General features: G+C 72.4%; 36 protein-coding genes and 3 pseudogenes (1 of these 39 running past the window's edge). 20 read left to right on the top strand and 19 right to left on the bottom strand.

Features of this window, described 5'->3' with window-relative positions:
• Nucleotides 1–1,476, top strand: the 3' portion of a protein-coding gene (locus F1615_RS33800; RefSeq protein WP_149552861.1) for a type IV secretory system conjugative DNA transfer family protein. It extends 258 nt beyond the left edge of the window; the window shows 1,476 of its 1,734 coding nt (coding positions 259–1,734); the start codon falls outside the window, past its left edge; it ends in the stop codon at nucleotides 1,474–1,476.
• Nucleotides 1,469–1,987 carry a hypothetical protein gene (locus F1615_RS33795; protein WP_244328945.1) on the top strand — a complete coding sequence of 173 codons (519 nt, stop codon included), beginning with the start codon at nucleotides 1,469–1,471 and terminating at the stop codon, nucleotides 1,985–1,987. The genes F1615_RS33800 and F1615_RS33795 overlap by 8 nt, the downstream gene beginning before the upstream one ends.
• 533 nt (nucleotides 1,988–2,520) lie before the next feature.
• On the opposite strand, the gene F1615_RS37265 is transcribed toward F1615_RS33795, so the two are convergent.
• From F1615_RS37265 to F1615_RS33775, 3 genes are all read right to left on the bottom strand, one after another.
• Nucleotides 2,521–2,958 (bottom strand): DUF4259 domain-containing protein, encoded by a 438-nt coding sequence (locus F1615_RS37265; RefSeq protein WP_149552860.1) that lies wholly within the window; start codon nucleotides 2,956–2,958, stop codon nucleotides 2,521–2,523.
• Between the two features lie 20 nt (nucleotides 2,959–2,978).
• On the bottom strand, nucleotides 2,979–9,911 hold the full coding sequence (locus tag F1615_RS33780; protein WP_149552859.1) for a polymorphic toxin-type HINT domain-containing protein: 6,933 nt from the start codon (nucleotides 9,909–9,911) through the stop codon (nucleotides 2,979–2,981).
• Nucleotides 9,912–10,044: 133 nt separating this feature from the next.
• A complete protein-coding gene (locus F1615_RS33775; RefSeq protein WP_149552858.1) occupies nucleotides 10,045–13,713 on the bottom strand; it encodes a LamG domain-containing protein in 3,669 nt (1,222 codons plus the stop codon).
• 497 nt (nucleotides 13,714–14,210) lie between these two features.
• Between F1615_RS33775 and F1615_RS33770 the strand changes: the two genes are divergently transcribed.
• Both F1615_RS33770 and F1615_RS33765 read left to right on the top strand, forming a co-directional pair.
• Nucleotides 14,211–15,179, top strand: coding sequence for a methyltransferase domain-containing protein (locus F1615_RS33770; RefSeq protein WP_208818470.1), 969 nt, complete (start codon nucleotides 14,211–14,213; stop codon nucleotides 15,177–15,179).
• A gap of 491 nt (nucleotides 15,180–15,670) precedes the next feature.
• Nucleotides 15,671–16,486: a serine peptidase gene (locus F1615_RS33765; RefSeq protein ID WP_149552856.1), complete on the top strand. Its 816-nt coding sequence runs from the start codon at nucleotides 15,671–15,673 to the stop codon at nucleotides 16,484–16,486.
• A gap of 86 nt (nucleotides 16,487–16,572) precedes the next feature.
• On the opposite strand, the gene F1615_RS33760 is transcribed toward F1615_RS33765, so the two are convergent.
• The 7 genes from F1615_RS33760 to F1615_RS33725 all read right to left on the bottom strand — a co-directional run bounded on the left by F1615_RS33760 (nucleotide 16,573) and on the right by F1615_RS33725 (nucleotide 29,904).
• Nucleotides 16,573–21,534: an AAA family ATPase gene (locus F1615_RS33760; protein WP_149552855.1), complete on the bottom strand. Its 4,962-nt coding sequence runs from the start codon at nucleotides 21,532–21,534 to the stop codon at nucleotides 16,573–16,575.
• Nucleotides 21,535–21,578: 44 nt separating this feature from the next.
• The gene (locus F1615_RS33755; protein WP_149552854.1) at nucleotides 21,579–24,602 is read right to left on the bottom strand and encodes an SAV_2336 N-terminal domain-related protein; all 3,024 of its coding nucleotides are present in this window, start codon (nucleotides 24,600–24,602) and stop codon (nucleotides 21,579–21,581) included.
• The gene (locus F1615_RS33750) at nucleotides 24,602–25,657 is read right to left on the bottom strand and encodes an AAA family ATPase (RefSeq protein WP_167533937.1); all 1,056 of its coding nucleotides are present in this window, start codon (nucleotides 25,655–25,657) and stop codon (nucleotides 24,602–24,604) included. Before F1615_RS33750 ends, F1615_RS33755 begins: the two co-directional genes overlap by 1 nt.
• A gap of 76 nt (nucleotides 25,658–25,733) precedes the next feature.
• Entirely contained in the window at nucleotides 25,734–27,221 is a 1,488-nt protein-coding gene (locus tag F1615_RS33745) for an effector-associated domain 2-containing protein (protein ID WP_149552852.1), read from the bottom strand.
• 239 nt (nucleotides 27,222–27,460) lie between these two features.
• A complete protein-coding gene (locus F1615_RS36915) occupies nucleotides 27,461–27,589 on the bottom strand; it encodes a hypothetical protein (RefSeq protein WP_280118919.1) in 129 nt (42 codons plus the stop codon).
• Nucleotides 27,590–28,227: 638 nt separating this feature from the next.
• Nucleotides 28,228–29,232 (bottom strand): alpha/beta hydrolase, encoded by a 1,005-nt coding sequence (locus tag F1615_RS33730; RefSeq protein ID WP_167533936.1) that lies wholly within the window; start codon nucleotides 29,230–29,232, stop codon nucleotides 28,228–28,230.
• 255 nt (nucleotides 29,233–29,487) lie between these two features.
• Nucleotides 29,488–29,904, bottom strand: coding sequence for a hemerythrin domain-containing protein (locus F1615_RS33725; protein ID WP_208818471.1), 417 nt, complete (start codon nucleotides 29,902–29,904; stop codon nucleotides 29,488–29,490).
• 513 nt (nucleotides 29,905–30,417) lie between these two features.
• Here F1615_RS33725 and F1615_RS33720 point away from each other — a divergent pair.
• A complete protein-coding gene (locus F1615_RS33720) occupies nucleotides 30,418–31,158 on the top strand; it encodes a class I SAM-dependent methyltransferase (RefSeq protein ID WP_149552849.1) in 741 nt (246 codons plus the stop codon).
• A gap of 241 nt (nucleotides 31,159–31,399) precedes the next feature.
• Here F1615_RS33720 and F1615_RS37260 read toward each other — a convergent pair.
• The 3 genes and pseudogenes from F1615_RS37260 to F1615_RS33705 form a co-directional block, all read right to left on the bottom strand.
• Nucleotides 31,400–31,771 (bottom strand): annotated as a pseudogene (locus F1615_RS37260) (DUF4158 domain-containing protein); the annotation flags it as partial.
• A gap of 881 nt (nucleotides 31,772–32,652) precedes the next feature.
• The gene (locus tag F1615_RS33710) at nucleotides 32,653–33,750 is read right to left on the bottom strand and encodes a MerR family transcriptional regulator (RefSeq protein WP_167533938.1); all 1,098 of its coding nucleotides are present in this window, start codon (nucleotides 33,748–33,750) and stop codon (nucleotides 32,653–32,655) included.
• Nucleotides 33,751–34,117: 367 nt separating this feature from the next.
• Nucleotides 34,118–34,468, bottom strand: a complete 351-nt coding sequence (locus tag F1615_RS33705) for a MerR family transcriptional regulator (protein WP_149552847.1) — start codon at nucleotides 34,466–34,468, stop codon at nucleotides 34,118–34,120.
• 55 nt (nucleotides 34,469–34,523) lie between these two features.
• Between F1615_RS33705 and F1615_RS33700 the strand changes: the two genes are divergently transcribed.
• Together F1615_RS33700 and F1615_RS33690 are read left to right on the top strand one after the other, a co-directional pair.
• Nucleotides 34,524–35,150 carry an RBBP9/YdeN family alpha/beta hydrolase gene (locus tag F1615_RS33700; protein ID WP_149552846.1) on the top strand — a complete coding sequence of 209 codons (627 nt, stop codon included), beginning with the start codon at nucleotides 34,524–34,526 and terminating at the stop codon, nucleotides 35,148–35,150.
• Between the two features lie 121 nt (nucleotides 35,151–35,271).
• Nucleotides 35,272–35,577, top strand: a pseudogene (locus tag F1615_RS33690) (type IV secretory system conjugative DNA transfer family protein); the annotation flags it as partial.
• Here the strand turns inward: F1615_RS33690 and F1615_RS33685 are convergent.
• The 4 genes and pseudogenes from F1615_RS33685 to F1615_RS33670 form a co-directional block, all read right to left on the bottom strand.
• Nucleotides 35,577–36,460, bottom strand: a pseudogene (locus F1615_RS33685) (alkaline phosphatase D family protein); the annotation flags it as partial. The pseudogenes F1615_RS33690 and F1615_RS33685 sit on opposite strands and share 1 nt — an antisense overlap.
• Nucleotides 36,461–36,715: 255 nt before the next feature.
• Nucleotides 36,716–37,477 (bottom strand): metallophosphoesterase family protein, encoded by a 762-nt coding sequence (locus F1615_RS33680; RefSeq protein ID WP_149552845.1) that lies wholly within the window; start codon nucleotides 37,475–37,477, stop codon nucleotides 36,716–36,718.
• Entirely contained in the window at nucleotides 37,474–37,761 is a 288-nt protein-coding gene (locus F1615_RS33675; RefSeq protein WP_149552844.1) for a hypothetical protein, read from the bottom strand. Before F1615_RS33675 ends, F1615_RS33680 begins: the two co-directional genes overlap by 4 nt.
• Before the next feature lie 21 nt (nucleotides 37,762–37,782).
• Nucleotides 37,783–38,478, bottom strand: coding sequence for a nucleotidyltransferase family protein (locus F1615_RS33670; RefSeq protein WP_149552843.1), 696 nt, complete (start codon nucleotides 38,476–38,478; stop codon nucleotides 37,783–37,785).
• Between the two features lie 277 nt (nucleotides 38,479–38,755).
• On the opposite strand from F1615_RS33670, the gene F1615_RS33665 reads away from it, so the two are divergent.
• A complete protein-coding gene (locus F1615_RS33665) occupies nucleotides 38,756–39,319 on the top strand; it encodes a hypothetical protein (protein WP_149552842.1) in 564 nt (187 codons plus the stop codon).
• Nucleotides 39,320–39,340: 21 nt separating this feature from the next.
• Nucleotides 39,341–43,672: a cation-translocating P-type ATPase gene (locus tag F1615_RS33660; RefSeq protein ID WP_149552841.1), complete on the top strand. Its 4,332-nt coding sequence runs from the start codon at nucleotides 39,341–39,343 to the stop codon at nucleotides 43,670–43,672.
• Between the two features lie 12 nt (nucleotides 43,673–43,684).
• On the opposite strand, the gene F1615_RS33655 is transcribed toward F1615_RS33660, so the two are convergent.
• Entirely contained in the window at nucleotides 43,685–44,881 is a 1,197-nt protein-coding gene (locus F1615_RS33655; RefSeq protein WP_149552840.1) for a hypothetical protein, read from the bottom strand.
• A 94-nt stretch (nucleotides 44,882–44,975) separates the two neighbouring features.
• On the opposite strand from F1615_RS33655, the gene F1615_RS33650 reads away from it, so the two are divergent.
• The 11 genes from F1615_RS33650 (at nucleotide 44,976) to F1615_RS33605 (ending at nucleotide 57,557) form a co-directional block, all read left to right on the top strand.
• Nucleotides 44,976–45,935: an ABC transporter substrate-binding protein gene (locus F1615_RS33650; protein ID WP_208818469.1), complete on the top strand. Its 960-nt coding sequence runs from the start codon at nucleotides 44,976–44,978 to the stop codon at nucleotides 45,933–45,935.
• A 77-nt stretch (nucleotides 45,936–46,012) separates the two neighbouring features.
• Entirely contained in the window at nucleotides 46,013–47,209 is a 1,197-nt protein-coding gene (locus tag F1615_RS33645) for a FecCD family ABC transporter permease (protein ID WP_244328950.1), read from the top strand.
• Nucleotides 47,206–48,213: a FecCD family ABC transporter permease gene (locus F1615_RS33640; RefSeq protein WP_149552839.1), complete on the top strand. Its 1,008-nt coding sequence runs from the start codon at nucleotides 47,206–47,208 to the stop codon at nucleotides 48,211–48,213. The genes F1615_RS33645 and F1615_RS33640 overlap by 4 nt, the downstream gene beginning before the upstream one ends.
• 20 nt (nucleotides 48,214–48,233) lie before the next feature.
• Nucleotides 48,234–49,055 (top strand): ABC transporter ATP-binding protein, encoded by an 822-nt coding sequence (locus F1615_RS33635; protein WP_149552838.1) that lies wholly within the window; start codon nucleotides 48,234–48,236, stop codon nucleotides 49,053–49,055.
• Between the two features lie 59 nt (nucleotides 49,056–49,114).
• On the top strand, nucleotides 49,115–49,228 hold the full coding sequence (amiA, locus tag F1615_RS36665) for a streptamidine family RiPP (protein WP_240661371.1): 114 nt from the start codon (nucleotides 49,115–49,117) through the stop codon (nucleotides 49,226–49,228).
• Between the two features lie 92 nt (nucleotides 49,229–49,320).
• Entirely contained in the window at nucleotides 49,321–50,142 is an 822-nt protein-coding gene (locus F1615_RS33630) for a hypothetical protein (protein ID WP_149552837.1), read from the top strand.
• Complete coding sequence (locus tag F1615_RS33625; RefSeq protein WP_149552836.1) at nucleotides 50,139–51,623, top strand: CocE/NonD family hydrolase; 1,485 nt, start codon at nucleotides 50,139–50,141, stop codon at nucleotides 51,621–51,623. Before F1615_RS33630 ends, F1615_RS33625 begins: the two co-directional genes overlap by 4 nt.
• The gene (locus F1615_RS33620) at nucleotides 51,620–52,996 is read left to right on the top strand and encodes a YcaO-like family protein (RefSeq protein ID WP_149552835.1); all 1,377 of its coding nucleotides are present in this window, start codon (nucleotides 51,620–51,622) and stop codon (nucleotides 52,994–52,996) included. Before F1615_RS33625 ends, F1615_RS33620 begins: the two co-directional genes overlap by 4 nt.
• Nucleotides 52,997–53,008: 12 nt before the next feature.
• Nucleotides 53,009–54,073: a SagB/ThcOx family dehydrogenase gene (locus F1615_RS33615; RefSeq protein ID WP_149552834.1), complete on the top strand. Its 1,065-nt coding sequence runs from the start codon at nucleotides 53,009–53,011 to the stop codon at nucleotides 54,071–54,073.
• Entirely contained in the window at nucleotides 54,070–55,809 is a 1,740-nt protein-coding gene (locus F1615_RS33610; RefSeq protein WP_149552833.1) for an ABC transporter ATP-binding protein/permease, read from the top strand. The genes F1615_RS33615 and F1615_RS33610 overlap by 4 nt, the downstream gene beginning before the upstream one ends.
• Complete coding sequence (locus F1615_RS33605) at nucleotides 55,806–57,557, top strand: ABC transporter ATP-binding protein (protein WP_149552832.1); 1,752 nt, start codon at nucleotides 55,806–55,808, stop codon at nucleotides 57,555–57,557. The genes F1615_RS33610 and F1615_RS33605 overlap by 4 nt, the downstream gene beginning before the upstream one ends.
• On the opposite strand, the gene F1615_RS33600 is transcribed toward F1615_RS33605, so the two are convergent.
• Nucleotides 57,554–57,671, bottom strand: a 118-nt coding sequence (locus tag F1615_RS33600) for an integrase core domain-containing protein (protein WP_149551262.1), incomplete at its 5' end; no start/stop codon positions are given. The two genes, F1615_RS33605 and F1615_RS33600, sit on opposite strands and share 4 nt — an antisense overlap.

Raw genomic sequence — 57,671 nt, 5'->3', positions numbered from 1 at the left:
CTGACGTTCTTCCTGCTCCTGCTCAAGGCCGTCACCAAGCTGAACCTCGGCGGCGGGTCCACCGGCGGCGCGCAGTGGGGCGGCGCGAAGGTCGAACGCAGGCTCAAGGCCCCGCAGGACCCCGCCCGGCGGGCCAACCGCATCACCGCCGGCCGCGGCGCGCACACGGGCGCGATCGTGGCCGCGCAGCCCAACATCTCGGCGACCGTGTTCGGCGTGCCCGGCAGCAGCAAGACCACCGGCCTGGTCCTGCCCAACGCCGCGGAATGGCAGGGGCCTCTGGTGGTGACCACCACCAAGGCCGCCGACCTCGACATCATCAACGCCCGCCGCCGCGCCCTCGGCCCCATCTGGGTGATCGCCCCCGCTGGCATCCCGGGCCGGGAGACGAACAAGTGGTCGCCGGTGGAGTACTGCACCGACGCCAAGGCCGCCGACCGCATGGCCGCCTGGATGGCCGAGTCGTCGGCGTCCGGGGACAGCAAGCGGGCCGCGCCCTGGATCGACCAGGCCAAGAACATCCTCAAAGGCGTACTCCTCGCCGCGAACCTCTCCGGCGGCGGCATCAACGCCATGCGCCGCTGGCTCTCCCTGGGCAAGGACGCCGTCGACCACGTCCGCTCCGTACTCCAGCAGCACGGCTACACCGAGGTCGCCGACGACTACGCCTCCCCCTGGCTGCGCCTGCACGAGGACGGCATCGGCTCCATCCAGTTCAGCCTCAACGTCCTCGCCCGCGTCTACGCCGACGAGGAGGTCCGCGAGACCTGCGCCGGCACCGACTTCACCGTCGAGGACCTGCTGACCAGGAACGGCACCGTGTGCCTGATCGCCTCCGAGGCCGACGCCGAACGCTTCGCCCCGCTGCTGACCTCGATCATCGCCTCGATCATCCACGGCGCCGAGGTCGCCTACAACACCACCGGCAAGCCCCTCGACCCCGGACTCGGCGTGCTGGTCGACGAGGCGGGCAACATGCTGCGCTACCCCCGCCTGCCCAACATCCTCACCACCGGCCGCGGCATGGGCATCGTCGTGCTGACGGTGTGGCACGACCTGTCCCAGCTGCGCGACCGGCTCGGCGTGCAGAAGGCCAACACCGTGCTGTCCGCGAGCGGCCTGCGCATGCTGCTGCCCGGCTGCGGCGACCTGGAGACCCTGCGGTACTTCTCCGGCCTGTACGGCCGCACCGAGACCCTGCGCACCTCGCACGGCCGCTCCCGCGGCGACTTCACCACCAACACCTCACCCACCGAAACCGACCTCGCGCCGGTCCACTCCCTGCAGCAGCTGAAGGAGTTCACCGCGATCGCGCAGTACTCCAACCAGCCCCCGATCAAGGTGAAGATGCGACTGACCTTCCGCGACCGCGACCTCAAGCGGCTACTGTCGGCACCCCGGCCGGCCACCGGAACCGAGCCGGTGACCTCGGACAAGGCAGCGGCACCCGTAGCGGGGGAGGCGGACCGTGACTGACTTCCCGGACAACCCGGCGTCCCTGTGGCCCGCCGTCCCGCCCGCGCAGACCGAAGCGCCCCCGCCGCGGCGCTGGGTGTGGTCGGCCATGGAACCCCCCGAACGCCGTGCCCGGCTGCGCGAACTGCGCACCTGGGTGGAGTGGCTGCGCCACACCGCCGAGCTGCACAACGACATCCCTCCCTGCTGGTACCGACACCGCTGGGTACGGGAGATGCTCACCGCCCTCTACGTGGGCTGGCTGCGCACCTACGAGGGCGAGAAGACACCGGGACGCGAGCTTGCCGAAGCCGAGTGGATCAACACACTGCACGCCTTCAGACCGCACATGAAGCTCCCCGCCTGCGTCAGCGGCCACCAGGAACCTCCGCTGCCCCCGCCGCCGAACCCGAAGGCCGACGAGGAGTGGGAGCTGTACCTGGCCACCTCCACCGACACCACGGATCCGGCACGGCATCCGGCTGAGGCTGAGGTGCGGCGGATGACTGCCGAGCTGGATCCGCCGCTGTAGCTGTGGGAGGGCTCGGTGCACGCGGCTTGTCCGGACGAGAGGGCCACCACCCGCACGGTCTTCCTCAGATGAAGCGCAGCCTTCTTCGCTACCTGCGGCATCGGCCGTTCGGATGTGTCTTGACGGACAACGACTGACCGATCATTCAGAATGAGTTGAGCTGCGGATCTTGTGCTCGACGATCTTGGTCGGAAGGGTGCCCGGGGACGCTCCTGACGACCTGTGGGAGCGAGTGGCTCCGCCGCTGCTACCTCGCTCATGAGCGGCGCTGCCGCTATCCCGGGCGGCTGCGCGTTTCCTGGCCGAGCGGCACTCGCCGGAGTCTTGTACGTGCTGCGAGTGCCGCGTGGCGTGATGTTCCCGCGGGGGCGGTGGGCTGCTCCGGTGTGACGGCCTGGCGTCGACTGCGGGACTGGACCGAGGCCGACGTGCGGTCGCGCCTGCATTAAGCGATCAGTGAAGCGCTCCACCGAGATACGATTTCGGTGGAGCGCTTCAGTCGCATGCAGGCCTGCCTCGATATCAAAGATCAGTTATCGAGATTCACTTTCACCGACGCGCCGCAATACAGACTGCAGGCGGCCAATCGCAGCCTGGGCCTCAGACCGTTCCTGAGGATCAACCCAGCTTCGCCAGAACCAGCCGTCTGCAGGCAAGACCACTTCCAGCGCCCGGACGGCAGATGATGCCAAGGCTTGCGTGATTGGTTTCGCTAGCCATTCTGTGATGCCCGGATATTCCTCGTTCCAAGTCAGAGAGTGTCCGGCAGGGATATTTGCCGCAACCACGGCTGCAGCAGCCATTACTTCCTCTGGAAGTACCGAGGAAGAGGAGCTCCCGCCACCCTCAACAGCAGAACGGAACGTGCTCTGCACGACCGCTAGCCGTTGCGGAGCCGACTGTTCTTCCAGCCCATCGAGGAAGTCCTCGGCCGTGTCGCTGTCGAACGGACCTGAACCCCATGTTCCCATCACTAACTCCAGTTAGAGGCTTACGGTAGGTATCCGCCAATTGGAACTTCGATTTCTGGGTCTCTTCGGTTAAGGAGAGTTCCACCTCTCGCTTTAACGCCCTCCATCATGGTCTGCTCCATGCGGCGGATCGCCGTCTTGCTTGTCCCGGTAGGCAGAGTGAAGTAGGTGACATTCACCACGTCATTCGATTTATATCCGGCCTTGCGGACTGCATGTTTGGATCTCATTGACTTATTCACTCGTTCTCTAATGCTTGACGTTGAACTTCCTACGTATTTCGTTCCATCTTTGAGGTGAATGGTGTAGATGCCCGGCTCGGTCGGCACATTAAATTTCGTGCCGGGGCCACAATTTGAGTTGTGAACCAGGATCGGCGTGGCGCCCGCCAGCACATAGTACGTGTGGAGGTCGTCGACAGTGAGGTTGTAGGTGCGGGCGTGCTTGGTGTACTTGCGGTTTGCTGTGACGATGACGGTGTCGCCGTCGTCGGTGAGCAGGGTCATCCCGGGCGTGAGGGCGCCGGCTTCGACCCAGTCGCTCTCAGAGGGGGACCAGAAGGGGTGTTCGTGAGTTGCTGTGAGCTTTTCGATACCCCTGTCAGTAGCTATGGAGAGTTCATTGAAGTGCTTGTCGTCTTCCGTGCGGATGAGGCGGGTGACTTCTCGCGGCCCTGACTCGCCGGTTGCTGGGTCGGTCGCGATTACTTCGTCGCCGAGGTCGACGTCTTCGATTTCCTTCGTCGATCCATCGGCCATGAGGACATCGGTTTCGGCGAGGAAGCAGTTACAGCCACTCGGGGATCGGCCTCTGGTTCCGCGCCCCCCTGTAAATTCCTCAGCGGCTACAAGAAATGCCGCTGCTATTTCTCTGCCGATACTGTAGCCATCGGGGCAGGATCCTCCGTACACCTCGCGGCACGCGAAGTTCTTGGCCTTGTAGAGGTACGAACTTGTCAGTGGGATGCTCGTGTCATAGCAGGACGGCCCTGAGCAACCTGCTGCGAGGTGTTGGTTGAAGACATCCGCCAGAACGGGCAGTTCTTTCCATGTCGCCGGGACCGACAGACCCGCGTGGAGTCCTACTTTGCCGTCCCTGTTCCAGTCGTATCCGTACGACTCGCTCGGCGCTTCGCTGGGGTTCGCGTAGTAGTAGTTCTCGAACGCCTTTCTGAGGCTCTTCCTCTCTTTCTTGCTCCCCCAGTCTGCATCTGAGCAGACAATGGGGTCACAGCCGCCACTGCGCGGCATTGCGTTCATGAGCCCAGTGGGATCACTGATGGTGAGCGGGTTGTTGTTTCCGTAGCTGTAACCGTTGAGGGACAGGGGGTCTGCAGTGTTGAGGATGGGGTCGACGCTGATGAACTGACCCAAAGAGGGGTCGTATTCGCGGGCATCGATGTGGGTCAGGCCAGTGGTTTCGTCCCGGGTCTTGCCAAGGAAACCCTTGTCGTCGGGCCAGGGGCCGTACTGGGGCTTGCCGCGGTCGGCGCCGAAGGGGGTGGTGTAGCGCTTGGTGAAGGTGAGGGTGCTGTCGCGGTTGATGGCCAGGTGGGAGGTGCCGTGGTGGTCGCTGACGAGGTAGGTGACCTTGGTGGTGCCGGTCTGGTTGGAGCGCATTGCGGCGGTGATGCCGTCTGCTGCGTAATAGCGCTGGGCCCAGGTGGTGCCGTCGGCGCGGAGGTGGAGTTCGGTTGCGCCGGCGTAGAGAACGCGTTCGCCGTTCTCGGTGGTGCGGATGAGGAGGGTTCCGTCGGCGCCGTACAGGTAGCCGGTGGACTGGTCGCCCTCGGTGAGGCGGGTGAGCTTGCCCTCTTCCGACCAGGTGAGGTTCTGGGTGGTGTTGTCCGCGACACCGGGGCGCTGGGTGGTGTTGCCGGTCGTATCGTAGGTGTAGGTGCGTTCGGGGCTGGTGCAGTCCGTTCCGGTGGTGGTGCCGGTGAGGGTGTGGGGCTGCTCGTTGTTGGTGTAGCAGTAGGTGGTTTTGGTGGGGGTGCTGGTGTGCTTCGTTTCGGTGGTGCGCTGGCCTGCGTTGTTGTAGGTGTAGCTGGTCCAGTAGGGGGCGGGGCCCGAGAGCGCGGTGGCGCTGGGGGTGTCGGAGCAGTTCTGGGAGGCGGGTGTCCAGGCTTCGGTCAGGCGCTGGTGGGCGTCGTAGGTGAAGCACTGGGTGTCGGCGCTGCTGGTGCCTCCGAGGGTGGTGCTGTCGCGGACCTGGGTGACGTTGCCGGTCTGGTCGTAGGTGTAGGTGAGGTCTTGCGGCCGGTAGGAGTGGACTTGGTCCTGGACGTAGCGGTGGGTCAGGCGGCCTGTGCCGGTTTCGAAAGTGTTGGCGATGAAGAGGCTGCTGTCGCCGGTGCCCAGGGTCAGTGTCTGCGGTTGGGCCAGGGCGGAGTAGTCGAGGTCGGTGAGGTAGCTGCCGATCGAGGTCAGGTTGCCGAGGCTGTCGTAGTTGTACGAGGTGTCCTCGTCGGGCAGGCCCCCGAGCGCGGGTGCCCTGGTGCGCTGCACCGCGCCCGGGATGTTGTAGTCCGTCTCGGACTTGATCGTGGCGGGCTGGCCGGCCGCGACGAACGGGTCGGTGGCCGGTAGCCGCAGTTCGGTGCGGGTGGCGCGGCCCATGGTGTCGTAGGCGGTGACGGCCTGGGTGTACGCGGCGCCGTTCTTGCCGCCGATGTAGCGGGTGATGTCGGTGGGCTGGCCCTTGAGGAGGGTGTCGTAGGTGTAGCCGGTCAGCTGGTTGGCGTCGGTCTTGGTGCCCGCCCAGGTGCCGGTGGGGCGGCCCAGTTCGTCGTAGGCGCTGAGGATCGACTTGCCGCGGGAGTCGGTGGTCTTGATGACCTGGTCGAGGTCGTTGTACTGGGTGGTGGCGTTGCCCTTGTCGGGGTCGTCAGCGCTGGTTTGGCGGCCGAACAGGTCGTAGTCGTAGGACCAGGTGGCGCCGTCGGGGCCTGTGACGGTCTTCTGCTGGCCGTCGAGGGCGTAGGTGAACTTGGTGGAGGTGAAGGTGGCTCCGGGGCCGGTGCCGAAGTCGGCGTCAGCGGGGTTCACCGCGGCGTAGGAGCGGGTTTCGGTGGTGCGGCCGCGGATGTCGGTGATGGTGCGCTGTGCGGAGCCGCCGTCGAGGGCGGTGGTGGCGGTGGAGTTGCCGGTGTAGCTGGTGTTGGTGACCCACTTCTTGACGCCGTTGACGTACAGGGTGCTGGTGGTGGGCCGGCCGGCGCCGTCGAAGACGGTCTCTGTCTGCTGGGGTGCTCGGCCGTACTCGGATCGGGTGTAGGTGCCGTTGGGTGTGCTGGCGCTGTCGAAGATGTCTGCGTAGGTCTCGTAGGCCAGGCCGCGGGTGTCGTAACGGATATCGGTCAGCAGCCGCCCGCCCTCTGGGGTCGGCAACTGAGTCTGCAGCTGCCGCAGTAGCGAGTCGTAGAGCGTGTAGCTCGTGGTGTAGGTCTCGCCGTCGTTGGTCAGCGTTGAGGCCGATACCCACGACGGCTTGGTGTTCTCCAGGTGGTAGGCGAACTTCGCGTTGGGGGTCTGGTTCGCGGGGTCCCGGTTGGGCAGCCACACGGTGGTGAGGCGGCCCAGCGCGTCGTAGGCCTGCTCGGTTTTCTTGGAGTTGATGTCGTAGCTGCGGTATTCGAGGCCGCGTCGGGGGTCGAGGAAGCTGACCGAGCGGTAGCCCTTGGGGTCGGTGGTGAGTGTTCTGGTCAGCGGACCGGAGTCGGCGGGGGTATAGGCGGTGGAGGTGGTGCGGCCTGCGGTGTCGGTGACGCTGACGGGCCGGCCGAGAACGTCGAAGGCGGATGTCGCGACGGTCTGCCACCCCGTGGGGATGCGCTCGCCGGTTGTGTCGGCGGTCGCCGCGTACCCGGTGGCTCGGCCGGTCCAGGTCGCCTCGCCCTTGGTGGGCTTCTGGGTGGCCGACCATGCCGTGGCGCCGGCATTGTCGTAGACGATTGCGGAGTCCGAGAGGACATCACCGCGGGAAGCGGACGTCGCGGGCAGGTTCAGGCTGGGGTCCGTGATGGAGCATTCCCGTGCGACGGTGCGCGTGCGGGAGACCAGGCTGTTGATGCCGGCCGCGTCGTTGCGGGCGTACCAGGTGCGGGTGCAGGTCTCGTCCCCGCCCAGGCCCTTCTGGCCGTAGTCGTCGAGGGAGGTCACCATGCCGAGGGCGTCGTACCGCTTCGTGGCGACGTGGGTGCGCCAGCTGTTCGTGGCGGTGAGGTGGGTGCTGGTGTAGGTGACGGTGTCGCGGACCCACTGAGAGGTGTGGGCGGCGGCGTCAGGGACGGTCTGCGTGCCGGTGCGACGGTAGGTGTAGTTATGGAAGGTGGTGCTGACGGGCTGGGTTCCGTTGTAGGTGACCTGCTGGCGCAGGTGTCCCTGGTACTGGTTGCTGTCCGCGACGGCCGTGAAGTCGACATCGGTGTCCAGCAGCGGCTCGACGGAGACGCTTTTGGTGGTGCCGTCGGCCTTCTTGTCGCCGTCCATTCCCTGCAGGTAGAGCGAGACGGTCTTGGTGCGGGTGCCGCCGGCGGCGCCGGTGTAGGCGGTGACCTTCTGATAGCCGCGCCAGTCCGACCAGGTCCGTTCGTCCTTCGGGGTGAAGGGGTCGTCGCTGTGGTGCCAGGCGGCACCGCTGTAGGAGTAGGCGTGTTCCACGGCCGGGTTGCCGGCGGCCGGGTCGTGTACGCCGATGGCGGTGACGCGGTACTTGTGGAACCAGTCGATCGCCGCGTTCTCGGCGCCGTTGATGTGCCAGTACTGGGGGTAGCAGGAGCGGGTGTTGGCGTCCGGTGCCGCCTCCAGGACCTCGCTGCGCTTGCACTCCGGGGAGGTCAGGGTTACTTCGGTGATCGCGCCGGTCTCGGAGGTGACGGTCAGGATGCGGGGACGGGTCAGGGGCAGGATGTCGTCGGTGGCATCGACTCGGTTGGGCCGCATCTGGTAGGTGAAGGTGATCGGGTCGACCGTGATGCTGGTGTCGCCGGCCTTCGCGGTCCGCTTGAGGGACTGCAGGGTCAGGACTTGGTCGGAGCTGTCGCCGATGTCACCGCCGTCCAGGTACTGACCGGTCAGAGCCCAGGAGTCCACCGGGTCGTAGGCGCTGCTGGTGGCGTTGTAGGAGAAGGTGCTGATGCCGGTCAGCCGCTTGCGGGTGAAGAAGGAGGCGCCGGCGGCGTTGCATTCGGCGTCGTCCTTGGAGCAGATCGCGTCGAACGGAACGTCCGGCCAGTTCTCGGCGGTGTCCTTGGTCAGGCTGGAGCAGTCGGAGGCGGTGCAGCGCTCGGCGTAGGTGAACGTGACCTTGGCGTCGGCCTTGTCGGTGAACAGGGCGTCCCTGCGTAGGCCGTACTCGATGCGGTTGAGGTAGCCGCCGCGAACATAGGGGGTGCCGGCGGTGGTGGCCTTGTTCTTCTTGTAGTAGTTCGATTCCTTGGTGTACCAGTGCGTGGACGCATTGCCGCGGGTGTCTTCGACGTAGTCGAGGTTCCAGCGCCAGGCCTGGTTCAGGGCGCGGTCGGCGAAGGTGTCACCTGAGGTGTAGCCGGGTTCGCCGGAGTCGTCGCCGAAGACGGGGACGGTCCAGGTGGAATTGGTGCGCTGGGTGTCGGCGCCTTCGAGCTTGCTCAGGCCGAAGACGTACTTGGTGCCGTCGCCGGTGATGACGGTCCAGTACTCGCCGTTGTCGTCGCCGTTGTCCGCGCCGGTGGAGCGGGACACGGTGGAGGCGTCGTCGTCCTCGAGGTGCCACGTGCCGGTGGTGTTGTCCTTGATCAGGCGGGTCGACCTGCCGTTGAGGACAAGGCTCGCGTTGTCGTACTTCCAGCACTGGTCGAAGACGTCGTCGTGGCCGTCGTCGTCACAGGAGCCGTATGCGCGGCTGATGTAGGACTCGGTGAGGGAGAAGCCTTCGCCGACCGTGGTGGTCTGGTTGTTCGTGGTGGCGGTGCGGCCGTCGACGCTGCCCGAGTCGTAGGACAGGGACAGGGACGGCACGGGGCCGGCCGCGGCGGGCGGCATGGTGAAGTCGTGGGACCAGGAGAAGGAGCCGGAGCTGCCGCCGGCCTGCCAGGACGAGGACTCCGACAGCTTCGTCGCCGAATAGTCGCCCGCGCCCTTGGGGGACTGCCCCGCACCGGCGGAAGCAGCGGTGACTGCCAGGACCGTCGCGCTGGACCCGACGCTTTCCGAGCCGCCCCGCAGTTGGGTGGACGGGCCGTCCTGCACCGGCTGTGTGAGAGCGACCTGTGCTGAGACGGTCTGGTTCTTGAGGTCGTTGTGTGACGGCAGTGGCGTCTGCGTACGGCATTCAGCCCGGTCCGGGCTGGTCAGTGCGCAGGCCGGCATTTGCACGATCCGCAGGCGCTGGGACCAGCCGCCGCCGATGGCGGAGGCGAACGCGGAGTAGTCGACGCTCAGGCTGGCCGAGCCGGGGCTTTGCGCCGCCGCCGTCAGCAGGATGCCGGTAACGCCTGCCTTGCGGGCTGCTTTCTGGTCCAGGACGGTGACCTGCGCGTCACCGGAAGCCGCGCCGGAGACAGCGGTGGGACGCTGCTTGCGAGAAGCTGGTTTCAGGGTGACGGGGACACCGGCCGGTGCCGCGGTGCGCTGTGTGCCGGGCTTGAGAGCGAGGGTTGCGGCGCCGTCCTGTGGCCAGTCGGCTTTCCGCTCCTTGGCTGCCTGTTCCGCTTGCGCGGTGTTGGCCTTGCGCGCCTTGGCGACCTTGGCACGGGCCTTCTTCGCGCCGGGCCCGTCGAATGCTTTGACCTTGGTCGCCGGTGTCCCGGCCACGTCGGGTCGTCCCAGGCCGTCTGTCTCCACAGCCTGGGCTACCTGCGCCAGGCCGGTGGGCACGACGAGTGCCAGAACAAGCGACTGCGCCAGCAGCCGGCCGGCTCTGCGCCGTGCCCCCTCCCCGCGTCGCCTTGAGGTGCCTATGCCAAAGACCATGATTCTCGCCCCACCCAGTTCCTGAATCTCGGGAAGTTCCGCACATCGCCCGCAGCCCCCCTGCCGGGTCTGCCGCGTTCTCCGTCCGGCGACGACCAGCCGCTGACGCGGTCGGTCCTCACCGAACGCCTCGTCAGTCGCCCACGGCTTCGCCGATCTGCTCCTCGGTGGCCATTGCGCCGGTCCAAAGGCGTGCCTCGGTCACGCTGACAGGCAGGAAGTGCTGCCAGGCGTCCTTGGAGAGGCCCTTACCGAGGGTGAACTCCCCTGTTCCGGCCTTCGCCGTGAACACCTGCGGATCCCCGTTGGCGGTGCGACTCAGATAGAGGCTGATCTTGTCCGCTTGCGCGTCGAAGACACCAGTCAGCCGGACCATGCCGTCCATCACTGCTTCCTCCGTGGAGGAAACCGCGCTGAACGTGCCGTCGGCGTTCAGCCGACCGAAGCGCCAGTAGCCCGTCGGGACGGTCTTCTCCTCCAGCGCCTCCTCGTCCCACACGGTCTTGTCCGCCCCCCGCTCGAACCAGATGCCCCAGGCCGAGCCGTCTGCGGCGCGCTGGCCCAGGACCTGGCCGGTGTAGCCGACCGGCTTCGCAGCCAGTTTGGCCAAGTCGAGGGCCGACAGGGTGGTGACGGTGAAGGAGCCCGTGTCGTCGATGACCGGCCCTGCGGTTGATGCCGAGTCGTCCGTGCCGTCGAACACCATCGCCTCGCCGTTCAGGACTGCCCCGCCGGCCAGGGCCAGCGACCGGCCGTAGCCGGACGTGGTGTCCGGGACGGTGGTGCCGCTGCCGCGGTCGGCCGACCAGTCGGCGACCAGTTCCACCGCCGCACGGTCCGGCGAGTTCATCAGCCGGGCCTCGTCGGCGATCAGGTCGCCGGTCAGGGCCTGCTGCCAGACGGTGACCTCGTCGATGGAGCCGGCGAAGTAGTCGGTGTAGGCGTCCCGCCACAGAACGCGGCCGATCTGCAGTGGACCCTCGGCCGCCCAGGCCGCGGACACCGTGTCACTGCCCTGCAGGCGGCCGTTCACATACAGGCTGATCTGCTTCGCGGAGGCGTCGTAGACGGCCGCAAGGTGGGTCCACACGCCGCGTGCTGCCGGCTGTGTGGCCGTCACCCTCTGCTCAGTGATGTTGCCGCCCGCATCGTCAGCGGGGGAGGTGCTCAGCGTCCACGTCTTCTCCGCCTCCCGGTAGGTGAGGTAGAAGCCGCTGTAGAAGCCGCCGTCCTGGCCCAGTACGGTCTGGTTCTGCGCCACGCCCGGCTTGAGCATCGCCCAGGCGGAGACCGTGTAGGAGGCGCGGGTGTCCACCACCGAGGTGCTGGTGGCGGCGTAGCCGGTGGTGCCGTTCAGGGCCAGGCCCTTGTCCGTGACCGGGGCCTGGAGCGGGGTGTCGTCGGCGTCGTGGGTGATCACACCGCGGCGGCCGCGGTTGTCCCGGGCTGCTTGTCCGTTCAGGGTCGCGTCGTCGCGGCCGTCCACGGTGGCGGAGTCGACCGCCACCCCGGAGGCTTCATCGAAGTGGTACCGGCCGATTGGGGCCTCACCGGAGTCCACGAGGAAGTCGGTCACGGACTGCTCGCCCCAGCCGAGGCTGTCCTTGGCCCGCACATACACGCGGTACAGGCCACCACGGGTCGGTGTGACCTTCGCCGTGGCGGTGGCGCCCGCCAACTCGGGCGACCACGCCGCAGTTGAGGACAGCTTGTACTGGTAGGCGGTGTTCACATCGCCGGTGGCGGGCTTGAACGTGAACGATGCCGCTACACCCGGGCCGCCGCCTGCCACGCAAGCGGCGCTGGTGCACTCGGTGTAGGGGCTGGCGATGGTGACCTGCGGGGCCTTGGGCGGCATGGAATCGACCCGGAAGTAGCAGTAGCCGTCGGAGGCGGCGCTGCTGAGGTGGTCGGCCCCGTAGTAGGACCAGGTCCACGCGTGGTAGCGGTAGAGCTTGCCGTCGGTCAGTTCCGACCACGTCAGCGACAGGGCCCGCTCGTCGCCGACATAACCGGTCGAAGGGCTCAGGGAGCCGCTCTCCGGGGTGACGACGTCCGTCCACGTCTTGTCGGCGTTCTGTACATCGACGTCGAAGTAGACCCGCAGTTGGGCCTCGCTCTCCCCGCCCGACTTGGTCTGCGCAGTGGCCTTCAGCAGGGGCGTGGGATCGGACACGATCGCCGGGTCGCTCTCACTGCGCTCGCACACCGGAGTCGTGCTGGTCCCGCCGGCCTGCAGGCCGACACTGGTGGGCTTGTCCGGCAGGCCCACGAACTTCACCGCCAGGACCGCGTCGTTCTTGAAGCGCTTCCAGGCGGCCGTGTCCGACTCGTCGTTCGCGCGGAGCTCCAGCGTGAGGCGGGAGAACTTGCCCGCCGCAAAGTCTCTGACCGTGGGGGTGAGGTTCTCGTTCGGCTCCTCGGGATTGTCGTTGAACTCGATCGGCGCGTCCGGGGAGTCGGGGTCGCAGAGCGATCCGCGACCCGCCGACACATGCCGGTCCACCATCCAGTCCAGTTCCTTCGGACGGGAGGACCAGGTGGTGGAGGATGAGATGTTGTTCGTCCGGACCAGGTCCACCCATCGGGGATCGCACTGGAAGGCCCACGGTTCAGTGATCCGGAACGTGGCGTCCAGAACCCTCTTGCCCTTGAGCTCGGCCGGCGAGAACTCGAAGTACAGCCGCTGCACGTAGCCGGGCCCGCAGTAGTAGCCGTTCCACGTGCCGCACTTGCCGGCGCCCTTGCCCTGGCCGTCGTCGCCGTTGCCCCAGCCGTAGGACTCGTAGCCGTCGCTGCGCAGCAGGGTGCGCTCCGACTCGCCCCAGGTCACCGTCGGGTCGATGAACAAGGGGAAGTCGGAGGTGGGCGTGCCGGACAGCATGTCCGCGTCCGGGATCACGGACAGTGAGTCCTTGTCGACCTCGACGTCCATCCGGACCACCGTGTCACCCTGGCCCGGCTCCAGGCCCGACCCCGACGGAGCAGTCTCCGACGGGTCGGCGGGCTCGTCCGACTGCGTGCCTTCCGCTGTGCTGGAGTCGTTCACGGTGCCGGGTTCGTCGGCGGTCAGCAGCTGTGGCTGCGTGCCGCCCTCTGTGTTCTGACCGGCGGAGTCCCACATCAGCGCCGGAGGCGCCTTGAACACGGTGGTGCCGTTGCCGTCGACCGCGGCCAGGTTGCCGGCCGCACCCTCACGGACCGTCAGGTTGCTGGTGCTCAGCCCGAAGGTGAGCTTCTGCAGCTCCTCGCCGGCTGCCGCCTCGGGAGTCTTCACCACCAGCACGTGCTGGAAGCTTTCCGAGGTTGCCGTGACCTGCAGATCGACGTCCGGCAGCACCTCCGGATAGACGGCACTGGCTCCCTCCAGGCGCGGGGCGGGCAGGGCACCGGGCCAGTCCAGGGCCAGGGACCGGCCCGCGTCCTCGATCCGCGCCAGCGGGCCGGCGTCACCACCGCCGGAGAACGTCATCTGCACCGCAGCCCCCTTCGGGCCCACGGTGCCGTCCGAGCGCTTCTCCAGCGTCGAGTCCGGCGCCGCCCAGCCGCCGCCGGTTACCGGAACACGCACCGGTACCACCGACTGCTCGAGCGTGAACGTTGCACCGTCCGGGTTCGCGAACACCGTGGTCCGCTCCGTACGCTCCCCCGCCACCTCCACCGGCTGACCGGAGGCCAGCGCCTCCTCAAGAGCCTGCTGCCCCTCAGACAACGCCGAAGCGGCAGGCTCGTCACCAGCCGCATTCGCCACCGGGCCAGGGACAGCAGACACGATCACTGCCGCGCACACCGCTGCTGTCATACCCGCTCTGATGCGGGGCCCGCGTCTTCCGCCAGGTTCTCCCGCACCGCCCTGCCACCCGGGCAACACCCCACGCCCGCCCCGAAATCGGGTCCACATCCCCGCCACACCCCACCCACAAGATCCACAAAGTAGCCAGGAGTAACTAACTCCCCGACGGAGCGTCAGGTCAACGGGTAGTAAACGGACATCAGCACGCCAAGCTCCGGAAGGCCACGTGAGGAAGGCGACGTTTAGGCAGGGTTGTACGCCACAAGATCACATTCCGGCATCAAATCGGCGCGCCAAGATCAACTGCGGCGTCCGCCTGACGGCGGGCGCGTGATGCCGTCATGCCGCGGAGTGAGCCCAGCTGGAACCTCACCTGCCGTCAACGCAGGTGCGTAACAGGCGGGGCGGCATTGGCCCCAGCGGGCCCTGTCGAACGGTCGGCCACCGAAGTACGAGCGGCTGGCGGTCAGGACAATGCCTCCGGCGGGGGATCGGCCGGCACCGGGATGGCGGGGGCACCACAGCTCGGCGCCCAACCTGACGACAACGTCCTCGAGATCGGTGCCGGCACCGGCTACAACGCCGCCCTCCTGGCCGAGCTCGTCGGCCGCGGGAGGGTCACGACCGTCGACATCGACCCCGACGTCGCCCTGCACGCCCGGACCACCCTCAACGCCACCGGCTACGACCGCGTCAAGGTGATCGAACGCAACGGCCTGCTCAGCGCGCCCGAGAACGCACCGTACGACAAGATCATCGCCACCGTCGGCGTCTGGGACATCCCCCTCACCTGGTGGAACCAGCTGGTGGACGGCGGACGCCTCGTACTGCCGCTGCGCTGGCGCGGACAGACCCGTTCGGTCGCCCTGACCCGCCGAGGGGACGAGCTGACCTCCGACAGCGTGGAACTGTGCGGCTTCGTCCCCATCATCGGGCAGAACGGCGAGAAGACGTCCCCCCTCAACGCCGACGACACCATGCGCGTGCACTACGACCAGGACCAGCTCGTCGACACCGAGGCTCTCACCCACACCCTGCTGACGAACAAGCCGGCCCGCGACGTCCCGTCCGCCCAGCGGGTCGGCGGCCAGGAGTCGTTCGACGGGGTATGGCTGCGCGCCACGGCCAGTGACGACCGCGTGTGCCGACTGGAAGCCACCCCGCAGGCCCTGGAACAAGAACTGATCCGTAGGCCCGCCACACCCGGCCGCAGCCCTGTCCTGGTTGAAGGGGACTCCCTCGCCTACCTGACCGTGACCCGCGAAGGCGTCGACCCCGAGCGCCCGTTCCGACTCGGCGCGGCCGCCTACGGCTCGCACGGCGAGGAACTCGCACAAGACCTCGTCACGCACATCGACGCCTGGGGATCCGCCCGCTCGGTCGTGCCACGCATGACCGTCACGCCTGCCGAGACCGGGGCCGCAGCGGGCCACGTGATCAGGAAGCCCGAGAGCCACATCGCCCTCACGTACTGAGCCAGTCTCGGCGGCGCCCTCACCTGCCATCGGTGGGGGCGCCGCCCGCATGACCGCTGTGGCGGATACTGCACGAGCACGTACGCGGCGGAGGAGATCCTCGGCGTCAGCCGGTATCCCGGAGTGCGGATCCTGGACGGAACAGTCCAGGAAGCCGCAAGGACCGAAGCCGCTCGGTGATGCCGCACGAGACGAGCTCCAGAGCGCGGACATCGACGATCAGCTCACGCCAGACCTCGAACGGGTACCAGCCGGTCACCGACGGACAAGGCATCAGGGGGCGGCCGGGGATCACATGGCAGCGGAGGCCGTAAAAGTGCAGGCGATGTGACGGGTACGAGGACACCGGGCAGAACCGCCCGTCCCCGGCCTCGCCCGTGCTCATGATGCAACAACCCTCGTGAGCGGGCGAACTTCACGCGTCTCCGTCCGCAACACCCCACGGGCCCCCTACTCTTGCGGCAGCGGGGAGTCGGCTGGGGGGACGTTTCATGATCGTCGGGGTGCACGGCATTCGCTGTCTCCGCTATCTGACGCGGGCGGGCAGCCCGGAGCTGGCCGCCCGGGCGCTGGCCGATGAGTGGGCGTCGGCGCTGGGCGCGTCGTATGCGTCGGGCGTTGTCGAGGCCGCCTACTACGCACACCTGCTGGACCTGGGGACCCTTCAGGGCGAGGACGATCCCGGGCTGCTGAGCCGTCCCGGCCAGGAGATGCTGATGGACTGGGTGTCGGCGCTCGGCGCGCCCGCGGAGGTGACGATGGGGCGGACCACGCTGCCGGTGCGCCAGGCGGCCGAGTGGCTCGCCCGGCGCCACGGCGACATGGCCCGCCGGTTCGTGGTGCTGTTCTGCCGGGAGGCGGACACCTACGTCGCCGACCCCGGCTCTGCCCGTCGGCAGCAGGCGCGTGCCGAGCTGAACCGCGTGCTGGATCTGCACCGCCCGCGCGTCCTCCTCGCCCACTCGCTGGGATCCGTGGTGGCTTACGAGGCGCTGTGGCACCAGCCGACCGAGCTGGACCTCCTCATCACGCTCGGCTCACCGCTCGGCCTGCCTGGGGCCGTCTACGACCGGCTGTCGCTGGGCGAGGGGAACGACGTACGTAGAGGAGAGCGTCCGCCGGGAGTCCGGCGCTGGGTCAACGTCGCCGACATCGGCGACATCGTTGCGATCCCCCGCGATCTGCCCACCCGCTTCCCCGGCATCGACGCCCACCACGAGGTCTCCCTCGGCCTGGTCGCCTCGCACAAGGCGACCCGCTACCTCGGGGTGCCAGAAGTGGCCGCCGAGATCGCCGCCTGCGTCTGACTGCCACGTCCCAGGAGAAGTCCGTGCCGCACGCGGCGGGGGCGCACCCCGACAGCGGGGCCCGCAGTCGCGGAAGGCGGGCCGGGTCAGCCGGAGCGCCGCAGGACGATCACCTCCCACTCGCAGCCCAGAGCCAGCCGGTCGCCGTGCAGGAGGAGCGAGGGCACCGTACCCGGCACGCCGATGTCGGTCCGCCGGGTTCCCGACGCGAAGTCCCACAGCCGTACACCGCAGTCGTCCGAGGCGGCGACGAGGAGCGCCCCGCCGGCGACCGTGCAGGCGACCGCGTTGACACCGCCCGCCACCGACAGCGGTTCTCCGTACGGTCGCACCCGGCCGAGCCCGCTGCCGGGCTCGGGGCGGGAGAGGTCCCACAGCCGGACTCTGCCGTCCTGACCGCCGGTCACGGCGAGTGGTCTGCCGTTTACGAGGAGGCCGGCGAGTGCCGTCGCCCAGCCGCTGTGCGCGTCCACGGGTGGGCAGACCGGCAGGCCGGTCGTGAGGTCCCACAGTCGCAGGGTGCCGTCGTCGCCGCAGGACAGAACTGTGGGGCCCGTGTCGAGTTCCACGCACGTCAGGGCGTTGACACCGCCCGTGTGTCCGGCGAGCGGAAGTCCGCGTCGGCGTCCGGTGGCCACGTCCCAGCAGTGCAGGCGTCCGTCCGCACCTCCGGCCACGACCAGCGGCCGGCCGGCCAGCACGGTCGTGCTCACCGCGTGGACGGGGGCGGTGGCGGGGGTGAAGGAGTCACCGTACGGGGTGCCCCGTTCCGCGTCCCAGCACCGCAGCAGCCCGTCCGGTCCGGCCGACACCACCAAGGGCCGCCCCTCGTGGAGAGCGACGGCCAGCGCGTGCACGCGTACCGGCCGGTCCTCGTCGGCCCGCGCGGCGCCGAGGAGGGGGCCTGTCCCCTCGGGCGGGGCGACGTCGCCGGCCGGAGCGCGGGCAAGGGGCGGCGGGTTCTCGTACGGTGTGCCCGATGCGAGGTCCCAGCGGTGCAGGAGTCCGTCCGCGCCCGCCGAGATCAGCATCTGGCGTCCCCCGACGACGGCCCGCGCGAGGGCGTTGACCCACGAGGTGTGCCCGACGGCGGGTGCGACGCGCTGCCGGCCCGTCGGCACGTGCCACACGCGCAATGCGGCGTCCAAGCCCGCGGATACGACGACCGGAGGGAGCGACGGTGGATGGGCGAGAGCCGTGACCGCCCCCATGTGGCCCACGAACCGGCTGTGCTCGGAGCCGTCGCGGGGCTCCCACAGCCGGATCGTGCCGTCGCTACCGGCGCTGAGCACCCGTGAATCGCCGCCCTCGTCCGCCATGCAGGCCAGCGCGTAGACCGGGCCGTCGTGGCGCGGGGCGGACTCCGTGCGCAGCGCCCGGCCCGCGAAGTCCCAGGCGCGCACCGCTCCGTCCTCGCCCCCGGTCACGACGTAGCGTGTGCCGTCGACCACCGCGCACGCGAGGGCGTTCACACGGCCCGGGTGGTGGAACGCTCCGTCCTCGCGTGAGTCCCCGAGCAGCGAGCAGAAGCGTACGGTGCCCTCCTCGTCGGCGACGACGACAGACGGGGCGTCGTCGTCCGGGACGCACACCAGGGCCGTGGTGCGGCCGAGGCCGGTGCGCAGTTCCTCTCGGGGCAGGTCGCCCGTGAGGTCCCAGAGCGCCAGGTGTCCGGAGGAGTCCGCGGTCAGGGCCATGGGCCGATGGGCCAGATCCACCACGGTCATGGCCCTGACTCCACCTGCTTCCCGGCCGTGCAGGCCGGGCGCGGTCACGGGGGCGAGCGTGGGAAGGGTGCGCACGGCGAGCGAGTCGTCCGATCCGGCGACCACGACCACGGGCGCGTCGTCGATGCGTGTGCTCGCCAGCGCCCTGATCTCCCCGAGACCCGGGTCCGCGGTGTGCAGGAGGCGCCCGTTGTTCGCGTCCCACACCCTCAGCCGGCCGCTTCGTCCGCCGGTCACCACGATCGGGACGTCGGCCAGCGCACCGGTCAGGGCCGTCGTCCGGTCCTCGGGCAGATGGAGTGTGAAGGCGTGCGCGGCGCTGATCCTGCTCCCGGTGGCCCACTGCGGACGCCACGGCATCGCCTCCCCGCAGCCCGGACCGGGTGCGGCGAGGCGGTCGGCGAGGGTGTGCGCCTGGTGCCGGACCGCGTCCACTGCCAGGATGTGCCGCCGCTGTTCGTCGGAGGTGCGCCGGTGTACGTGCGCACTGGTGCGGTAGACGGCGGAAGCGCCGCGGGCGGCCTCCGAGGTCGCCCGACCCAGCTCCGGGTCGAGCCAGTCCGGGTCGGCATGGACCAGGAACTGGGGTTCGGCGCACAGCTCGTCGAAGCGGCCCGCGTCGAAGGCGTGCTGTGCCAGATGGCGGCGCAGGTAGCCGTCGAGCCCGGCCCAGCGCGGCGGGCCGCCGGGCACCGGGCCCCTCAGTGAGTCGATGAGGGCGTCGTACACGGCGGTCGCCGCCCGACGGTCCTCAGCACCGGGCCGTTCGTCCTTTCCGGCGGCCGTCCCCGTGGCCGTTCCCGCGGCCGTCCCTGCGGTCAGTCCGCGCAACTCGTCCGCGACGCTCTGGTGCAGCAGCCGGTACAGCACGGTGCCGGTCCGGTCGGGTACGGTCCGCAAGAAGGCTCGCAGGTCGCCGAGCAGCCGGGCGACATCGGAGGTGTCCGCGGTGCCGGGCTGCGTCACGGGCGGCCCGGATCCGGCGGCGTCGGTCACCACCGCGTCTTCCGTCGCCGTTTGGTCATCTCCTGCCCCGCCGTCCTCGTGCGTGATGAAGCCACGGGCCACGATGGCCACCAGGGAAACCGGCATGCCGTCCCCCTGCGCGAAGGCCAGGGCGGTGAGCACCGGTCTCAGCAGCCGGTGCGCGTGCCCGCGCGCGAATCCCAGGTCGAGGAGGGCGGGGAGATCGCGGGGCACCTCGGCCCCGAGTTCCGCGGCGGAGATGGGGTCGCCCAGCAGGTGCCGGATGTCCTCCTGGGAGGCGTACGAGGCGTACAGGGCTGCCATCAGATATGGGCCCGTGGTAGTCGCGCGCTCCGGGTCGGTCAGTGCGTCGGCGGCCGCTTCGGCGAATGCGGCCACGCCACGCTCGACGTCGCACCGCTCGTCGGTGACAGTGCCGTGCTCCTGAGCCCCGCCTGCTTCGCCGCCCGCCGTGCCGTCTCGGTGGCCCGTGCTTCGCTCGTGCGCGTGTCCGGCATGCGGGGCTTCGACGGGTGCGCCCGAGTCCGCCCTGTCCTCGTCCGACGACCCGCCCGCGTCGTGCCCACCCTGACTGTGCCCCTGCGCCCATCCGCCCTCCTCGGCCCCACCCCGGCCTCCCGCCGACGTCCCCGCTTCTTCCATCGCCCGGTCGAGGAGTTTGGTCACGTACGCGGCGAGGTCGGCGGAGAGGGTCTGCCGGCTGGTTCTGTCCAGGTCGATGAGAGAGCCGTCGGCGCGGGCCGTGGCGATGACGTCCGAGCAGGGCTCCTCGTCGCGTGCCGCGAGCAGGAGGCGGCACAGGGGCCTGCCGTCCGGTCGGGTAAGGGTCGTCAGCGGGATCAGCAGGTCATGGACGAGTGCGGTGGCCTCGCGGGCCTCGTCGAGCGCATCGACCACCAGCACGGGCGGCGGGCCCGAGCTACGGCTGAGGACGTCCATGAGGCGGCGGGGGTCGCCCTCGGGACCGTCTGCCCGGTCCGCCCAGCCGCCGGTATGTGCGCCCGCCTGCCGGGTCAGCGAATCGACGATCTCGGCGAGGGTGCGCTGCCGCGCGTGGACGGTCAGGGGAGGTGGGATCGCCGCACGGCTGAGCGCGGCCATCTCCGGTACGGGCCCCGTCGTGCTCCCCATGCCGGGATGTGTTGCGCGCAGCACCACTCCGAGCAGGGCCGACTTGCCCGCGCCGGGACTTCCGGTGACGACCTGGAGTCGGGTTGCCTCAGGCCCTGCGCCCAACCATTCGGCGAGGCGCACGAGTTCCGCATGCCGGCCGGTGAACAGGCCGTCGTCCTGCTCACCGGCGGTGCCGGGTCGCGCTGCAAACCCGGCGCCGCCCCGGGCGTGCCGGAGAAAGTGGTCGGGGTCGGAGACGTCGTCGAAGTGAATGTCGGCAGCCGGGCCGGGCTCGGGGCGTGCCTGCGGCACGTCGGCCGGGCCGTGGGTGAAACACGGGTTCGGGAAGAACGGCAGATCGGGAGCGACGGTGTCGAGGACGTCGGCGGTGACCCGGTGGGCCATGCCGCCCCGCTCCTCGACCAGTTCGCGGAGCCGGTCGCGGACCCGGTCGACGAACCAGTGGAAGCCGAGGTGGCGACGGCTGTGGTCGTACTGGATGCGCCGTTCGGCGACGGCGTTCAGGACGTCGGCGACGGCACGGGTGAACCGGCCCTCCACGGCCAGTTCCGAAGGGCCGGAGGCCGCGATGACCCACGCCCGGTGGCTACCGTCGGTGAGACCGCTCAACTGGTGGTCGAACCGCGCCGCGGCGCCGGAGTGGCACAGGTCCAGCAAGAACAGCACCAGCGGGCGCCCGGGGAAGTCCTCCACTGTCGACAGCCAGTTCCTGACCGACGTCCACTCGGTGTGCACGCTGTCCGCGCCCAAGGCGTACAGGCCGGTGGGTCGGACAACACCGTGGCTGAGCACGTGGACGACACACACGTCCTCCGGTCCGGCGGACGTGAGGGCCTGGCGTACGGCGACGCCGAGGTGGGCGGCGGACGGTTGCCAGCCCGGGTGCGCGTCGGCCGGCCCGGTGTCCGGGGCATGCCCGTCAGGCGCCGGGGAATCCGCCCCGGGCACGCCGGGCGGGGGAGTCTCTCCGGGAGCGGTGTCCGGGCCCGTGAGCCGCGTGCACCGGTAGCCATATGGCTCCCGCTCCAGCGCCTCGGTCAAGGCGGCAACCCGGTCCGGCGCGAAGGTCAGCGGGTCAGGCCCTTCGTCGTCCAGACCGTGTTCGGGACTGGGCGCGAACCAGGACACACCGATGCTCAGGGCATGCCGTCCCACAGCCGCGGTGTCCACGGAGTGCGGGCCGCTCAGCGTTCCCGCCACGGGCGGAGTCTCATCGGCGGGGGGCTCCACGGACGCAGTGCTCGTCACGGCCCGTCCCGTCCCGTGTCGTCGAGGGGAGGTCCGGCAGGACCCGCTGCGCCGGGCTCCTCCTCCGCACCGGCCGCGGCTGCGAGTTCGACGCCGAGGGGGTCGTCCGGGCCCCAGTGGGTGAGCGCCCCCTTGGCCAGGTCCCGCGCGGCGGTGAGGTCACCGCACGCGATGAGGAAGCGCACCTGGTCGCCCACGGCGGCCCGTACGGAGGGGTCACGGTCGGTCAGAGCTCCGATGGGCGCGAAATGGCAGGTGAGAGCGGTCCTGTCGCGTCGTCGGCCGGCATCCGCCTGATCCGCGACGCCGAGGGCCGAGGAGGTGGCAAGGGCGGATACACAGCTGACCAGAGCGGCGCGCGCCAGCCTCCGTGCCGCGTCGGCGCGGTAGGTGTCCAAGTGCCGCTGCCGTGCGCGCCGTACGGCGGGGCGTACGGAGAGCAGGGCGTTGTCCGGTGGCGGTTGCACCAGAGCGGGCCGGGTGAGAGCCCTGATGGCTGCTTCGGCCGTCTCCGTGTCGCCGGGCAGGACGTGCCGAAGCAGCGCCAGCGGCACCGGGCCAGGACCGAGCACGGCGAGCAGGTCCAGCAGCGGCGCCGCCTCCGGGTGCCGCAGGTCGCTCCGCTCCAGGACCAGGTCGCACACTGCCGGCAGAGGGTCGGGCAGCGGCTCGGCGGGTGGTGCGCCGGGGGTGGGGTCGGCGCCGAGCGCGGCCAGCAGCGCGGCTCCGGCCTCGTCGGTGGTGTCGCCCTCGGAGAGGAGGTCGGCGGCCATGGTGAGCGCGAGCGGCAGGTGGGCGAGCCGCACTGCGACGCGCAGGGCCACGGGCGGGGACAGCTGCGGCACGAGGCCGCGCAACAGACCCATGGATGCGGCGGGCCTGAGCGGGGGCAGCCGGTGGACGGCGAAAGGCTCCGGCCACACATCGACGGTGGACGTGATCAGGAGGGTTCCCGGTAGGTTCGGGAGCGCGGGGGGCACGTCCTCCGGCCGGGCGCCGTCCACGACGAGCAGCCAGGTCGCGGGCCGCCCCGCCGCCTGTGCCCGCTTGACCGCCGCCTCCAGATCCTCCGGTGCGCAGAATGAGGACGTGCCGCCGGCGGCCGCCGTCCACCGGACGTGTCCGTAGGAGGCCCCGTGTTCGGCGACATAGCGGGCGGCGACCGCGGTGGTGCCGCTGCCCTCGCGGCCGACGAGCACGATGCGGGGCGTCTCGGGGCCTTCACCAGTGCTGCCGGGAACCGGTTGTGCGGCTCGGCTCAGCTCGGCGAGGACGGCGTCGCGGTCCAGAAGCGGCGCCGGTACGGGCATCGCGCCGGTGGCGTCGTGAGGTCCGGGCCCACCGCCCGGAAATGTGCCGCGGATGCCGGCCTCGGGCGCCGCCCGCCGGTCGAGGCGCTGGGCGAGTGCCTCGTACCGGTCGCTCAGATGGCGGAGTACCTGGGCCGTCACCGTGGCGAAGTGCTGCTCGGAGCGGGCGACGACGACGGCCTCGTCCTCCTGGGCGACCAGCGCCGTGAAGGTCACCGGCGACTGTCCCGAGGAAAGTTCAGCGAGGACGTGGTCGGCGACGAGGGTGAGGGTCCGTAAGACCTCCGTGCGGCGGATCTCGCTCAGCAGCAGCTCGCGGATGCCCGGCCGGAAGTCGAACAGCACGCCGCGGACGGAGTCACGATCCTGCTGCGGGTCACCGGAAGGGCCGGCCCACGGCACCCGGGTGACAAGTCCGGTGAACAGCACCTCGGTCAGCACGGAGGGCCGGCTGTCCTGGCACACCGCCTGCTGGACGAGCCGCATCACGGGCAGGCTCAGGGGGACCACCGCCAGATGGCGTGCCAGGCGCAGCGCCGCCGGGCTGAGGCGGGCCTTCGTGCGTTCGAGCCGCTCCTGCGCGGGGAGTTCCTCGTCTGCGGGGTCCTCCTGGCGCAGCCGGGCGGCGTCCGCGGACGGTGTGTCCGGCCGTTCGGGCACGATCGCCACCACCGTGTCCCAGACGGGCGATTCGCCGCTGACCAGCGAGGCCCACGGGCCGAGCCAGCGCGGGTCCATCTCCAGCACGGGGACGGCCATGCCGTGGGCAGGATCTCCCTGCCCGAGCAGCGGCGTGTGCGTCTGCCGGAGGTTGGGCGCTCCGGGCGCGGGGGCGTGCAGGCGTACGGCCTGCAGGTCGAGGGCGCTGCGTTCCCACATGCGTCGGGGCAGGGACTGGACGAGCGCGACCGGTCCGGTCCGGCCCCAGGCGCGCAGGAGCCGCAGCAGGGTGCCGTCCGACCACGCGGGGCTGATGCAGTCGGACACCACGAGCACGACGCGCCGGCCCGTGGGGTCGACGATCTCCATGGGGCTGTGGTCGCGGCGGGCTCCCGCGGGGGACCGCAGGACGACCCCGCGGCTGGCGACCTCCTCCGTGGGCAGGGTCCAGTGCTGCACGGAGCGGAACGCCCCCACGTTGACGAGCACGGAGAGGAACTCGTGCACGGTCTCTCGCCAGACGGCCATGGAGGTGCTGTCGTCCACGACGAGAGCCAGGTCGAGCCAGCGGCTCGGCGCCGGGTTCAGGACGGGCAGCCACAGGGCGGTGTCTGCGATGTGCTGCACCGTGGCCTCCTCGTCCAGTTCGGTCCGATCCGGGGACGGGGCCCGGCGGGTCAGTGGGCGCAGCGACCGTACGAGCCGGTGCGGGTACGGCAGTGCACGGGGGGCCGGCAGCCGTAGCGGCGACGCCGAACCCGTGCCGTCGGCGCGGTCACCGACACCGGGAAGGTACAGGTCGAGCCGTGGTTGCGAGGGCTCGTCGGGAGGATGGTCGGACAGTCGGAGCCCACCCGGGTCGGGGGTGAAGTCCTGGGGCCGGGGTGGTGATCGGTGCGCCGGATCACCGTCGTCGAGCACGCCGGAACGATCGCCGGACAACCTTGCCGGGGGCGGCAGACGCGCGGCGAGCCAGAGGGCGTCCGCGAGGTCCTCGGCCTCGATCGGGTGGCCGCCCAGTGCCCGCAGCAGGTGTTCCAGGGGCAGCATCAGTCACCGGGCCCCAGTGGCCTCAGCACTTGTTCCAGCAGCTCCGCCTGGGTTTCGCTGGTCCCATCGCCGAGCAACAGGTAGACGGCGTTGAGGAGTTGGTCGGTGGACAGGGTGCCGTTGGCGCGCCGTCTGACGAAGTCCTCAATCAGGTACGCACCAAGGCGGACGCCCTCGTTCCCGAGGTGGGCCTGGACGATTTCGGCCAGTCGCTGCGTGTCGGGACTCGGGAGGTCGAGGCGGATGCAGCGGCGCAGGAAGGCCGCGGGAAAGTCCCGTTCGCCGTTGCTGGTCAGAATCACGACAGGGAAGGTGGTGCAGCTCACCCGCCCGTCGGTGATCGCGGCCGTGCCGTCACTGGACCAGGTACGGCCGTCGTCGGTGTGGACCCGGGCGGTCGGGGTCGTCCGGGACACCCGGGCGAGCTCAGGGATCACGAATTCGCCGTTCTCGAACACGTGCAGGAGGTCGTTGGGCAGGTCGAGGTCGCTCTTGTCGATCTCGTCGATCAGCAGCACGCGGGGCCGCTCGACGGGGAGGAGAGCGGTGCCGAGCGGCCCGAGGCGGATGAAGGCTCCGATGTCCGGCTGCTCGGGACGGGGCCCGTCGCCGTACGCGGAGCCCGGCCCGTCGTATGTCACGGGTTCCCGCGACGAGCGGGAGGACTGTCCGCTCGCGGCGAGCCCCGCCTCCTGCAACCGCCCGATGGCATCGTAGGAGTAGAGACCGTCCTTCAGCGTGGTACGGCTCGTGATGGGCCACTGCAGCACCCGGCCGAGGCGCAATTCGTGCGCAATGTGGTACGCCAGGGACGATTTTCCAGAGCCGGGGGGCCCGGTCACCAGCAGTGGGCGGCGCAGCATCAGGGCGGCGTTCACCGACTGCACCGTCGCTTCGGTGGCCTGGTAGGTGTGCGCTCGCGCCCCGGCGGGACGGATGTGCTCACCTCCCTCGAACTCGCGCTGTCGCATGTCGCGCCAGGGGGGCGGCTCGGGCAGCCGCTCGATCCCGTCGTGCGGCTCGCCGTGCCCCCGGTAGATGTATCCCTCGTGCACTGTCCCTGCCCCGCCTTCCGTACCGCTGTCCATGTTCTCCCCCGCACCGGTCGGCGCGCTGCGGCCTCACGTTCCATCACCGTCCGGTCCGGCGGTCCGGAGGCTTCGGGGGACACCGCAGCGCGCCGCCTCCGACATCGGGGCGTCCGCCAGGGTCGTCCCAGACGAGTGCGAGCTGTTCGGCCGGGGACGGTACCCCGGAGTCGAGTGCCCTTCGTCGCAACGACGTTATGCGTTCGGGGAGCCGGGCGGGACTGCCTCCGGAGATCAGTTGTCTGGTCGCCGCGTGCAGCGCCCCGGACTCCACATGACCTTCGGCGTCGCCCTCGTCACGTCCCCACAGCACGACGGGAACGCCCGCGTTCAGCGCCGTCCCCACGGCGCGCGCCACCGCTCCGGCCGGGGCGCGGCTGTGCCGGGACGGAGGCTCCACGACGACGGCGAGAGCGAGGGCGAGTTGCCGCATGCTCCCCGGCGGATCCTGCTCGCGTCCGCACGGCAGCCAGACCGCCCGCTCGGCTGAGAGGTCGGGAGACCTTTGGTACTCCCGCCACCGGTGGGTCCACCGCTCGTGCGTGCGGGAGTCGGTGGGGCGATCCAGATCGCGTACGACGACAGGGCACAACACGCCCAGGGGGAGACGCGCACCAGTCGTACCGTCGCTGCGGCTTCTGACGGACCAGCGGTCGACGGGGAGGTCGAGCAGGGAACGCGGCAGCATGAACTCGACGCGCGAGGGCAGTCCGCCCGAGAGCTCCTGCGCCTTCTCGAGGAACGTGTTGAAGCGGGCGACGATCCGCCCGAGGGGCTGGGGTTCGTCCTCGACGACCAGGACGATCCAGCGTTCCGCGCCGTAACCCAGCCACATGGACAACAGCCATTCCGTGGAGCCGGGTTGATAGCGCTGGAGGCTCACGACCAGCCGTACGCCATCACCCTGGTCGCCGGACGGCCCGTCGGGGTGGGCTTCCGCAGTGACGGTGACACCAAGTCGCCGGGCGAGCCGGTGGATCCACTCCCGCAGGTCGTCCTGCTGGAGCGGGGAACATCCGGGACGTGCGGCGAGGGCGATGGCGAACCGCAGAATGGGCGGCGGCTGGTGGGGCGGGGCAGCCAGTTCCTCGAGGAAGGCGACGGCCTCCGCAGGCGACCGGGGAGGCTTCTCGGCGGCCGAGCCCGCGATCTCCAGGAACGACGGCAGCCAGGGCTGATGGCCGTCGGCGAGCAGGATCCGGACGAGTTCCGCTCCCTGCCCGCTCAGGGGTCCGACGGGCTCGGTCAGCCGCGCAACCAGGAGTCGTATCCGGGTGATTGCGGGCGTTTCACCGTGGAAAAGGGCAAGCAGTTCGGCGAGCTCCAGGAGGGCGCCGTCCCAGTGCAGCAGATGCCGGATCATCAGGTGGGCCGTCATCCGGGTGGAACCGGCCGGTCTGAATCCCGCCAGCAAGGACGGCCGCAGTTCGTCCAGAATCACGGCCCGCGTGTGCACGTCGGCGAATCCCGGCAGATCGCAGAGCAGATTCACCAGCTCCGAGACAGTGGCCGTCTCCGCCTCTGCCCTCAAGACGCACAGGCCTGGGTCGAACCGGATGTCTGCACAGAAGGCCTCCCCGTCATCGACACCCCCGCTCCCGTGCGCCCGGATGGCACCACATGGTACGGGTGCCGCCCACCGCTGTGCGCCGGACCTGTGAATCCGGCGCTCGCGGCATCCGCGTCATCCGCCGAACGACGGACCCTGGTACGACTACGGCGTCGCGGCTCGGCGCCCTGCCGAGCGGGTAGCTGCCTGAGCCGGAGTCATCAGGGAATACGCAGGGACCGAAGCCGCTCGGCGATGCCGTACGAATCGAGCTCCAGGGCGCGGACCTCGGTGATCAGCTCGCGCCAGACCTCGAACTTGGTGTCCACCCGCTCCCCGTGCACTTCCATCTAAGCGACTGCCAGGCCGCAGCCGAACAGCTCATTGCGGGCCGGGAGCGGGCGCAACACCACGCACTCCTCCAGGAAGACGGCCGCGCGCCAGACGTCGGGCTGGTGCTGGTCGTGGCGGGGCGGATCGTCCCTGCGGCGCGCGGTCCGGCTGGCACCCGTCCGAGGAGGGGTGTATCCCGGATGGCCGGTGGCCCTCGCGGTTCCTAGCCTCGCGTCATGATCTTTCGTCGTTTGCGGTTACCCGCTGTGGTGCTGGCGATGACCGTGTCGCTTCTCTCGTCCCCTGCGGCGTCGGCCGCGCCGCACTCCTCGGGCACGCGTCGGTCTGTGCAGCGTGACGCCGACGCGCTGCGCGATACCGGGGTCACCGGAGTGGCGGTCCGCCTGGAGACCCCGCCCGCGGCGGTCACAGCCCGCTCCGGAGGGGGGACCTGGTCCGGCTGATCTGATCTCGCGCCGCCAGGACCGCGGCTTCGTCATGTCGAAGCGCCTGCTGTGCGGTGCGAGGCGACGGCTCGCACCGCACGATCGGTGAGGGCTGACGCTCGGGGCGGTGCCGGTGCGGCTGGAGGAGCACGATGGGGAGACTCTCCACTGCCGCCGGCACCACCGCTCCGCACTCGGCCAAGCGAGCGTCACCGGCGTAGCGCCGCCGTCAGCATCGGCAGGGCGTGGCGCAGTTCCCTGTGGCCGTAGGTGCCGCTGTGCCCACCTGGGTAAATGTGGGTGGTTACGGGCGCGCCCAGAGACGTGAGACGGTCGCTGAGCATCCGTGTCTCCTCACCGCATACGGCTTCGGTGACGGACACGACTCCGTCGTCGGCGAGCGCGACCCATTTCTCGGTGCCGGGGATGTGGGGATCGGGCTCGTCGCCGTCGAGCGGACCGGGCGTTCCGTCACCGGAGGCGAGGTAGACGGGTGTGTGACGTAGTCCCCGGGCGTGATGGTACGGATCCCAGTCGAGCCAGGTCTTCCACTGCTTCCACGGGTCACCGAAGATCGCGTAGCCGTCCACGCCGACGAACTTCGCACCGGAGAGCCACATCTCCGGGTGCCGGATCGGGTGCACGGGTGCCCCGAAAGCGGCGACGGCGCCGAACAATCCCGTGACACGAGCGGCCAGTCCTAGAGCGCCGAATCCGCCCTGGGACTCGCCGGCCGCCGCCCTGCTGGGCCCGGCGCCGTAGTCCCGTTCCACCAGGGGAACGACTTCATGGAGGAAATAGGTACGTACCTGGGGGGAGCCTCCTTTGCCGTGGTTCCACCAGTCGGTCCAGAAGCCGAAGAGCGGCATGCCCGGCATCACCACCAGGACATCACGCAGCTCCGCCAGGTCCTGCACTTTGAACAGGTTTGTCCAGGTTCTGTGGTCTCCGTCTCCGCCCGCGAACAGATAGAGAGTGGGCCAGCGGTCGCCGGGGCGGCGCCGGTCCCAGCCGCGCGGTGTCAGCAGAGCCACCGCGCTCCGGCCGCCGAGAGCGGGGGAGTCCATGGTCAGCTCGACCAGCCGGTCGCTCAGGCGGTGTTCGGTAAGGACTCTGCTGGTGGCGCCGGTCGGGGCTGCGGCGCCAAGGAGAGCTCCGGCGCCCAGCAGGAGTCCGGTCGTGAGAGCGGTACGGCGTGTGCGTGCGTGCGACATATACCGGATATCGGCCCGCGGCGCCGCCACCTTAACTCGCCCCTTGTGGGCGGCCGCGTGGCGCAAGGGGATCAGAAACAGCCTCTCAGGTGCCGCAGAGGTGCACATCAAAGGACAGGTTCTGGCACAGATCTCGGGGAGCGGTCGCAGAACGTAACGGCAGCGTTCGATCGATGGTGAGACCGCCTGGGTGCGGCTCGACGGTGCCGGTGCTCAGCCGGCGCCCACGTCCGCCACCCACCGCCCGTCCCATGATCATATCGGGCCCAGCACATCACCGGGTACGGCTGCCAACTCAAGGATTTCGAGCACAGTGAGCAGCTGCCGCTCCTCGTAGCGGAAATGGTTCTCCATGATCGCGGCGATGCCTTCGAGGTGACGGTCAAGCTCCTCAGGCGGCGCGGCCCGCTCGACCGCGGCACGGAGACTGCCGAGCAGGTGGGCGATCATCGAGTGATCCTGCTCGAGCGAGCGCAGAACCGGTCGCAGCTCGGGGTGCGCAGCCGCGATGGCCGGGAACAGCGTACGGTCTTCGCCCTGGTGGTGGCCGTCGAGAGCCGTGCAGAAGCCGTGGCAATACAGCAGCAGTTCCCGGGTGGCCGCCTCCCCGGGGGTGCCGTCGGCAAGGGCGGTGCGGGTCACGGACAACGCTTCCCGTAGTCGGCGGTGCACCCGACGGAGTTCTTGGCTCCAGGCGACGAGCCTGGTCGTCTCGCGCTCAGTCACGCGAGAGCGAAGGGTGCGACGAGTGCATCGTCAACCTCCTTCGATCCGGCGCCTCCATGCCTGACACGGTCTGCCACCGGCACGCGACGCTTCCCGCACACTACCGCGCCTGTCGCCCGTCGACGCCGCTGCTGTCCCGCACGCTCAGCGTGCCCCGCGCAACATCTGACAAGCGCCATAGTGAGCTTGTGGGAGCCGCATTGTTCCTACTGCTCCGGTGCCAGCAACTCACCCTATTGTCAGCCGGGTTGAGAAACAGGCACGCAGTCCTCGATGGACTGTTGGCCGGCTGCCACCAGGCGCTGCCCGACTACGGCACTCGGTCACAACAACTCCTTGTACGGCTGCTCGTAGGCCGTGGGACGGGCATGCCGTGCCCCCTCCGCCCGGGACGCCCTCTTCGGAAAACGGCCCACATACCTGCGGTATCACGGCTCCGGTGTCTGCATACTGTGCGGTGTGGCGACTTACAACAGCATCGGTGCGACCTACGCTGACACCCGGCGACCGGACCCCCGAATCGCCGCCAGGATTCATCAAGCCCTCGGTGGTGCCACCACAGTGATCAACGTAGGAGCCGGCACGGGCTCCTACGAGCCGTCACACACCGTGCTGGCCGTTGAACCCAGCTCAGTGATGATCGCCCAGCGCCCAGCCGGATCCGCACCGGCCCTGGAAGCATCCGCAGAGTCGATCCCCGTAGCCGAGGACTCGGCCGATGCGGCGATGGCCATCCTGACCGTGCACCACTGGAACGACCTGGAAGCCGGCATCGGCGAACTCCTCCGCATCGCCCGGCAGCGGATCGTTGTCCTCACCTTCGACCCCGACATCAACCACAAGTTCTGGCTGCTGGAGGAGTACCTGCCCGAAGCAGCCGCTTTCGACAACACACGAGCCGTCCCGGTCGACCGTCTGGCCATGCTGCTGGGAGGCGCCCGCATCGAAACCGTCCCCATCCCGCACGACTGCACCGACGGATTCCTCGCCGCCTTCTGGCGCCGACCCGAGGCATACCTCGACCCGGAAGTGCGGGCCGGTATCTCGCTGTTCGCCCAGACCAGCGACGCAGTCATCCAGCCGGGGTTGGCCCGGCTGTCAGACGACCTGTCCTCCGGCCGGTGGCACCAACGCCATGCCGACCTGTTCGGCCGCGACGCCCTCGATGCCGGCTACCGGCTTCTCGTGGCCGACCTGTAGAAGCAGGCGAGCCGTCGACTGCGTACTCGAGCCTAGAGGCTGTCGCGCGTGGATGCGCCGCCCGGCGGGTGCCGCGTCCAGCGCCTCCGCCTCGCCCAGCAGGGACAGGAACGGGCGCACGGTGTTGTAGCGCAGGCCGAGTTTCTCCGCGCGGGCCAGCCGGTGGCGGGACTCCGGCAACGGTGAGCTGCCAGTTCATCAGCCGCCGGTAGGTGTCGTCCACGCGGAACTCCCGCCCCCACCGCCGGTCGGTGAAGTCGCGGTACCGGAACCGCTCCTGGATCCCCTCCGCGTGCTCGTACGGCGTCCTGCGCCGCTCGGGGTACCGCTTCACGCACGACGCGTCCTCGATGCCGAGCTGCCCGGCCAGATACTCCACGACCTCCCACGGCACTGCCAGCGGATCGTCACCCAGGAACCGGCCCTCGGTCAGGGACAGGCCCGCCAGCACGTCCGTGGCGCATCGCCTCCCACCGCAGCCCGTCCAGCAGCCTCGCGCGCGGGTCCGCCCACCGGTTCGAGGGGGCAGCTTCTCTCCGTCGGGCAGGTCGGCCCACCAGAACCGCTGATCGGCCAGGTCACGGAAGCGCGGGGCGAAGCGGAAGCCGAGCATCTTGTACAGGCCACGCCGCACTGTGGGCGGCGGTGGCCGGGGCGGTCGCGACGGTGGAGGCATTGGCGCCCGAGTTGCCGGCGCGAGCGCCGGATCGGCCCGGTGCGCGGCACGGGCCACCGCCTCGTACAGGCGCCGCTGCGGGTGGTTGGGTCGCCCATCACTAACCAGGTGCGGGCGAGGCGGTGCGCCGCCTGCCCGCGCTCTCGCGCCGCCGGGTCAAGGACCGGCCGCTGCTGCCCCGCGAGGTCGACGCCGACCTGGTGCCCGCGATGTGGCGCCGGGCGGTGTTCTCCAACGCCAAGCAAGAACCGCTCCAGCTCCGGGCGCGTGGGCACCTGGGAGAACCTCCCGTACGCCTCGGCGTGCTCATCAGTCAGAAACTCCACCGGCACGTGATCGACAAGACCATGCACCTGGTCGCCCTGGTCGCCCTGGTCGACCCGGCCGTGCGAGAGCCGCGAGCGGGTCAGCGCCTTGGTGTTCGGGTCGATGACCGAGGGTCAGCCCGATGTTGCAGCACGCGAAGACGTCGCGCCGGTTCAGCGCGCGGTGCAGCTTCTCCAGCACGCACACCACGTACGCGTCCCGGTCGACGGCGCCCTGGGGCATGCGAGAACGGGTGTGAGTAGTTGCGGTACAGAAAGTGCCGTTGAGATTGATCATGGTCGGCTAGCACACGGGATACGGCTGCCGCTGGGGTTCGCGGAAAGGCCGCCGGGCGGCTGTTGGGGCTGGCTACGGTCCGCCACCTGGGCCGCTACCTGTTCAACATCACCGCCGGCGGCCCCGGCCAGGGCCTGCGTCCCTTTCGCAACCCAGACGCGCCCGAGGACGGTGACGAGGAGGAGTAACCCGGGTCAGTCCGGACCGGTGCCCATTCAAGCTATGAGCAGGCGGAGGCCGAGGTCTGCCGTGTCGAGGTGGGCGAGGTCGCTGTTGCGCTCAGCCCACCGGCCGGAGTCGAGGTCGTCGCGGAGGCTTCGCACCGCTCGCTGCTCGGCGTCCGGCCCGACCCTCGTCCACACCGACATCGCACGGCGGATGTGCTCCTCCAGATACGCCCCCGGTCTGCGCCAGTACGCCTCGAACAGGCCGTCAGTGCAGTCCCACGGGATGGGCACCGGCTCAGCGCGGGCGCCGATCGCGTCGGCCATCCCCGCAAGTGAGGGAAATTCTGCGAGGACGGTGGCGAACTCGGGCAGGTAGTCGCGGGTAAGCCAGAACCGGTCCTGCCAGCCGGGCTCGTCGGTGTCGAACGTCAGCACCACCACGCGGCGGGCCACGCGCCGCATCTCGCGCAGCCCCGCTATCGGGTCTCCCCAGTGGTGAACAGTGGAGACGGCCATCGCGACGTCGAAGGAGTGGTCCTCGAACGGCAGGCTCTCCGCGGCGGCGGCCACGCACGGCGCCGAGCCGGCAGGACGCTGACGCCGCATGACCTCCGACGGCTCCACCGCGGTCACCTCGCGATCAGCCGGCTCGTAGGAGCCGGTGCCGGCCCCGACATTCAGCACCGTCCGCGCGTCCCCGAGCGCGTCCAAGATCTGCGCTGCGATCCGCGGTTCGGTACGCCGCGTCGCCGTGTAAGCGCCGCCGATCGCGTCGTACAGCCGTGCACCCAGCATCCCCAGTTGCTCCTCCGGTGTCACCTTCAGTCCCCTCGCCCGTGCCTCAAGTTCCCTGTCAATGGCCGCCACCATGGCGTCAGCACGATCACGCCGCTCCAGCAGCAGGCCACGCAGTCGGCGCAGGTGCGCGACCGCGTCGGTGGACGAGTCGCCGACCAGTTCCGCAACCTCCCGCAACCCGAAGCCCAGCCGCCGGTAGGCCAGCACTTCCCTCAGCCGCTCGACGTCACCCGCCGAGTAGGCCCGGTACCCACCCGCGGTCCGCGCCGACGGACGCACGAGCCCGATCTCGTCATAGTGATGCAGCGTGCGGACGCTCACGCCGGCCATCTCGGCCACGCGCCCCACGGTCCAGTGATCTTCCACGGAACCGACTATGCAGCCTGACGTCACGTGAGGGTCAAGAGCCCCACTCATGACAGCAAGAGCCGAAGCGGAGCCGTAGCCGCACGCCGCGTTACTGTCAGAAACAGTCCTATGTGCGAGCAAGATCAAACGCGGGGTCCGGCGGACGCGAAGCGCCGTTCCGGTTCGCAGAACTCGTTCTCACCGAGCACGGGCGCGGAGGCCACGGCCGACGCGCAACCGGTTGAGCGCGCTCCGGTCCCCGGCAGCGGCCTCGCCGCCCATCCCGTCCCTCCCCGGTGTGAGGGTCGTACCCCGGATCCGGTGGCGGGGCGGCAGGTCCTGTTTGCCACGACAGGATGTCCCGGCTCTAGCGAGCGGAGGCGAGTGCCGAAAGTCGCTGCCGCGTCTCCCTGATCGAGGCCTCCTTGGCGTCAAGGCGTTGCGCCAGGGCATCCAGCTCGGCGCGAAGGTCGGGGCACATCTCGAGGGACACACCGTGCTCGCCCGAACGAGCGCAATCGAGGTAACGGCGGATGGTTTCGGTCCCGAGGCCTGCGGCGATCATCGTCTTGATCTGGGCCACACGCGCGATGTCGGCATCGGTGTAGACCCGGTAGCCGTTGCGGTCGCGCTCGGGGACCAGGAGCAGGCAGTCTTCATAGTGGCGCAGCGCTCGCGCTGTCACACCGGTCAGCTCGGCGAGCCGGCTGATACGCACGGGTCCTCCTCTGATTTGACCTTCACGCTGGCGTGAAGCCTTACCGTTCAGCGCCATGACACTGAACACAACCCGGCAGCGGGCCACGATCATCCACGGCTACGCCGCAACACCTGAGGACCATTGGTTCGGATGGCTGGCCGCGCAGCTCGACGCCCGTGGCATTCCTACGACCGTTCCCGCCCTTCCGGACTCCGAGGCGCCTGACCCTGATCGCTGGCTGGCAGCCGTGGCAACCAGCGTCGGTACGCCGGATGAGGGCTCGACCCTCGTGGCGCACAGCCTCGGCTGCATCACGGCCCTCCGCCATCTCTGCTCCCTGGCGGGTCCGTGGCGTCTTGGTGCGCTCGTGCTCGTCTCAGGATTCGTCGACCCGCTGCCGACCCTTCCGACGCTGGACTCCCACATCGGCAAGCCGCTGGATCTGGCGGGGATCCGCAACCACGTCGACAAACTCACCCTGATCCGGTCGGACGCGGACCCTTACGTACCACCGAGCCACACCGACCGCCTTGCCGATCTCCTGGGGGCATCGACCCAGGTCATTCCCGGAGCCGGCCACTTCCTCGCGTCCGACGGTGTGACGTCGCTCCCCGCGGCCCTCGCGGCGATCGCATCGTCCCGAAGGACCGGCGGAGAGGCTGACGGAGAGGCCGGCGGAGAGCTGACGAGAACGAGATGACACACCACAACGCGCCGCTCTCTCCCGAGCGGCGACGCCGACTTGTGGAACGCCGCACGTCACGGCCGATCGCTCACGTCACCGCGGGAGATGGGCATCGCGCGGGCGACCGCTTCGAAGTGGGTGCGGCAAGACCACCGCCCTGGTTCTGCCCAACGCCGCGGAATGGCAGGGGCTTCTGGTGGTGACCACCACCAGGGCCGCCGACCGCATGGCCGCCTGGACGGCCGAGTCGTCGGCGTCCGGTGACAGCAAGCGGGCCGCGCCCTGGATCGACCAGGCCAAGAGCGTCCTCAAGGGCGTGCTCCTCGCCGCGAGCCTCTCCGGCGGCGGCATCAACGCCATGCGCCGCTGGCTCTCCCTGGGCAAGGACGCCGTCGACCACGTCCGCTCCGTGCTCCAGCAGCACGGCACCGAGGTCGCCGACGGGTCGCTGCCGTTCTCGTCGACGGCGCCCGCGTAGTTGCTCTCGGTCTCGTGATCGTCCCAGGTGACGACGAACGGGTGCGCGGCGTGGACGGCGCGCAGGTCGGGGTCGCTCTTGTAGAGCGAGTACCGCATCCGGTAGTCCGCCAGGGTCGTCGCCTCGCGGTTGAATGCGGCCGGCAGCACGGCGTCGGTGTGGTTGCGGGCCCCGCCCGCGGAGTCGACGGCGTGTTCGTAGAGGTAGTCGCCGAGGTGGAGGACCACGTCGACGTCCTCCTGCGCGAGGTGCCCGTGCACGGTGTAGTAGCCGTGGTGGTACGCCTGGCAGGCGACCGCCGCCAGCCGCAGGCTCGCCGTGTCGTCGTCGGCCGGGGAGCGCTACGGGTACGGCCGGCCGGGCTGATCCAGGTGCCCGTGCGGAACCGGTAGTAGTAGTGGCTGCCCGGGTCCAGGCCCCGCACGTCGACGCGCACGCTGTGGGCGTACTCGGGATGGGCGAGGGCGGTGCCGCTCCGCACCACCAGGATGAAGGACTCGTCGAGGGCCACTTCCCAGGAGACCTCTACCCGCTGCTGTCCCAGACCCCCGTCCGGTTCGAAGGGGGCCGGGGCGAGCCGGGTCCAGATCAGCACCGAGCCGGGCAGCGGGGCACCGGAGGAGACGCCGAGCGTGAAGGGGTCCTCGCGGATCCGGGCCACGTCGAGCCGGGGAGCGGCGAAGGCGCCGCGCGCGGGCAGATCGGTGGTGAAGGCGAGGGCCGCGGCCGCGGCGGTGACGGTCAGCAGACGACGGCGGGTCAGGTGCCGTGCGGTGGTGCGCAGTTCGGTGTCCTGCGGGGTGGAGGCGAGCGCGGACGGTGGTCCGAAGCGGCCCGACAGCGTCATCCGGGGTCCTCTCCTGCTGGGGTCAGGCGGGATCGAGCCGACCGGCGCGGGCCGCGGCGGGCGGGCAGCCGGCACGGGCGGGCGAGCGCGGTCCGGGAGGTGAGCCACGGGGCACGGAGCCTGCATGCCAGGCAGACGAGATGCGTGAAACGGGTGCGCCCTGCGGGGGGTTCACACGGGAGGCGGTACGTGCTCCCCGACCGGGAGCACAAGAGCGCCGCCGGTGCGTACCGGCGGCGCTGGGGGTGGGTCGGCTCAGGCGGTCGTCGCCTCCGCGGCGGCGCCGACGCGTTCGCGGACCGGCAGGTGGTAGACGTGGAACGCGCGGCCGATGACCGGCTGGGCGACATTGCGCACCTTGACCCCGCCCGTGGTCATGCCGTGTTCGGTGCCGGCGTGCGCGTGTCCGTGCACGGCGAGGTCCGCGCCGGCCGTGTCGATCGCCTCGGCCAGCAGATAGCTGCCCAGGAACGGATAGATCTCGGGCGGCTCCCCGGCCAGGGTCTCCGGCACGGGGGAGTAGTGGGTGAGGGCGATCCGGACGTCGCAGCCCTCCTCGGCCAGCTTCTCCAGCGAGGCCCGAAGACCGTCGGCGCACCGGCGGGAGACCCGGACGAACTCCTTCATCACCGGCTCGCCGAACTCCCCGGCGCTGGCCCCGACGAACCCCCCGCCGAAGCCCTTGGTGCCCGCCACTCCGACCCGCGCGTCCCCCACCCGCACGACCGTCGACTCCCCTTCGAGGACCTCGGCTCCGGCGTCCCGCAGCACGGCCGTGACCTCGTCCTGCCGGTCGTCGTGGTGGTCGTGGTTGCCGAGCACCGCGACCACGGGGACACCGAGGCCCCGGATCTCGTCGGCCACCACCCGGGCCTCCTCGGGCGTGCCGTGCCGGGTGAGGTCCCCGGCCAGCAGCAGGAGGTCGGCGCACTCGGGCAGGGTGTCGAACGCGGGACGGAGCACACCCCGGGTCTCGGGACTCATGTGGATGTCCCCGACGGCGGCGATCCGGATCATGACAGCTCCTCCGCGTGGTCGGGCGACGAGGGTTCGCTGACCACGATGTCGCAGTGCACCTCGAGCCCCGCGAGTTCCTCGCGCACCGTGCTCAGCACGTCCTCACGGCAGCGGGCCGAGGGAACGGTCCCGTGGACCAGTACGGTCGAGCCGCGGACCTCGGTCCGCACGCCGAGTTCGCCGAGCTCGCCGGAGGCGAGCCGGTCCTGGAGGTGGGCGACGCGGTACTCCGGGCTCCGCGCGGCAGGTGTGCCCGCTGCGGGTCCGGCGTCGTGGGTGCTCATGAGCGTTCCTTCCGCGGACGTTCAGATGACGTTCAGGCGTTCCAGGAGGAAGAGGAAGGCGGCGGGCATGGGTTCGTCCCCGCAGTCGCGCCGCACCCGGTCCCAGTCGACCTTCTCGCGCAGAGCGCGGGCGATGGGCAGGACGGCCCCGAAGTCGCAGTGGTGCTCCGAGAACGCGGCCAGCAGCGCGGTGAGCAGATCGGTGGGCGACAGAACGGGCATGCGCACCGACTCCACCGGCAGTTCCCGCGCCCGGCCGAGCATCTCGGTGGAGACGGGCCGGTGCGCCAGCTCGAAGATGATGTCCACGTCCTGGCCGAAGCACGTGGCCTTGATCAGCCAGTCCTCGGGCGGGGTGTAGACGGTCAGCCCTGCCTCGTGCAGCGTGGCGGCCACGGCCTCGGCGTCCTCGGGGCGGACGCAGAAGTCGACGTCGTGCTGGAGGTTGCCGCTTCCGCCGTGGGCCCGGACGGCGACGCTGCCGGCCAGTGCGAAGGGGTGCCCGCCCCGCTTCAGCACCGCGCCGACCTGCTTGGCGGCCTCCAGGATGGCCTGGTTGCGGTCGCGGGGGAGCTCCGGTACGTCGTCGTCCACCTGGGGCCCCGCCTCGCGCTCCACGGCCGGCGGCGGCGCCCCGGCCGGGGCGTTCGAGGCCAGACGGAGGTCCGGGGGTGCCGGGCGCCGCACGAGCGTGGCGTCCTCGCCGTTCTCCGTCATGACCACTCCCTTCGGCGGCCGGACGGTCCGTACGGCCGCTGTGTCCGCCGTTCCCGTCCGGGACGGCCCCTGTGTGCCCGCATCTAGTACCCGGCGTGTCCGTTCCGACACGGACGTGGTGCGAAAGGCGCAGGGGCCCGGCGGCCGGGCCGCGGGCCGCGGGAGGAACCGGCTCGGGCGTACTGGAAAAGCGCTCCGGCCGCTATCGGCTGAATATGGGGCAAAAGGCAGGGAAACCGATGGGTGCCCCCTGAGGGTCCCGCTCGTGGAGGTCGGCATGGACCAGGACACGTCTCGTACGTCGGATCTTCCGCAGCCACTGCGGGCGGTCGCCTCGGGACTGCGGCACCTGCCCGGCGCGGAGCAGGTGGGCAGGGTGGCCGGCGGCACCCTGGACGCGATCGGCCAGGTGTCCCCGCGCGGGCGCCGGATGGCCGTCTACGCCGGAGCGGGAGTGCTCGGGGTGGCCGGTGTCGTCGAGTGGCCGGTGGCGCTGACCGGCGCGGCCGTCGCCTGGCTCACCCGTCCGCGCCCCACGGACCGGCCGGACGGCGGGACGCGGACGCCCTCGCAGGGCGGCGCGGCCGGCCGGCCGGACACGCCCGACGACACCCGCGCGCCCGGCGGCCGTGACGTCGCCGCTCCGCCCGCGGGCCCAGGCGACTGGCTCACCCCGTCCCGCCACCGCGACGGCCGGGAGGAACGCGCCGTGCGCGAACAGCCCGCGAAGGTGGGCGACACCGCCACCGCCGAGGGCCTCAAACACGTGGCCGAGGCCACCTCGCACCACGGCCCGCCCGCCGCCCCCGCGCACCCGCGCCACGACCGGCCCGCCCGCTGAGCCAGGATCACGGGACCCCAGATGCTCACACGCTTCGACGTCGCCCCTCTCGCCGGTGCCGTCGCGGGAGCCGCCGCCGGCGCCGCCCGTGGCACCGCACAGGGCATGACGTCCGTCCACGACACGACGCGCCGCCTGAGCCACGTCGCCCGCAACGCCCTCGGCGGCGGCCGGCACTGGCGGGCCGGACCCCGCGTCCACCTGGCCCTGCGGCACCCGGACGGCGCCCTCGCCCCGCTCGCCCGCAGGGCCGCCGCCGAACTGCTCGACCACCCCGACGTACTGACCGCGTACTGGGACGAGGGCCTGTCCCGCCTCGTGGTGACCGCCGCGACGGACGCGGCCGGCGACCGCGTGACCGAGCACGCCGTCGCGCTCGCCGCCCGCCTCGGACTGACCGAGGACGCGGGCCCCGGGGACGCGAACGGCACCGCCCACCCCGGCGACCCCCGCGAGGTGCGGACCGCCGCCGCCGCGCTGCTGCTGGACGCCGCCGGAGCGGCCGGTGCCCTGGCGGGCCGGTCGCTGCGCCTGCCCCGCAGTCCCAAGGCGGTCACCGCCGGCGTCACGCTGCTGCGCGAGAACCCCCGCTTCCGCGCCCTGCTGCGGCGGCGGTTCGGCAGGAGCGGCATGGAACTCCTCCTCGCCGCCGCCAACGCCGCCGCGCACGGCGCCGGACAGTCCCCGGTGGCCTTGGTGCTCGACGGACTGGTGCGCACCGGCCAGCTGACCGAGGCGGCGGCCAGGGCCGCGGCCTTCGAGGCCCTGCACGACGACGTCTGCCTCGAGGAACGCACCAGCATCCCCCGGCCCGTCGGCATCCGCCCGCCCCTGCGGGTGACGCCCGCCCAGGCCTACGCCGCCCACGCCGGCACCGGCAGCGTCGCGGGCGCCGTCGCCACCCTGCTCGTCACGCACGACGCCAGGGAGGCGGCCGAAGCGGTCCTGGCCGGGTCCCCCAAGGCCGCGCGCTACGGCCCCGCCGCCTTCGACGCGCTCCTCGGCACCCATCTCGCACGGTCCGGCATCCTCGTGCGCAGCGGGGAACGCCTGTGGCAACTGGAGATCGCCGACTCCCTCGTCCTGCACGCCGACGCCCTGCGCGGCCCCACGCAGCCCCCCGGCGTCGCCCCCCGGGTGTTCGACGACCCCGTCGACCCCTGTGCCGAGGCCGTCCTCGACGCGGCCCGCCGGGCGGGCCTGCACGTCGTGGTCACCGGCGGCTCCGACCTGAAGGACATCACGCGGCTCGCCGACGAGGTCGCCCCCGCCGGCCTGCCGTTCGGCGACGTCGTACGGGCGCTGCAGAACGACGGGCACATCGTGGTGAGCGTCGCCCGCGTGGCCGCGCACGGGGACGACGACGTGGCGGACGGGCTGCCCGCCGGCGATGTGGCGATCGCCCTCACCGACGCGCGTTCGGCGGTCGCCTGGGGCGTCGACGCCCTCGCCCCGGGCGGACTCGGGGACGTCTGGCGGCTGCTCACGGCGATCCCGGCGGCCCGCCGCGTCGGCCGTCGTTCGCAGACGCTGGCCCGGGCGGGAGCCGCCCTGTCCGGGCTCATGGTGGCGCGCGGCGGCACCCCCGGCGGCCGTCTGTGGCAGCGGCTCACCCGGCACGCCCCGGTGAACATCGCCGCCGCGGCCGCCCTGCTCACCGGCTGGACCGAGGCCGTGCGCGTGGCGCGCGCCGTGCCGCCCGAGCCCCGGCTGCACGTCCCCTGGCACGCCCTGGAGCCGCACCAGGCACGCGAGTTGCTGCGCGACACCCGCACCGAAGCCGAGCCGGAGGGGTTCGCCCTGCTGACCGAACGGACCCGGCAGCGGGCGGCCCGGCTCGGCCGTACGCGCGCGGTCGCCCCCGCCCGCTGGACCTGGCAGGCGGCCGGTGCCGTGCGCCGTGAACTCGACGACCCGCTCACCCCGGTCCTGGCCACCGGAGCGGTTGCCTCGGCGCTGCTCGGCTCGCTCGTGGACGCGCTGCTCGTCGTCGGCGCCATGGACATCAACGCGGTGGCGGGCGGACTCCAGCGGCTGCGCGCCGAGCGGGCGCTCGCCCGGCTCGCCGCGCGCCAGCAGCCCAAGGCACGCCGCCAGGTCACCGGGGACCGCACGGTGACCGTCGACGCCGCCCGGCTGCGGCCGGGGGACCGGATCGGTCTGGGCGCCGGGGACGTCGTACCGGCGGACGCGCGGCTGCTGGAGGTGGACGGCCTGGAGGTCGACGAGTCGTCGCTCACCGGCGAGTCGCTGCCCGTGACCAAGGCCCTGGACCCGACCCCGGGCGCGCCGGTCGCCCGGCGGACCTGCATGGTCTTCGAGGGCACCACGGTCGTGGCCGGCCGGGCCGAGGCGCTCGTGGTGGACACCGGCGACCGCACCGAGGCCGGCCGTGCCGTCGCTCTGGCCGCCCGCACCCCGCCGCCCGCCGGCGTCCAGGCACGGCTGCAGGAACTGACCCGCAAGGCCCTGCCCGTCACCCTCACCGGCGGTGCGCTGGTGACCGGTCTGTCCCTGCTGCGCGGCAGCCCGGTACGGCGTGCCGTCAGTGGCGGTGTCGCCGTGGCCGTCGCCGCCGTCCCGGAGGGCCTGCCGCTGGTCGCGACCGTCGCCCAGATGGCGGCCGCCCGCCGGCTGTCCCGGCGCGGCGTACTGGTCCGCACCCCGCGCACCCTGGAGGCGCTCGGCCGGGTCGACACCGTGTGCTTCGACAAGACCGGCACCCTGACGGAGAACCGGCTGCGCATGGTCCGGGTGGCGACCGCCGACGGCACCGTCCTCGCCCCGGGCGCCGCCGACGCCGTACCGGTCGTGCGGCTCGCCGCGCGCGCCTGCCCGCAGGAGGAGACCGCCGAGGGCCGCCGGATCGCGCACGCCACCGACGAGGCGGTGCTCGACGCCGCTCCGCCGGACGACACCTGGGCCGCCGAGGGCGAGCTGGCCTTCGAGGCCAGCCGTGGCTACGCGGCCGCGGTGGGCCGGGACGGCGGCACGGACGCCGGACCGCTCCTCGTCGTCAAGGGCGCCCCGGAGACGGTGCTCCCCGCCTGCCGGGGCCTCCCCGACGAGGCGGCCGGGACGGCCCACACCCTGGCGGGACAGGGGCTGCGCGTCCTCGCCGTCGCCCGGCGCCCGTGCCGGGGACCCGACACGGACGCCGAACTCGAGGCCGGTCTCGACGACCTGGAGTTCGTCGGACTGATCGCCCTGGCGGACGTTCCGCGCGAGACCTCGCGGGAACTGCTCACCGAGCTGCGCCGGGCCGGCATCCTGCCCGTCATGCTCACCGGCGACCATCCGGAGACCGCGCGCGCCATCGCCCTGCAACTGGGCTGGCCGGAGGACACCCACGTGGTCACCGGGGACGAACTCGTCGCCATGGGCCGGACCGACCGGGTCCGCGCGCTGCACGGCGCCGGAGTCGTCGCCCGGGTCGCACCCGAACAGAAACTCCATGTCGTGGAGGCGCTGCAGCAGGCCGGCCGGGTGGTGGCGATGGCGGGCGACGGGGCCAACGACGCCGCCGCCATCCGTGCCGCCGACGTGGGCGTCGGCATCGAGGCCCGCGGTTCCGCGGCCGCCCGCAACGCCGCCGACATCGTGCTCACCACCGGCGATCTGTCCGTGCTGGTGGACGCCGTCGGTGAGGGCCGGGCGCTGTGGCGCAGCGTGGCCGACGCGGTGAGCATCCTCATCGGCGGCAACGCGGGCGAGGTCGGCTTCAGCGTGCTGGGCACCCTGCTCGCCGGGTCCTCACCGCTGTCGACCCGTCAGCTGCTCCTGGTCAACCTGCTCACCGACATGTTCCCCGCCATGGCGGTGGCGGTGACGCCGAGCGACGACCCGTCGACGGCGGCGCACGCCGCGACCGGCCCGATGGGCCTCGACGTCCTCGGCGCACCCCTGCTGCGGTCCGTCCGGCGCCGGGGCGTGACCACGTGCCTCGGCGCGGTCACGGCGTATCTGATCGGCCGTCTCACTCCGGGCACCGAACGCCGTTCCACCACGATGGCCCTGTGCGGAGTGGTCGGCGCCCAGCTGGTGCAGACCCTCTCCGGGCGCCGCCACAGCCCGCTGGTGTGGGTGACGGCACTGGGTTCCGCGGCCGTGCTCGCCGCCCTGGTGCAGACTCCGGGCGTCAGCCACTTCTTCGGCTGCACGCCGCTCGGTCCCGTCGCCTGGCTCGGCGTCGCCGCGGCCATCACCCTGTCGGCCCTCGCCCCGCGCCTGGAACGCCTCGAAGCCGTACGGCGCCTGTACGACCTCGCGACCCGCCTCGCCCTGCGCCTCGGCGACTCCGCGAGGCAGACCCGCCACCTGCTGGGCAGCGGCATCGCCCGGCCGGTGGCCTGACCGGTGGGGCCGTCACCGGCCCACCGGATCGCCCTCGGCGCCGTCGGACCGGGAGCGCATCAGCAGGTGGCCGCCGTGGTCCAGCCCGGTGTCCAGGCGGAGGAGCGCCGCCTCCTCGCCCGTACGGGCGTCGACGACGTGGATCTCGCCGTGGCCGCCCCGCGTGACCGCGACCCAGTCGGCGCCGGGTGAGGCGGCCACCGCCCGGCGCTGGACGCCCTCCCAGGGAGTGCCGCCGCGGCGTGGCGCGCCGTCCATCGGGGGCAGGGGGCAGCGGCGGAGGCCGCCGCCGGTGTGCAGCAGGATCAGCTCGTCGCCGTCGGGGTGGACACGGGTGAAGGCCGCGTGGTCGCGGGCGAGGGCGAGCCGGAAGACCAGACCGGGGCCGAGTCCGGTCAGCTCCGTGCGGCCCGACCCCAGGTCGTGACGCCATGCCTGGTTGGTCCACTCCGGCCAGCGCAGCGGATCCGCCGGACCGCCCCGCAGGGTCGACCACAGGGCCCGCCGTACCGGATCCAGGCGCAGGTACCAGCCCCGGGCGGGCGCGCCCCACGGGATCGGCGGATCCGGTACGAGCGTGCCGCCGTCCGCGCGCGCCCGGTGCACGCCCTCTCCCGTGGCCGCGAACACGGCGCCGTCCAGCGGGTCGTGGGCGTCCCCGTGTCCGTCGGACGGCAGCGGCAGTTCGTCGCGGGGCGTGACCGGCGGGCAGCCGGGCGGGGCCCCGAGCAGGTCGGCGAAGCGGTGGACGGCGAGTGCGCCGGGCTCGCGGTGCCGCAGGACGACCAGCGGGTCCTCGCGGCCCGGCACCGTCACCCCCGGCTCGCCGGTGCGCGTGCGGACCCGGGCCGCGTCCCCCGTGGCGAGGTCCACCACCGTGACCAGGTCCGACCAGGGCCCGGAGTTCTTCCCGAGCCCGGTCGTGACGGCCACCCGGCGCCCCGAGGGGTCCGCGGCGAGATGTTCGGCGGGGACGGCCACGGGGACCGCCGCCGTGACGAGCCGGTCGCCGAACGGGTCGAGCACCAGCAGCTCGCCCCTGCGGTCGTCGACACAGGCGACCCTGCCGCGGGGGAGGGCCAGGAACCCCGCGTGCTCGGAAAGATGACGGCCGGTCAGGCGGTGGACCTCGGCGCCGTCCGGCACCGTCAGCACGCGCACCACCCCCTCCACATGGCCGGAGACGAGCAGCAGCGCGGGGGTGGTCATCGGGGTCCTCCCGGTCGGCAGGGGTAACTTCTGAAAATGATTATCATGTATCTTCGTGGCGTTCCGGACCCCCTGAGAAGAAGCGAGGGCTGTCATGCTGCGCTCACGAAGCTGGATCGCCGCCGTCCTGGCCGTGTCCGTCCTGACCGGATGCGGAGCGTCCACCGGCCCCGCGGGCGAGGCGGGCGCCGGTGGCGCCAGGACCGAGGTCACCGTGGAACCCATCAAGCCGGCACGGCAGTTGACCGACACGAACGGCGTGCGGATCTCCCTGCCGGAGGAACCGCGCCGCATCGTCTGCCTGTTCGCGCTGTGCGACGACATCCTGACCGAACTGGGCATCGTCCCGACCGCCACGAACAGCGCGCTCCTCGCCCACGAGGACTTCCTGGGGGAGAAGAGGGCGAAGGAGGTCCCCGTCGTCCCGGGCGGGTTCATCGCGCCCGAGGTGGAGGCGATCCTCTCCCACGAGCCCGATCTCGTGATCGGCCTCGAGGACACCCACGGCAAGCTCGCCCCCGCGCTGAAGGGCGCCACTACGTTCTGGCCGATGCAGCCGGAGACCTGGGAGGACAGCGTGGGCTACCTGCGCGACGTCGCGGCGCTGACCGGCCGCACCGCCGAGGGGGAGAAGGCCGAGAAGGCGTTCCGCACCAGGCTGGCCGCCGCGGAGCGGACGCGGAGCGACCGCACCGCACTGATCATCTACGGCAGCGACGAGAACTTCGGCGTCGCGACCCCCGAGGGGGACGCCACCGCCAGCCTGTTCCCGAAGATCGCCGACTACCCCTGGAAGTCCCGCGGCGTGCAGGGCAGTTACAGCCTCGAGGAGATCCTCGCCCGTGACGTCGACGTGCTGTTCGTGGAGACCATGAGCTTCGGCGAGGCGGACGGCACCCTCTCGGAGAAGCTGGAGAAGAACCCCCTCTGGGGGAAGATCCCGGCCGTGCGGGACGGCAACGTCCACGAGGTGGACTCCGAGGTGTGGGCCAAGGGGCGCGGTACCCGTTCGCTGGGCATCGTCCTCGACGAGGCCACGGCTGCGCTGCGGTGAACGCCCCCGCGACCACGCGCGACGCGGAGCCGGCCGCACGGTCCGGGCGCCGGCAACTGCCCGCCGTCCTCGCCCTGCTGGCCGCCGCGTCGGTGTGCGCCCTGACCCTGGGCACCCCGTACGTGCCCCTCCACCGGCTCCCCGCCGCCCTGCTCGACGGGGACGGCACGCTCGCCGGGATCGTCGTCGGCGAACTCCGGCTGCCCCGGCTGGCCCTGGCGCTGCTCGCCGGTGCCTGCCTGGGGGCGGCGGGGCTGGTGCTCCAGGAGGCGCTGCGCAACCCGCTGGCCGTCCCGGAAATGCTGGGCGTCTCCTCGGGGGCCGCGCTCGGCGTCGCCGCGCCGCTGGTCCTCGCGGTGGCCGTGCCGGCCGCCGTGCAGCCGCTTCTCGCCATCGGCGGGGCCGCGCTCGGCGGCACGCTGACCCTGCTCGCCGCCGGGCTGGGGCGGAGCCCGTCGGCGGTGCTGCTCACGGGAGCGGCGGTCGCCGCCGCGCTGCAGGCCGCCCTGCTGGTCCTCATGGTGATGGCCGATCAGCTCGACCTCCAGCTCGTCTACCGGTATCTCCTCGGCTCCCTGTCCGCCCGCACCTGGGACGACGTGACCGGGCTGTGGCCCTGGCTGCTCGTCGCGCTGCCCGCGCTGGTGCTGTGCGCGCCGGTGCTGTCGGTGCTGCGGCTCGGCGACGCGGACGCCGAGGCGCTGGGCGTGCGCGCCCGGCGGGCCCGGTTCGCGGCACTGGCCGTCGCCGTCGTGCTGATCGCGCCCGTGACGGCGGTGTGCGGTCCGGTGGCATGGGTCGGCTTCCTCGCCCCGCACCTGGCCCGGTGGGCCCTTCCGGCGTCGGACGCGGTGCGGTGGCTGCCCTGGTCGGCGGCATGGGGAGCCGTCGTGGTGGCCGTCGCCGACGTCCCCGCCCGGCTCGCGCTCGCCCCCGTGGAGACCCCGGCCGGCGCCTGGACGGCACTGTTCGGCGTTCCCGCGGGGGTGGCTCTGCTGCGCTCCGGGACGGGGCGGCCGGGGCGCCCCCGACGGCGGCCCCGCGCCGGCGCATCGGGCGTGGACCGGGACGACTCGGCGGAGTTCCCGGCAGCCGGGCGTGACCCCGCCGCCGGGGGCGCCGTGCCCGCCGTGCGGGACGCGGGGACCACCACCCGCCGGACCCCGGAGCCGTCCGCCGGTGCGCCCCCCGGCGACCGGGGGCGTCCCCGCGCGGCGCCGGGCGCGCCCTCGCCCCTGCCCCGCCGGGAACCCCGGGCGGAGGAGTCCCGATGAGCCGTCGTTTCACCGTGCTCGTGGCGCTCGTCGTCGTGTGCGCCGGTGCGGAGCTGGTGGCCGGGCGTGGCATGTCGCCGTCCGCCGTCGTGGACGTCCTCGCCGGCGGGGGCAGCCCCACCGAGCGGCACATCCTCCTCCATCTGCGCCTGCCCCGCCTGCTGGTGGCCCTCGGCGCCGGAGCGTGCCTCGGGGTCGCCGGACTGGTGCTGCAGTCGGCCCTGCGCAACCCGCTGGCCGGACCGGAGGTCACCGGTGTGACGCCGGGAGCGGTGCTCGGTGCCGTCACCGCGACCGGACTGGGGCTCGCCGGGTGGGAGTCGCCGCTGGCCGTGGTCGTCGCCGCGTGCCTGGGCGGCTGCGCCGGGGCCGCGCTGCTGTGGCTGCTCGCCGGACGCGGCGGCGACGACCCGGCGCGGACCGCCGTGCACGGCGTCCTCGTCTCGGCGGTGCTGGGCGGACTCACCGCCATGGTGCTGCTGGTGGCACCGGGGGAACTGGGCAGTGTCGTCCAGTGGCTCGTCGGCACCACCGAGGGCCGCGTCTGGCAGCACTGGCACCTGCTGTGGCCCTGGGCGCTGGCCTGGACGGCCGCGGCCTGGCTGCTGGCCGGCCCGTTGACCCTGCTGCGCTGCGGCGACGACATGGCGGGCGCCGCCGGTCTGTCCACCGGGCGGGCCCGCCGGCTGGCGCTGCTGTGCGCGGTCGCGCTGACCTCGGGCGCGGTCGCCGCCGTCGGTGCCCTGGGGTTCGTCGGGCTGCTCGTACCGCATCTCGCCCTCGCCGTGTTCGGCGCCGACCTGCGCAGGTCCCTGCCCGGTGCCGCCCTCGCCGGGGCGCTCGTGGTGTGCGGGGCGGACGCGGCGGCCCAGCTGCTCTCCCGGCTCCTGGCGTCTGCCCTGGGCGCCGGGTCGCTCACCCTGCCGGTCGGCGCGCTCACCACCTGCGCCGGGGCCGTGCTGCTGCTGGCCGTCGTACGCCGTGCGCCGGACCGGACGTTCTGATGTCGACGAAGGACATACGCATGACCGAATTCCTGGGGATCACCGTCGAGGGGGTCCACTTCGGCTACCCGGAGCGGCCCGTGCTGCGCGGCGTCGATCTGGCGGTGCGGCCCGGAGAGCTGACCGCACTCGTCGGCCTCAACGGCTGCGGGAAGTCCACCCTGTTGCGGCTGGCCGCCGGTCTGCTGCGGCCGGCGCGCGGACGCGTGCTGCTCGGCGGGGACGACCTCGCCCGGCTGTCGCGGCGGGACACCGCCCGGCGGGTCGCCCTGCTCCACCAGTCGGCCCCGGCCGTCCCCGGCATGACCGTACGGCAGCTGGTGCGCCAGGGCAGGTACGCGGCCCGCGGCCCGCTCGGCATGCTGCGCGAGGGCGACGACCCCGTGGTGCGCCGGGCGCTGCGGGACGTGGGCGTGGAGTCCTGGGCGGAGCGGCCCGTGGACGCGCTGTCCGGCGGCGAGCGCCAGCGGGTCCGGCTGGCGACGGCGCTCGCCCAGGACACCCGCGTCCTCCTCCTCGACGAGCCGACCACCTACCTCGACCTGCATCACCAGCTCGACGTGCTGCGGACCGTGGTGCGGCTGCGCGAGGAGCGCGGTCTGACCGTGGTGATGGTGCTGCACGACCTCGCCCACGCCGCGCGGTTCGCCGAGCGGCTCGTGGCGCTGCGGGACGGCCGTGTCGCCGCCGACGGGCCGCCGCGGGAGGTCGTGACCCCCGGTCTGCTCGCGGACGTGCTCAGGGTGGCGGGCCGGGTCGGCCGGGATCCCGAGGGCGGCTGGCCGGTGTGTTACCCGGATCACCCTCTCCCAGGGGTGGAATATGAAAATCATATTCATTAGTGTGTGGTGCAGCGGTGCTCGTCCGAACGCCGCATCTCCCTTACGAACAAGGAGAGTTCATGGACAACGAGCAGGTCTTCGCCCCGATCGCCGACCCGGGTCAGCTGGCCCACGACTCGGCCTCCCACTCCAACGCCCTCGTCGAGAACCCCTTCGACGACACCGAGGAGTAAGCGGGGGACACCCCTCGACCGTGGGCCCGCCCGTCACCTTCCGGGCGGGCCCACGCCCATCCCGAGCCCCTCGTGACCACAGGAGATACGACGTGCCCCCCAGACAGCTCGCACCCGGTGTCGAAATGGTCGACGTCCCCGGCCGGGGTCTCGCCGTCCGCACGGCCGACGGGGAGTTCCTCACGGTCAGGACCGCGGCCGCGGACCCGGACTCCCTCCTCGCCCGGCTCTCCGGTGCCGGGCCCACCGGCTCCGACCCCGAACTCGACCGGATCGTCGCGGCGTTCGCGTCCGCCGGGTACCTGGCGGACGAGCAGCCGCCCGCCGCGTGGCCCGCCCGGCTGCGGGACGTGACACTGCTCGGCGACCCCGTGCTCACCGAGCCGCTGGCGGACCGTCTGCGGGCCGCGGGAGCCGAACCCCGCCGCGGAACGCCCGCCGAACCGGCCGCCGGACGGCCCGCCGCCGTCGTGTGGTGCCTGGACGGGCCCGTACCCGAAGGACTGTGGGACGCCGCCGACCTGCTGCCCCGGCAGCACATCGCCTGGCTGCGCTGCCACCGAGAGGGACTGCAGGCCTACCTCGAGCCCCTCGCCACCGGCCCGGGCGACGTCACCTCCGCCCATGTCCGGGCACGCCGCCTCGCCGCCACCCCCGCCCACCGGGAACTCGCCGCCTACTGGACCGGCCCCCGCACCAGCGGAGTTCCCGCCCGGCTCACCCCGCCCGCCGCCGGGCTGATCGCCGCCCTGCTCGCCGACGACCTCACCCGGTGGGCCACCGGTGCCCCCGGCCCGGGCCCCTTCCCCGCCCGGCGCCGGCTCCGGCGCGTCGACCTGCGCGACCTGACCGTCACCGAACACCCGGTCCTGCCCGTCCCCGAGGTCGCCGCGACACCGGCGAGCACGCGATGACACCGTTCACCACGACCGTCACAGGGCTCGTCACCGACGTCCTGCTCCCCGACGCCGACGGCCCGTTCCCGTGCGTCCTCGTGCGCACCCCGTACGACCGGCTGCGGCACCGCGCCGAGATGCGCGGCTGGGCCCGGCGCGGGTTCGCCGCCGCGGTGCAGGACGTGCGCGGCCGGCACGCCTCACCGGGGGAGTGGCACCCGTACGAGAACGAGACCGCGGACGGCGCCGCCACCGCCCGGTGGATCCGCCGGCAGCCCTGGAGCGACGGCCGGCTCGTGGCCACCGGCGCCTCCTACGCCGCCCACTGCGCCCTCGTCCTCGCGCTCGACGCGCCCGCGGACGGCAGGCCGGACGCCGTCGTCGCCGCCGTGCCGGCGCTGGGTGCCGCCGACACCGCCCGTGAACCCTCCGGTGTGGAGCGGCTGGCCGCCCGGGCCGGCTGGTGGGCCGCCCACGGGGACCGTCACGACTCCGACGACGGCGCCCTGGCGAAGGCCCGGGCCGCGGACCCCGGACTGCTCGCGCACCTGCCGCTGACCGCACTGCCCCGCCGGCTGGGCCGCGACCTGCCCTCCTGGCCCGGCCTCTGGCACCGCCGCGAGCGCGGCCGGCTGGTCGCGCGCGCGGCGCACGCCCGTCTTCCCCTGCTGGCGGTGGGCGGTCACCACGACCACTTCGCGCAGGACACGGTGGCCCTCTGGCAGCACTGGGGCGGCCCCTCCGCCCGGCTGCTGCTCGGCCCCTGGGGGCACGGCCTCACCGCCGCGCCCGGACCCGACGCCGACCCCGCGGCCCACCGCGTCGACCTCGGCGACCTCTACGCCCGTTGGGCCCGGCACGCCCTCGCCGGTGCCCTCGCGCCCGGAGCCAGGGGCGCGGTCGCGCTGGGCGGCAGCCCCCTGTGGCTCGGTGCCGGCGCCGAGGGCCAGCCGTACGCACCGCGGCTGCGGCTGCTGCGCGGCGCCGCCTTCACCGCCGATCCCGAACGCCCCGTGTCCTCGGAGCACTTGACCGTCCCCGCCGACGGCACCCCCGACCGCTGTCTGCTCGTCACCCCGCCCCTGCCGCGCCCCCTGGACGTCGTCGGACCGGCCCAGGTCGTGCTCCGGGCCGCCGCCGACACCCCGGCCGCGGACTGGGCCGCCCGCCTCACCGCGCTCACCGCCGGGGGCAGGGCGGAGCGGCTCGCCGTCGGAGTCGTCCGGCGTACGGACCCGCCCGGCCGGGCCACCGGATTCACCGTGCCGCTCGGCCGGCTCGCCCGGCGGCTGCCCGCGGGCACCCGGCTCCGCCTGGAGATCGCCGGGCACCACTTCCCCGCCCACGCCCGCAACCCCCACACCGGCGAGGACGCCGTCACCGCCCTCCGCCTGACCGCATCCCGCCGGGACGTCGACCCGGCCGGGACCGTCCTTTGTCTGCCCGTCCTCCGGTCCCGTCCCACAGCCACCGACCCCGCCCAGGAGATCCTCCGATGACGCCGCTGCCGCTGGAAGCCCTCGTCGACCCCGTCTGCGGCATCGTCCGCAAGGTCAAGCCCGTCGAGCACCCCCCGGGCACCCCGCCCCGCTACACCGCGCTCACCGCCGAGATATCGGACGCCCGCAGACTCGGCCTGTGGCCCGCCGACCGGGTGTCCCTCGGCACCACCTTCGGCGACCCCGAGGGCGCCCGCGTCGCGGCCGTCGCCGAGGGCGTCGAACGGTACTGCGGCAACCGCCTGCCACCGCCCGGCCGTCCGGACGCCCCGCTGCGTGCAACGGCCGCGGAGCTGGCCGGCGAGGGGCTGCGGCTGTACGGGCCGCCCGACCTGCCGGTGTACGCCGACTGGCAGTACGCCCGTGACGGGTTCCCCTACCGCCGCCTCACCCCCGGCACACCCGCCCTGTGGACCCGCGGCACCGAACGGCTGCCCGACGGCACCGGTGCCGAGGTCTGGGCACCGGTCGCCCTCACCCACCTCAACTGGCGCCAGGGCAGCCTGCGTTCCCTGCCCCGCACGCACCACCTCAACTACGCCGGGATCGCCACCGGCCAGGGATTCGACGACGCGGTCGAACGCGCCCTGCTGGAGATCGTCGAACGCGACGCGCTCGAACTGTGGTGGCACCTCGACGCCCCGGCCCGCGGCATCGACCCGGCCACCGTGCCCGGACTCGCCGACGACCTCGCCGGATCCGGACTCACGGTCCACCTCGTCGAGATGCCCTCCGAGTTCGCCCCCTGCGTGGGGGCCCTCGTCCACGACCCCCGGCTCGGCCTGTACGCAGCGGGCTTCGCCTGCCGGTACGACCCCGCCGAAGCCGCCCGCAAAGCGGTCCTCGAAGCCGTCCACACGTGGGTCTTCACCCAGGGACTCACCGACCCCGACGGCTGGGTGTTCCAGGCCGTCGAGGCCGGACTGCTCGCCCGGGGCCTCTACCTCGACCACCGCCCCGACGGCCGCTACCTCGACGACTGCGGCCCGCAGTTCGAGCACGTGCGCGACCTGGGCGCGCACGTCCAGGTGTGGCTCGACGAGCGGATGGCCCCCGAGGCCCGCCGGTTCACCCGCCCCGCGCTCGGCACCGTCCCCGTGCGGGAGGTACCGGCCGGAAGCCGCGAGCGGCTGGAGGGCGCGCTCCACGACAGCGGCCACCGCGTCATGACCTTCGACCTCACCACCGAGGACGTGGCCGAGACGGAGCTGCGCGTCGCCCGCGTCCTCGTCTCCGGCCTCCTCCCCAACGCCCCCGCCGCCTTCGGCTACTTCGGCTGCCCGCGCCTGGTGGGCGCCGCGGCCGGACGCGGCCGTACCGGCGGGCCGGGCACACCGGAGGACTTCACGCTCGCGCCGCCACCCCACATGTGAGGCCCCGCCCCCGTGGATCTCGTCACCGCCCTCGCCCGCGCCCGTTCCGCGGAGGAACCCGGCCCCGGCACCCCCGCCGGACCCGCCGCGGCGAACTGGCCCGGACCGCCGCACCCCGTGCCGGCCGCCCGCCCCGGAGAACTCGACCTGGACCGGCTGCTGCGCCTGTCGCTGACCGCCTCGGACCCCTCGGGGCGGCTGCGGCCCGCCGCCTCCGCGGGCGCCCTGCACCCGGTGGACGCCGTGCTCGTGGTGGGCGACGGCTGCCCGCTGCCGCCCGGGCGCTACGGCCACGACCCCCTGCGCCACCGCGTCCACCACCTCGGGCCGGCACCCGACGGCACACCGGCGGGCGTGACCGTGGAGCTGACGGTGGCCGAGCGGCGCACGCGCTCCCACTACGGCCACCGCGCCCCGCCGCTGCTCCTCCTCGACACCGGCCACGCGGCCGGGGCGCTGTGGCTGGCCGCCGAGGCACTGGGCGCAGGACCGGCCGCACTCCGCCTCGACGGGCGCACCGAGGCCCCCCTCGCCGCCGTCCGGGTCCCGCTGCCCCCGCGCGCTGCGCCGCACCGCGAGGTGCCGGTCCGGCGCAGCGCCCCGCCCCCACTGCACGGCACACCGCCGCCGGACGACCTGTGGGCGCTGCTCACCACGGCCCACGAGGCGAGCGCGGGGGAACTGGCCTGGTGCGCGGCCGTCGGCCCGCCCCGCCCCGGGCTCGTCGAAGCGGCGCCCGACGGCACGCTGCGCCGGCTCGCGGCGGGGGAGGCCCGGCCCACGCTCGCCGTGTGGGCCGCCCGCCAGGCCTGGATCGCCCGGGCCGGTGCCGTGCTGCTCGGCCGCGGCTGCCCGGCGGAGGCCGACGCCCCGCGCATCCGCCGTACCCATCTGCGGGCCGGACTCGCCGTCCAGCTCGCCCATGTGACCGCCGTACGGCGGGGGCTGGCCGCCCGCCCCGTCGGTTCCTGGCAACAGGCCGATCTGGGCGCCGCGCTCGGCGCCCCGCCGGGCCGGGACCTCGTCGTCCACGGACTGGCCCTCGGCACCGACCACTCCGAGGAGAGGACCCCGTGATCGTCCACCCCGAACTGCGCCGCGCGGCACGTCACGTCCGGCGCCCGCTGCTCGCGGCCACGCTGCTGCAGGCCGCCGTCACCCTCACCCACCTCGCCCAGGCCGCCCTGCTCGCCGTGGCCCTCGCCGACGTCGCCCGGGGCGTCACGGGCCGGCTGCCGGTGCTGCTCGGGGCCGTGCTCGCCCTGGTCGCCGCACGCGCGTGGCTCGGCCACCGGCAGCGGCGCACCGCCGTCCGCGCGGGAGCGGCGGTCAGGGTGCGGCTGCGCGACGAACTCCTCGCCCACCTCGGGCGGCTCGGCCCCGCGCACCTGACGACCGCGCGCGCCGGAGCCGTACGCACCACCCTCGTCGACGGGGTGGAGGGCGTCGACGCGTACGTCTCCCGCTATCTGCCCCAGCTCCTGGTCACGCTCGCCGTACCTCCGCTGCTGCTCGCCGCCCTCGCCCTCGTCGAACCGCTCGCCCTCCTCGGCCTGGTCCCCGCCCTGCTGCTCGCCCTCGTCGGCCCGCGCGCCTGGGACCGGCTCCTCGCCCGCCGGGGCAAGGAACACTGGGACACCTACGAGGCACTGGGCGCCGACTACCTCGAAGCGCTCCAGGGCATGCCCGCGCTGCGCGCCGCGGGCGCCGTCGGCCGGACCCGGCAGCGGCTGGAGGAACGCTCGTCCCTGCTGCACCGGGCCACCGTCGCCAAACTCCGCGTGTCGCTCGTCGACACCGGACTCACCGATCTGGCCGTCCAGGGCGGCACCGTGGCCGCCGCCCTGCTCGCCTGCGGCTCCGCCGTCACCGGGTCCACCACGGCGACGGGCACCTATCTGGTGCTGCTGATCGCCGCCGAGTGCTTCCGGCCCGTGCGCGACCTGTCCCGGGAGTGGCACGCCGGGTATCTCGGCGCCTCCGCCGCGGACGGACTCGCCGCGCTGCGGACCGCGCGGCCCGCCGTCGCCGACACCGGAACGGTCCCGGCCCGCTGGTCCGCTCCGCCCGAACTGCGTTTCGAGAACGTCGGGTTCACCTATGAGGGAGCCGGCCGGCCGGCGCTGTGCGGGGTGAGCTTCACCGCCGAGGCCGGGCGCACCACGGCGCTCGTGGGCCCCTCGGGCGCCGGCAAGTCGACACTGGTCGCGCTGCTGCTGCGCCACCACGACCCCCGGACCGGCCGGATCACCGTGGCCGGACGGGACGTCGCCGACCACACCCTGGACTCGCTGCGCCGGGGCATCGCCGTGGTCTCCCAGCACACCCACCTCTTCCACGACACCGTCGCCGGCAATCTGCGCCTGGCCGCGCCGGACGCCACGGACGCCGAACTGACCCGGGCCGCCCGCACGGCGGGCATCCACGACGAGATCACCGCCCTGCCCGACGGCTACGCCACCGTCGTGGGCGAACGCGGCGCCACCCTCTCCGGCGGCCAGCGCCAGCGGCTCGCCCTGGCCCGTGCCCTGCTCGCCGACGCGCCGGTGCTGGTTCTCGACGAGGCCACCAGTGCCGTCGACGAACGCCGTGAGTCCGGCATCGTCCGTGAACTCCTCGCCGCCGCCGGCGACCGCACGGTCCTGGTCGTCGCCCACCGCATCGCCGCCGTGCGCGACGCCGACCGCATCGTCGTGCTGGACGACGGCCGCGTGGACGCCGTCGGCACCCACACCGCACTCGTGGCCGCCGGCGGCGTCTACACGGATCTGGTCCGAGCCGGTCACGCCCACGAAGGAGAACTCGCCGCATGACAGTCACCCCCGCCGCGGGCGCGGCGGACGCACCGGCCGCGCCCGGGCGCGGCGCCCTGCGCGCCCTGCTGCCCGCCCTCGCCGGGCACCGGCCCATGATCGTCCGCACCTGCGCCGCCGCGCTCCTCGAGCAGGCCTCGCTGGTCGCCCTGCTGACCCTGGCCGCGCACTCCGTCGGCACCGCCGTCATCGACGGCCGCGCTCCCGGTCCCGGCACCGTCGCCGCGCTGACCGGCCTCGTCCTGGTCCGTGCCCTGACGACCTGGCGGGAGATGGACCTCTCCCACGACCTCGCCTACCGGGTCCTCGCCGCACTGCGCGTGCGGATCTTCGACGGGCTCGCCCGCAGTGCCCCGGCCCGCGTGGCCGGCCGGCGCAGCGGGGACCTGGCCGCCACCGCCCTCGCCGACGTGGAGGCGCTGGAGTTCTTCTACGCACACACCACCGCCCAGCTCCTCGCCTCGGGCGTGGTGTTCACGGCGGGTGCCACGGTCCTGGCCGGTGCGGAGCCGTGGCTGCTGGTGGCGGTGCTGCCGGCCGCGGCCTTGCTCGCCGCGGCGCCGTTCGCCGAGGCCCGCGGGCGCGCGGAGCGCGGGGCCCGCACCCGGGCCGCCGTCGCGCGGCTGTCGGCCGACACCGTGGAGACCGTCGACGGACTGCCCGAACTGCTCGCCTCCGGCCGGCTGGACGAGCGGCGCGACCGGCTGGCCGCGCGCGGCCGCGAGGTGGGGGACGCCCAGCGGGCCGAGGCGGGACGGGAGGCCGTGGCCGCCGCCGTCCGGGACGCGCTGCTCGTGCTTGCGGTGCTCGGCGTGGTGGCCGGCGCCGCCCAGTCCGTCACCTCCGGCAGGCTGCACGGGGCGTGGGCACCGGCGGCGATGGCGCTGGCCCTGTCGGTGCTCGGCCCGGTCGCCGAATCCGCCCGGGCGCTGAGCCAGGCCATGGGGCTGCGGGCCGCGGCCGCCCGGGTGGACGCCGCCATGACCGCCCCCGCCCTGGCACCACCGCCCGCCGCACCCCGCGCCCTGCCGTCCGGTCCCCTCGGCGTGCGGCTGCACGGCGTGGACTTCGACCACGGCGGCCGGCCCGTGCTCCGGCGGCTGGACCTGACCGTCCCCGCGGGGCGCACGCTGGCCCTGACCGGCGCCTCCGGCTCGGGCAAGAGCACCTGCGCCCATCTGCTGGCGAGGTTCTGGGACCCGGCCGCCGGAACCGTCCAGCTGCTCCCGGCCGAAGGGGATCCCGTGGACCTCCGCGACCTCACGGACGCCGACCTGCGCCGGGCCGTCGCCGTCGTCGGCCAGGACACCCCCCTCTTCCACGGCACCCTCGCGGAGAACCTCCGCCTCGCCGCCCCCGACGCGGACGACGCGCGGCTCCTCGCCGTCGCCCGGCTGTGCGGCATCGACCGGTTCGCCGCACCCGACACCCTCGTCGGCGAGCGCGGCGCCACCCTCTCCGGCGGCCAGCGCGCCCGGATAGCGCTCGCCCGTGCGCTGCTGGCCGAACCCAGGGTGCTGGTCCTGGACGAGACGACGGCCCACCTGGACAACACGGGGGACGCCCAGCTCGCCGCGGCGCTGCGCACCGCCGGCCGCACGACGATCGTCATCGCCCACCGCCCGGCCACCATCCGCCGCGCCGACCACGTCGCCGTACTGGAATCCGGCCGCATCGCGGAGGAGGGTACCTGGGACCAGCTCACCGCCCGCCCCGACGGCGCGCTCAACCGGGTGCTGCGGCGCTAGGTGTGTTGTTCCGACAGGTTGGTGACGCGGCTGGCGGGTGTGTGGCCGTCGATGCCGGTGTGGGGTCGGTGGTAGTTGTACCAGTCCAGCCAGTCGGGAAACGCGGCCTGTCGT

This window comes from Streptomyces marokkonensis, from assembly GCF_008312835.1.
Taxonomy (GTDB): Bacteria; Actinomycetota; Actinomycetes; order Streptomycetales; family Streptomycetaceae; genus Streptomyces; species Streptomyces marokkonensis_A.
This window is presented reverse-complemented; position numbering and strand designations above follow the sequence as displayed.

Bases quoted from the DNA above. Each gene is read 5' to 3' on its own strand.
- F1615_RS33765 (WP_149552856.1), top strand. From the start codon at position 15,671: ATGATCGTCGGGGTGCACGGCATTCGCTGTCTCCGCTATCTGACGCGG.
- F1615_RS33670 (WP_149552843.1), bottom strand. From the start codon at position 38,478: ATGACGGAGAACGGCGAGGACGCCACGCTCGTGCGGCGCCCGGCACCC.
- F1615_RS33730 (WP_167533936.1), bottom strand. From the start codon at position 29,232: ATGTCGCACGCACGCACACGCCGTACCGCTCTCACGACCGGACTCCTG.
- F1615_RS33650 (WP_208818469.1), top strand. From the start codon at position 44,976: ATGCTGCGCTCACGAAGCTGGATCGCCGCCGTCCTGGCCGTGTCCGTC.
- F1615_RS36915 (WP_280118919.1), bottom strand. From the start codon at position 27,589: ATGGAAGTGCACGGGGAGCGGGTGGACACCAAGTTCGAGGTCTGGCGC.
- F1615_RS33665 (WP_149552842.1), top strand. From the start codon at position 38,756: ATGGACCAGGACACGTCTCGTACGTCGGATCTTCCGCAGCCACTGCGG.
- F1615_RS33635 (WP_149552838.1), top strand. From the start codon at position 48,234: ATGACCGAATTCCTGGGGATCACCGTCGAGGGGGTCCACTTCGGCTAC.
- F1615_RS33605 (WP_149552832.1), top strand. From the start codon at position 55,806: ATGACAGTCACCCCCGCCGCGGGCGCGGCGGACGCACCGGCCGCGCCC.
- F1615_RS33770 (WP_208818470.1), top strand. From the start codon at position 14,211: ATGGCGGGGGCACCACAGCTCGGCGCCCAACCTGACGACAACGTCCTC.
- F1615_RS33660 (WP_149552841.1), top strand. From the start codon at position 39,341: ATGCTCACACGCTTCGACGTCGCCCCTCTCGCCGGTGCCGTCGCGGGA.
- amiA (WP_240661371.1), top strand. From the start codon at position 49,115: ATGGACAACGAGCAGGTCTTCGCCCCGATCGCCGACCCGGGTCAGCTG.
- F1615_RS33640 (WP_149552839.1), top strand. From the start codon at position 47,206: ATGAGCCGTCGTTTCACCGTGCTCGTGGCGCTCGTCGTCGTGTGCGCC.
- F1615_RS33700 (WP_149552846.1), top strand. From the start codon at position 34,524: ATGACACTGAACACAACCCGGCAGCGGGCCACGATCATCCACGGCTAC.
- F1615_RS37265 (WP_149552860.1), bottom strand. From the start codon at position 2,958: ATGGGAACATGGGGTTCAGGTCCGTTCGACAGCGACACGGCCGAGGAC.
- F1615_RS33655 (WP_149552840.1), bottom strand. From the start codon at position 44,881: ATGACCACCCCCGCGCTGCTGCTCGTCTCCGGCCATGTGGAGGGGGTG.
- F1615_RS33625 (WP_149552836.1), top strand. From the start codon at position 50,139: ATGACACCGTTCACCACGACCGTCACAGGGCTCGTCACCGACGTCCTG.
- F1615_RS33755 (WP_149552854.1), bottom strand. From the start codon at position 24,602: ATGCTGCCCCTGGAACACCTGCTGCGGGCACTGGGCGGCCACCCGATC.
- F1615_RS33675 (WP_149552844.1), bottom strand. From the start codon at position 37,761: ATGAGCACCCACGACGCCGGACCCGCAGCGGGCACACCTGCCGCGCGG.
- F1615_RS33780 (WP_149552859.1), bottom strand. From the start codon at position 9,911: ATGGTCTTTGGCATAGGCACCTCAAGGCGACGCGGGGAGGGGGCACGG.
- F1615_RS33775 (WP_149552858.1), bottom strand. From the start codon at position 13,713: ATGACAGCAGCGGTGTGCGCGGCAGTGATCGTGTCTGCTGTCCCTGGC.
- F1615_RS33620 (WP_149552835.1), top strand. From the start codon at position 51,620: ATGACGCCGCTGCCGCTGGAAGCCCTCGTCGACCCCGTCTGCGGCATC.
- F1615_RS33680 (WP_149552845.1), bottom strand. From the start codon at position 37,477: ATGATCCGGATCGCCGCCGTCGGGGACATCCACATGAGTCCCGAGACC.